General features: G+C 61.8%; 53 protein-coding genes (2 of these 53 only partly in view). 29 read left to right on the top strand and 24 right to left on the bottom strand.

Translation table 11 applies throughout. The features are described from left to right. The 3 genes in view from QNI87_RS13235 to QNI87_RS13225 are tightly spaced (at most 9 nt apart) and all read left to right on the top strand, a layout consistent with a single transcriptional unit that may run on beyond the window. Positions 1-422: the 3' portion of a RidA family protein gene (locus QNI87_RS13235; RefSeq protein ID WP_300597264.1), read on the top strand. It extends 37 nt beyond the left edge of the window; the window shows 422 of its 459 coding nt (coding positions 38-459); its start codon lies off the left edge, out of view; its stop codon occupies positions 420-422. A gap of 9 nt (positions 423-431) precedes the next feature. After that, positions 432-1,163 (top strand): glycerophosphodiester phosphodiesterase family protein, encoded by a 732-nt coding sequence (locus tag QNI87_RS13230; protein WP_300597262.1) that lies wholly within the window; start codon positions 432-434, stop codon positions 1,161-1,163. Then, a complete protein-coding gene (locus QNI87_RS13225) occupies positions 1,160-2,314 on the top strand; it encodes a GNAT family N-acetyltransferase (protein ID WP_300597260.1) in 1,155 nt (384 codons plus the stop codon). Before QNI87_RS13230 ends, QNI87_RS13225 begins: the two co-directional genes overlap by 4 nt. A gap of 9 nt (positions 2,315-2,323) precedes the next feature. Here QNI87_RS13225 and QNI87_RS13220 read toward each other — a convergent pair whose 3' ends face one another. Beyond that, positions 2,324-2,653, bottom strand: coding sequence for a hypothetical protein (locus tag QNI87_RS13220; protein ID WP_300597258.1), 330 nt, complete (start codon positions 2,651-2,653; stop codon positions 2,324-2,326). A gap of 319 nt (positions 2,654-2,972) precedes the next feature. On the opposite strand from QNI87_RS13220, the gene dksA reads away from it, so the two are divergent. From dksA to kynU, 7 genes are all read left to right on the top strand, one after another. Continuing rightward, positions 2,973-3,431 (top strand): RNA polymerase-binding protein DksA, encoded by a 459-nt coding sequence (gene dksA, locus QNI87_RS13215; RefSeq protein ID WP_300597256.1) that lies wholly within the window; start codon positions 2,973-2,975, stop codon positions 3,429-3,431. A 258-nt stretch (positions 3,432-3,689) separates the two neighbouring features. Then, on the top strand, positions 3,690-4,043 hold the full coding sequence (locus QNI87_RS13210) for a PilZ domain-containing protein (protein WP_300597254.1): 354 nt from the start codon (positions 3,690-3,692) through the stop codon (positions 4,041-4,043). Between the two features lie 96 nt (positions 4,044-4,139). After that, on the top strand, positions 4,140-5,621 hold the full coding sequence (locus QNI87_RS13205) for an ABC transporter substrate-binding protein (RefSeq protein ID WP_300597251.1): 1,482 nt from the start codon (positions 4,140-4,142) through the stop codon (positions 5,619-5,621). Positions 5,622-5,643: 22 nt separating this feature from the next. Beyond that, positions 5,644-6,090: a DUF4112 domain-containing protein gene (locus QNI87_RS13200; RefSeq protein WP_300597249.1), complete on the top strand. Its 447-nt coding sequence runs from the start codon at positions 5,644-5,646 to the stop codon at positions 6,088-6,090. Positions 6,091-6,129: 39 nt separating this feature from the next. Then, positions 6,130-6,921 carry a tryptophan 2,3-dioxygenase family protein gene (locus QNI87_RS13195; RefSeq protein WP_300597247.1) on the top strand — a complete coding sequence of 264 codons (792 nt, stop codon included), beginning with the start codon at positions 6,130-6,132 and terminating at the stop codon, positions 6,919-6,921. After that, positions 6,918-7,556, top strand: coding sequence for an arylformamidase (gene kynB, locus QNI87_RS13190; RefSeq protein WP_300597245.1), 639 nt, complete (start codon positions 6,918-6,920; stop codon positions 7,554-7,556). The genes QNI87_RS13195 and kynB overlap by 4 nt, the downstream gene beginning before the upstream one ends. Positions 7,557-7,558: 2 nt before the next feature. Next, positions 7,559-8,788 carry a kynureninase gene (gene kynU, locus QNI87_RS13185; RefSeq protein ID WP_300597536.1) on the top strand — a complete coding sequence of 410 codons (1,230 nt, stop codon included), beginning with the start codon at positions 7,559-7,561 and terminating at the stop codon, positions 8,786-8,788. 6 nt (positions 8,789-8,794) lie between these two features. On the opposite strand, the gene QNI87_RS13180 is transcribed toward kynU, so the two are convergent. After that, positions 8,795-9,226 (bottom strand): potassium channel family protein, encoded by a 432-nt coding sequence (locus tag QNI87_RS13180; protein WP_300597243.1) that lies wholly within the window; start codon positions 9,224-9,226, stop codon positions 8,795-8,797. A gap of 31 nt (positions 9,227-9,257) precedes the next feature. Beyond that, positions 9,258-9,866, bottom strand: a complete 609-nt coding sequence (locus QNI87_RS13175) for an HNH endonuclease (RefSeq protein WP_300597241.1) — start codon at positions 9,864-9,866, stop codon at positions 9,258-9,260. A gap of 197 nt (positions 9,867-10,063) precedes the next feature. Here QNI87_RS13175 and gluQRS point away from each other — a divergent pair, with 197 nt between their 5' ends. From gluQRS to QNI87_RS13155, 4 genes are all read left to right on the top strand, one after another. After that, on the top strand, positions 10,064-10,888 hold the full coding sequence (gluQRS, locus tag QNI87_RS13170; RefSeq protein WP_300597239.1) for a tRNA glutamyl-Q(34) synthetase GluQRS: 825 nt from the start codon (positions 10,064-10,066) through the stop codon (positions 10,886-10,888). Positions 10,889-10,912: 24 nt separating this feature from the next. Further along, the gene (locus tag QNI87_RS13165) at positions 10,913-11,155 is read left to right on the top strand and encodes a hypothetical protein (protein ID WP_300597236.1); all 243 of its coding nucleotides are present in this window, start codon (positions 10,913-10,915) and stop codon (positions 11,153-11,155) included. A 12-nt stretch (positions 11,156-11,167) separates the two neighbouring features. Then, positions 11,168-11,743 (top strand): cob(I)yrinic acid a,c-diamide adenosyltransferase, encoded by a 576-nt coding sequence (locus QNI87_RS13160; protein ID WP_300597234.1) that lies wholly within the window; start codon positions 11,168-11,170, stop codon positions 11,741-11,743. Positions 11,744-11,853: 110 nt separating this feature from the next. Then, positions 11,854-12,723 (top strand): 3-hydroxyacyl-CoA dehydrogenase NAD-binding domain-containing protein, encoded by an 870-nt coding sequence (locus QNI87_RS13155; RefSeq protein WP_300597232.1) that lies wholly within the window; start codon positions 11,854-11,856, stop codon positions 12,721-12,723. A 51-nt stretch (positions 12,724-12,774) separates the two neighbouring features. On the opposite strand, the gene QNI87_RS13150 is transcribed toward QNI87_RS13155, so the two are convergent. Then, positions 12,775-13,299 carry a hypothetical protein gene (locus QNI87_RS13150; RefSeq protein WP_300597230.1) on the bottom strand — a complete coding sequence of 175 codons (525 nt, stop codon included), beginning with the start codon at positions 13,297-13,299 and terminating at the stop codon, positions 12,775-12,777. 45 nt (positions 13,300-13,344) lie between these two features. Beyond that, positions 13,345-15,951, bottom strand: coding sequence for a DNA mismatch repair protein MutS (gene mutS, locus QNI87_RS13145; protein ID WP_300597534.1), 2,607 nt, complete (start codon positions 15,949-15,951; stop codon positions 13,345-13,347). 191 nt (positions 15,952-16,142) lie between these two features. On the opposite strand from mutS, the gene QNI87_RS13140 reads away from it, so the two are divergent. Beyond that, on the top strand, positions 16,143-18,404 hold the full coding sequence (locus QNI87_RS13140; protein ID WP_300597228.1) for an NADP-dependent malic enzyme: 2,262 nt from the start codon (positions 16,143-16,145) through the stop codon (positions 18,402-18,404). A gap of 27 nt (positions 18,405-18,431) precedes the next feature. Here the strand turns inward: QNI87_RS13140 and QNI87_RS13135 are convergent, their stop codons facing one another. Further along, a complete protein-coding gene (locus tag QNI87_RS13135; protein ID WP_300597226.1) occupies positions 18,432-19,133 on the bottom strand; it encodes a tRNA (guanine(46)-N(7))-methyltransferase TrmB in 702 nt (233 codons plus the stop codon). 100 nt (positions 19,134-19,233) lie between these two features. Here QNI87_RS13135 and QNI87_RS13130 point away from each other — a divergent pair, with 100 nt between their 5' ends. Beyond that, positions 19,234-20,445 carry a mechanosensitive ion channel domain-containing protein gene (locus tag QNI87_RS13130; protein WP_300597224.1) on the top strand — a complete coding sequence of 404 codons (1,212 nt, stop codon included), beginning with the start codon at positions 19,234-19,236 and terminating at the stop codon, positions 20,443-20,445. A 64-nt stretch (positions 20,446-20,509) separates the two neighbouring features. Here the strand turns inward: QNI87_RS13130 and ctrA are convergent, their stop codons facing one another. The 3 genes from ctrA to lptB form a co-directional block, all read right to left on the bottom strand. Beyond that, on the bottom strand, positions 20,510-21,205 hold the full coding sequence (ctrA, locus tag QNI87_RS13125; RefSeq protein ID WP_300597222.1) for a response regulator transcription factor CtrA: 696 nt from the start codon (positions 21,203-21,205) through the stop codon (positions 20,510-20,512). A gap of 676 nt (positions 21,206-21,881) precedes the next feature. Continuing rightward, on the bottom strand, positions 21,882-23,390 hold the full coding sequence (gene rpoN / locus QNI87_RS13120; RefSeq protein WP_300597219.1) for an RNA polymerase factor sigma-54: 1,509 nt from the start codon (positions 23,388-23,390) through the stop codon (positions 21,882-21,884). Positions 23,391-23,401: 11 nt separating this feature from the next. Next, entirely contained in the window at positions 23,402-24,199 is a 798-nt protein-coding gene (gene lptB / locus QNI87_RS13115; RefSeq protein ID WP_366146191.1) for an LPS export ABC transporter ATP-binding protein, read from the bottom strand. Positions 24,200-24,578: 379 nt separating this feature from the next. Between lptB and QNI87_RS13110 the strand changes: the two genes are divergently transcribed. Continuing rightward, positions 24,579-24,959: a hypothetical protein gene (locus QNI87_RS13110; RefSeq protein ID WP_300597214.1), complete on the top strand. Its 381-nt coding sequence runs from the start codon at positions 24,579-24,581 to the stop codon at positions 24,957-24,959. 91 nt (positions 24,960-25,050) lie between these two features. Here QNI87_RS13110 and ppa read toward each other — a convergent pair whose 3' ends face one another. Continuing rightward, positions 25,051-25,584 (bottom strand): inorganic diphosphatase, encoded by a 534-nt coding sequence (gene ppa / locus QNI87_RS13105; protein ID WP_300597212.1) that lies wholly within the window; start codon positions 25,582-25,584, stop codon positions 25,051-25,053. A 120-nt stretch (positions 25,585-25,704) separates the two neighbouring features. On the opposite strand from ppa, the gene hisS reads away from it, so the two are divergent. The 7 genes from hisS to QNI87_RS13070 all read left to right on the top strand — a co-directional run bounded on the left by hisS (position 25,705) and on the right by QNI87_RS13070 (position 34,412). Beyond that, positions 25,705-26,946, top strand: a complete 1,242-nt coding sequence (gene hisS, locus QNI87_RS13100; RefSeq protein WP_300597210.1) for a histidine--tRNA ligase — start codon at positions 25,705-25,707, stop codon at positions 26,944-26,946. 408 nt (positions 26,947-27,354) lie between these two features. Then, positions 27,355-28,422 (top strand): peptide chain release factor 1, encoded by a 1,068-nt coding sequence (gene prfA, locus QNI87_RS13095; protein ID WP_300597208.1) that lies wholly within the window; start codon positions 27,355-27,357, stop codon positions 28,420-28,422. After that, a complete protein-coding gene (prmC, locus tag QNI87_RS13090; RefSeq protein ID WP_300597206.1) occupies positions 28,419-29,258 on the top strand; it encodes a peptide chain release factor N(5)-glutamine methyltransferase in 840 nt (279 codons plus the stop codon). The genes prfA and prmC overlap by 4 nt, the downstream gene beginning before the upstream one ends. Before the next feature lie 282 nt (positions 29,259-29,540). Beyond that, positions 29,541-30,185, top strand: coding sequence for a DUF4167 domain-containing protein (locus QNI87_RS13085; protein WP_300597205.1), 645 nt, complete (start codon positions 29,541-29,543; stop codon positions 30,183-30,185). A gap of 44 nt (positions 30,186-30,229) precedes the next feature. Next, positions 30,230-31,891 carry an apolipoprotein N-acyltransferase gene (gene lnt, locus QNI87_RS13080; RefSeq protein WP_300597203.1) on the top strand — a complete coding sequence of 554 codons (1,662 nt, stop codon included), beginning with the start codon at positions 30,230-30,232 and terminating at the stop codon, positions 31,889-31,891. 73 nt (positions 31,892-31,964) lie between these two features. Further along, positions 31,965-33,212: a methionine adenosyltransferase gene (gene metK / locus QNI87_RS13075; protein WP_300597201.1), complete on the top strand. Its 1,248-nt coding sequence runs from the start codon at positions 31,965-31,967 to the stop codon at positions 33,210-33,212. A 36-nt stretch (positions 33,213-33,248) separates the two neighbouring features. Next, positions 33,249-34,412, top strand: a complete 1,164-nt coding sequence (locus QNI87_RS13070) for a DUF418 domain-containing protein (protein ID WP_300597199.1) — start codon at positions 33,249-33,251, stop codon at positions 34,410-34,412. A 2-nt stretch (positions 34,413-34,414) separates the two neighbouring features. Here QNI87_RS13070 and QNI87_RS13065 read toward each other — a convergent pair whose 3' ends face one another. From QNI87_RS13065 to QNI87_RS13040, 6 genes are all read right to left on the bottom strand, one after another. Next, positions 34,415-35,578 carry a CoA transferase gene (locus tag QNI87_RS13065; protein WP_300597197.1) on the bottom strand — a complete coding sequence of 388 codons (1,164 nt, stop codon included), beginning with the start codon at positions 35,576-35,578 and terminating at the stop codon, positions 34,415-34,417. An 8-nt stretch (positions 35,579-35,586) separates the two neighbouring features. Continuing rightward, positions 35,587-36,057 carry a DUF2269 family protein gene (locus QNI87_RS13060; RefSeq protein WP_300597194.1) on the bottom strand — a complete coding sequence of 157 codons (471 nt, stop codon included), beginning with the start codon at positions 36,055-36,057 and terminating at the stop codon, positions 35,587-35,589. A gap of 61 nt (positions 36,058-36,118) precedes the next feature. Next, positions 36,119-36,781 carry a CoA transferase subunit B gene (locus QNI87_RS13055; protein WP_300597191.1) on the bottom strand — a complete coding sequence of 221 codons (663 nt, stop codon included), beginning with the start codon at positions 36,779-36,781 and terminating at the stop codon, positions 36,119-36,121. Next, complete coding sequence (locus QNI87_RS13050) at positions 36,778-37,668, bottom strand: hypothetical protein (protein WP_300597188.1); 891 nt, start codon at positions 37,666-37,668, stop codon at positions 36,778-36,780. The genes QNI87_RS13055 and QNI87_RS13050 overlap by 4 nt, the downstream gene beginning before the upstream one ends. Next, positions 37,655-37,993: a DUF5076 domain-containing protein gene (locus tag QNI87_RS13045; protein ID WP_300597186.1), complete on the bottom strand. Its 339-nt coding sequence runs from the start codon at positions 37,991-37,993 to the stop codon at positions 37,655-37,657. The genes QNI87_RS13050 and QNI87_RS13045 overlap by 14 nt, the downstream gene beginning before the upstream one ends. Beyond that, on the bottom strand, positions 37,993-38,715 hold the full coding sequence (locus QNI87_RS13040) for a CoA transferase subunit A (protein WP_300597184.1): 723 nt from the start codon (positions 38,713-38,715) through the stop codon (positions 37,993-37,995). Before QNI87_RS13040 ends, QNI87_RS13045 begins: the two co-directional genes overlap by 1 nt. 536 nt (positions 38,716-39,251) lie before the next feature. On the opposite strand from QNI87_RS13040, the gene QNI87_RS13035 reads away from it, so the two are divergent. Next, the gene (locus QNI87_RS13035) at positions 39,252-41,561 is read left to right on the top strand and encodes a CDC48 family AAA ATPase (RefSeq protein ID WP_300597182.1); all 2,310 of its coding nucleotides are present in this window, start codon (positions 39,252-39,254) and stop codon (positions 41,559-41,561) included. A 13-nt stretch (positions 41,562-41,574) separates the two neighbouring features. Here the strand turns inward: QNI87_RS13035 and polA are convergent, their stop codons facing one another. Next, positions 41,575-44,406 (bottom strand): DNA polymerase I, encoded by a 2,832-nt coding sequence (polA, locus tag QNI87_RS13030; protein WP_300597180.1) that lies wholly within the window; start codon positions 44,404-44,406, stop codon positions 41,575-41,577. Between the two features lie 278 nt (positions 44,407-44,684). On the opposite strand from polA, the gene QNI87_RS13025 reads away from it, so the two are divergent. Further along, positions 44,685-45,029 (top strand): hypothetical protein, encoded by a 345-nt coding sequence (locus QNI87_RS13025; RefSeq protein ID WP_300597178.1) that lies wholly within the window; start codon positions 44,685-44,687, stop codon positions 45,027-45,029. A gap of 145 nt (positions 45,030-45,174) precedes the next feature. Here the strand turns inward: QNI87_RS13025 and QNI87_RS13020 are convergent, their stop codons facing one another. After that, positions 45,175-46,248, bottom strand: coding sequence for a serine hydrolase (locus tag QNI87_RS13020; RefSeq protein ID WP_300597176.1), 1,074 nt, complete (start codon positions 46,246-46,248; stop codon positions 45,175-45,177). A 307-nt stretch (positions 46,249-46,555) separates the two neighbouring features. Between QNI87_RS13020 and QNI87_RS13015 the strand changes: the two genes are divergently transcribed. After that, positions 46,556-48,844, top strand: a complete 2,289-nt coding sequence (locus QNI87_RS13015) for a DUF305 domain-containing protein (protein WP_300597174.1) — start codon at positions 46,556-46,558, stop codon at positions 48,842-48,844. A gap of 15 nt (positions 48,845-48,859) precedes the next feature. On the opposite strand, the gene QNI87_RS13010 is transcribed toward QNI87_RS13015, so the two are convergent. The 3 genes from QNI87_RS13010 to groES all read right to left on the bottom strand — a co-directional run bounded on the left by QNI87_RS13010 (position 48,860) and on the right by groES (position 52,344). Beyond that, on the bottom strand, positions 48,860-50,137 hold the full coding sequence (locus QNI87_RS13010; protein ID WP_300597172.1) for a S41 family peptidase: 1,278 nt from the start codon (positions 50,135-50,137) through the stop codon (positions 48,860-48,862). A 194-nt stretch (positions 50,138-50,331) separates the two neighbouring features. Then, positions 50,332-51,975, bottom strand: coding sequence for a chaperonin GroEL (groL, locus tag QNI87_RS13005; protein ID WP_300597170.1), 1,644 nt, complete (start codon positions 51,973-51,975; stop codon positions 50,332-50,334). 81 nt (positions 51,976-52,056) lie between these two features. Next, positions 52,057-52,344 (bottom strand): co-chaperone GroES, encoded by a 288-nt coding sequence (gene groES / locus QNI87_RS13000; RefSeq protein ID WP_300597168.1) that lies wholly within the window; start codon positions 52,342-52,344, stop codon positions 52,057-52,059. 235 nt (positions 52,345-52,579) lie between these two features. Here groES and QNI87_RS12995 point away from each other — a divergent pair, with 235 nt between their 5' ends. Then, positions 52,580-53,044, top strand: coding sequence for a mechanosensitive ion channel domain-containing protein (locus QNI87_RS12995; RefSeq protein ID WP_300597166.1), 465 nt, complete (start codon positions 52,580-52,582; stop codon positions 53,042-53,044). On the opposite strand, the gene QNI87_RS12990 is transcribed toward QNI87_RS12995, so the two are convergent. Beyond that, positions 53,019-54,482 (bottom strand): MATE family efflux transporter, encoded by a 1,464-nt coding sequence (locus QNI87_RS12990; protein ID WP_300597163.1) that lies wholly within the window; start codon positions 54,480-54,482, stop codon positions 53,019-53,021. The two genes, QNI87_RS12995 and QNI87_RS12990, sit on opposite strands and share 26 nt — an antisense overlap. Before the next feature lie 269 nt (positions 54,483-54,751). Between QNI87_RS12990 and QNI87_RS12985 the strand changes: the two genes are divergently transcribed. Beyond that, positions 54,752-56,359: a hypothetical protein gene (locus QNI87_RS12985; RefSeq protein WP_300597161.1), complete on the top strand. Its 1,608-nt coding sequence runs from the start codon at positions 54,752-54,754 to the stop codon at positions 56,357-56,359. Between the two features lie 27 nt (positions 56,360-56,386). On the opposite strand, the gene csgH is transcribed toward QNI87_RS12985, so the two are convergent. After that, entirely contained in the window at positions 56,387-56,749 is a 363-nt protein-coding gene (gene csgH / locus QNI87_RS12980; protein ID WP_300597159.1) for a curli-like amyloid fiber formation chaperone CsgH, read from the bottom strand. Next, positions 56,746-56,780 carry the end of a hypothetical protein gene (locus tag QNI87_RS12975; RefSeq protein WP_300597157.1) on the bottom strand. Its footprint extends 763 nt past the window's final position, so 35 of the gene's 798 nt are visible here — the last part of the coding sequence; the start codon falls outside the window, past its right edge; it ends in the stop codon at positions 56,746-56,748. The genes csgH and QNI87_RS12975 overlap by 4 nt, the downstream gene beginning before the upstream one ends.

The raw sequence follows: 56,780 nt of genomic DNA, 5'->3' as shown, positions 1-56,780 counted from the left end.
CCCTACCCCAGGCCGCTGCGCCCGTTGCCAGCTATCAGCCTGTCGTAATCCATGGCGGCGTTGCGCATGTCTCGGGTCAATTGCCGTTCGTCGATGGGGCACTCGTTACCGGGCGCCTGGGTGCGGACGTGGAGCTGTCCCAAGGGATCGAGGCGGCTCGTGCATGCGGTCTCATGATCCTTGCCCAGTTGAAAGAGGTGGGCGTTCTCGAACGTGTCGAGCGCGTGGTGAAGCTGGGTGCTTTCGTCAATTCGACGCCCGATTTCGTGGATCAGCCCAAGGTTGCCAACGGGGCTTCGGATTTGATGTTTGAGGTTTTCGCCGACAAGGGGCGCCACGCCCGCGCCGCTGTGGGTGTGCCCTCGTTGCCGCTCGGCGCGGCTGTTGAAGTCGATGCGGTGATCGCAATCGCGGACGCGTAGAGACCAGCCGTGCCCGCGCGCCGCGCCCCCGAATGGCTGACGCGGACGACGTTCGCCCATCGCGGGGCCCATGGACCTGGGGTGCCGGAAAACTCTTTGGCCGCCGCCGAGGCTGCGATCGCGCGTGGGTTCGGGATTGAATGCGATGTGCAGTTGAGCGGCGATGATGTGGCGATGGTCTTCCATGACAGGTATCTTGGACGGCTCACCGGATACGAAAGCGAAATTGGCGACACATCCGGTGTGCAGCTTGAGCGGCTGATGCTGCTCGGGACAGATCAATCCATAGTCTCCCTAAGGCGCTTTCTCGAAGCGATTCGTGGGCGCGTGCCGCTGTTGGTAGAGGTGAAGTCGGCGAACGCGACAGGGATTGTCGAGCCTCTATGCGCTGCGGTCTGTGACGCGCTTAGCGTCTATTCCGGTCCCCACGCCGTCATGAGCTTTGATCCGCGCGTGGCCGAATGGTTCGCCGCCAAGGCGCCGACAATCTGCCGCGGCCTGGTGGGCACGGATAGCCTTCTCAATGGTTTTGAGCATGTGTGGCGCAATGCAGACAGTATCGAACGGGCCAGGCCCGACTTTCTGGCGATTGACCGACGCGACTTGTCGCAACCGGCTGCTATGCGGTGGCGGAAGGCTGGCCGCCCGCTTTTGAGTTGGACAATTCGCACGGCCGCTGAACGCATGGCGGCGCGAGGGCTGGCCGATGGGCTTATTGCCGAGGGTGAGGCGCTGGCGTGAGCGATGCGGATCCCCCGGCAACCGAGCTTACGGTTCGCCTCGCGCCATCGGTTGGCAGCTTCGATGCGAACGCCTGGAACGCACTTGGGGGTGGCCGCAATCCTTTTGTCAGCCACGAATTCCTGACCGCGCTAGAAGACTCTGGCAGCGTTGGAGAAGGCACCGGCTGGGACCCGGTCCCCATCGTGATCCAAGATCCGGGCGATAGACTGCTCGCCGCCATGCCAAGCTACGTCAAGGGGCACAGCCAGGGCGAGTATGTGTTCGATCACAGTTGGGCGGACGCCCTTCATAGGGCTGGCGGGCGATATTATCCCAAGTTGCAGATCGCAGCGCCCTTTACGCCAGCCAACGGCCCGCGCCTGCTGCTTTCGGACCCCGCGCTCGCGCCGCACCTGCTGAAAGGCGCCGAGGCCGTATGCATTCAAAGCAGCCTATCGAGCGCTCATGCCACCTTCATCGAGCCCGAGCAGCGCGCTTTCTTCGAAGAAGCCGGATGGCTGATGCGCTCCGATCTGCAGTTCCATTGGCTCAATCGGGGCTACGATACGTTTCAGGGTTTTCTAGATGATCTCGCCTCTAGAAAGCGCAAGAACCTGCGCAAGGAACGCGCAGCGGCGCAGGCCGGGCTCCGCATCGAAAAGCTGTCTGGCGATGACATAGGTCCCGAGCATTGGGACGCTTTCTGGATCTTCTATCAGGACACCGGCGCGCGCAAATGGGGAACGCCCTATCTGACGCGAGAAGCTTTTACGCTTCTGGGCGAACGCATGGGCGACAGGCTGGTCCTCATTCTTGCCTACGCGGATGGGGATCCGATTGCCGGCGCGCTCAACTTCGTGGGTTCAGATGCGCTCTATGGTCGCTATTGGGGCTGCACGCGTGAGGTGAAGTTTCTGCACTTCGAGCTGTGCTACTATCAAGCCATTGATCTGGCGATCGAGCTGGGGCTTGAACGGGTCGAGGCGGGGGCGCAAGGCGGGCACAAGCTGGCCAGAGGTTACGAACCGGTCAAAACGTGGTCGGCGCATTGGATAGCCGACCCTGGATTTCGCGCGGCCGTCGCGGATTTCTTGGAACGTGAACGCGAAGGCGTGGCAACCGACCAGGTTTTTCTTGATGCTCGCACGCCCTTCAAGAAGCGCGACTGAGAGAGAGGTTCAGGCGGCGTTGCGCCGGTCCTGAGCCAACCATTCGCGCGCGCGTCGCTGCGCTTCGGCGATTTCGCGCGCTGTCATTTCGTCAGACACATCGGCGCGGCAATAGGCGGCGTCTTCGTGTCCGCGGGCTGCGGCGATGTTGAACCACTTGTGGGCCTCGATGAGGTCGCACTTAACGCCGTGACTGCCGGTCGAATACACAACACCCAGATCGAACAGGGTGCTCACGTCGCCGCGCGCCGCAGCGGCCAGCGCTTTCGCGACCAGCAGATCCGATCCGGTAGTGTCCGCGGGTTGGCTACCCTTCGTGTCGATCGACTTCAATTGCACAGCGTTGTCCCCCCAAAGGTTGAAAGCGAAGTAATCAGGCGACCGATTTCCCCATGGCTTCGACCGCCTGTCGCAAGGTCTTGCGGATCATGGCTAACAAATGATTAACCACCGCGACATTTGTCCCTCGGATCGATGCAGGGATGGAAATTTCGTTCCAAAACCGGGACTCTTGCGCAAAGCGGCTTGCTACCCTTTTCCCTCATCCGTATAGGCCCAGCCAATCGCTGCGACTTGCTGGGGACGAGCGGGCCAATGAGAACACTCAGGCGCTGATACGGAGCTGTCATGCGGATTATGATTGTTACAAGAGGGCCTCATGGCGACGTCTGCAGCTGACGAAATCGACATTCTCGAAAAGGCGAAAAGCCTCCTCGCGCCTGACTACATTCCCAGCGATGACGAAGAGTATATGAACGAGACGCAGCAGGCGTACTTTCGTATGCTTCTCATCGAATGGAAGCGGTCGATCCATTCCGCCGCTGACCAGACGCTCCAGTCGTTGCAGGATGGCCCGATACGCGAGGCCGATCTCAACGATCGCGCATCGAGTGAGACGGATTGGGGAATTGAATTGCGCACCCGAGACCGGCAGCGCAAGTTGATCTCGAAGATCGATGCGGCCCTTCGGCGCATCGATGCCGGCGAATATGGGTATTGCGAAGTGACGGGCGATCCGATTGGGCTGAGGCGGCTTATTGCCCGTCCGGTCGCGACGATGACGGTTGAGGCGCAGGAAGCCCATGAAAGGCGCGAGAAAGTCAGCCGCGACGAGTAGGCCGCTCTGCGCTTGCCTTAGCAAGGCCCTGAGTGTGTCGGGCCATCAGAAAGATCGTCCCAGGAGAGCGTTTCAGATTGGGACGCGCCGCACAGACCGCTTGGGTAACCGAACAAAATTTACCAGAGATTTACCGCGATCTCCTACCGCTAGGTAGATCGCGCCACTGGTACGAGCGACATTTAAGTGTGCAGTTAATAGCACCGCTCAGGGTCCACAGGAGGAACGGCGAAAATGACGGGTGTTGAAACACGTAGCTTGACGCGCGATAGCCTGTTCCTGCTTGCGAATGTCCGCATCGAGAACGAATCCGATGTGCACCGCGTTCGGGTTCGCAATCTGTCAGATGGCGGAATGATGGCAGAAGGGTCCGCGGTTGTTCAGCGCGGCTATCGTCTTGAGGTCGAACTTCGAAACATCGGCAAGATCGGAGGCAGCGTCGCGTGGGTCCAGGATAACCGCTTTGGCATTGCGTTTGATGAAGAAATCGATTCGCAGCGCGCGCGTAAACCTGTCGAAGTCGAAGAAACCGAACCTGCCCGAGTTCTTGAACGGTCGTGGCAGCACCGCGCTCCTCCTCCTCCCGATCCCTCGACACTGCGCAAGGTTTGATCGGCGCGCCCGCGCGCTGGATATCGGCTTCCAAGGTAGAAAAGCTCTCCTCCCACGCTGACGCAATCGCACCGCTCTGCTAGACACTCGTTTGCGATGCAGCTGCGACCGCTTCCCGTCACCTGGCTTATGGGCCTTTCCGTTTTAGGTGCGTGCTCTCCTTTCGGCGCGGACGGCCCTCTTGAAGTCGCGATTGTCGGTAATCCCTCGGATTTCAGTGATGACGGAGTACGCCTGTCTCCGGTGGCCCAACATCTGCGTGGCGCATCGCGCGAGGGTTTGGTCGGGCTTGACCCCTCCGGACAGATCGTTCCCGCTCTGGCAGAACGTTGGATCGTGACAGATGACGGAATGAGCTACATCTTTCGCCTGCGCGAGCGGTCTTGGCCTGATGGCGAACCAATCTCGGCAAATGACGTTCGCGACGCCACGCTCGAACTATTGGATCGTCTCGAAGGGACGTCTCTCGGGCTTGATCTCGCCAAGGTGACGGAGGTGCGTGCGATGACGGAGAAGGTCGTCGAATTGCGCCTCTCCAGTCCTATGCCGGAGTTCTTGCGTTTGCTGGCTCAGCCCGAGCTTGGAATCGCCAAGAGCGGCAGCGGGGCAGGGCCCATGGTGATTTCGCTTGATGAAGACGAAGCGCTTGTTCGTTTGAGCGCACTTGCGCCTGAAGATCGGGGGCTGCCCGGTCGCGAAGACTGGGAGGAAAGCAGCCGGTCGCTTGCAGTCCGTGCCTTGCCCCCGGACGTGGCCATCGATGCCTTCGCGCAAGGGGATATCGACTTGCTGCTGAACGGGTCGATTTCGTCATTCCCTCGGATCGAGTTGGGCCCTCTTTCGAGAGGGACGATCCAGGTCGATCCGACACGGGGCGTGTTCGGTCTTGTGTTTCGCAGCGACACCGGTCTGCTCGCGGAGCCGGCGCGGCGCGAAGCGCTGTCCATGGCGCTCGATCGTGAGGCGCTGATCGAACCTTTTGGGCTGGGGGGATGGCAGCCGAGCAGCTGGATTGTTCCGCCTGCGCTGCTCGAAGACGACGCGCTCGAACCGACGCGATGGGAGGGCCTTTCAATCGAAGAGCGCCGCGCGATTGCGGCGGCCCGGATCGAGGATTGGCGCGCCGAAAGCGGCGAGGAGCAGGTGGTCCTTCGGGTTGGCCTGCCGCCCGGCCCTGGCAGCGATCTGCTCTTCGACGGCCTTTCTCGGGCCTGGTCCGGTGTTGGTGTTCAAGCCGTTCGGGCGCTTCCAGGTGAGGGCGCCGAACTCGAATGGCGCGACCGAGTCGCGCGATATTCCAGCCCGCGCTGGTATCTCAATCAGTTCAATTGCGAGCTCGAGGTCGGTCTTTGCTCACAGGACGTTGATCAGATGGTCGTCGCTTCGCTAACCATGACAGATGTTCAAGAGAAGCGCCGCGTTCTGACCGAAGCGCACGCCGAACTGGTGCGCGCGGAGGTGTTTATTCCGTTCGGCGCGCCGGTGCGCTGGTCGCTCGTGCGCGGCTCCATTTCCAACTACCAGCCCAACCCCTGGGGCCTCCACCCCTTGTTCCCGTTGTCCGGGCCACCCAATTAAAGAGAAAGGAGGCCGCAGGACGATGGCTCGCAAATGGGATCCAGATGCAGGACAATGGGCTGGCCAAGGCGCCGAGGCCACGCGCCTGACTTTGCCGACGGGCACCGATCCGGCGTCGATCCTGGCGCGCGTAGAAGCGATGGAACTGCTTCTTGAGCGCAGCTTTCGTATTCCCGGCGTCAACCTGCCGATCGGGCTTGATGCGCTCATCGGACTGATCCCGGTCGTCGGCGATTTCGTCACCACAGCCGTTGGCGCCTACATCGTCTGGGAGGCGCGCAATCTTGGCCTTTCAAAGTGGCAGTTGACCCGGATGGGCGCCAATGTCGCGTTCGACACACTGATCGGGTTCATTCCGCTGCTTGGCGATGCGGCTGACATCGTGTTTCGCTCAAACACCCGCAATCTTCGGATCATCAAGAAGCATATTTACAAGCGCTACCCCGAGATGCGGGTGGTTGATGGCTAGTTTGCGTGTCGGGCCGCGCGCGCTAGGGCTTGTGCTGTCATGAGCCGTTCGGTCACCTATTCCAGCTATCTCGATCTTGGTCGGATCCTAAAGGCTCAGCATCCAGCTTCGGACGCGCACGATGAGCTGCTCTTCATCATCGTCCACCAGGCCAGCGAATTGTGGCTGAAGTTGTGCCTGCACGAATTGACCAGCGCGCGTGTGGCGATTGAATCCGACAATCTGCGTCCCGCCTTCAAGATGCTTTCGCGCGTCGCGCGGGCGCAGGGGCAACTCATTCAGAGCTGGGATGTGCTCAGCACGATGACGCCCCACGATTACTCGAAGATCCGGCCGCACCTGGGTGCGTCATCCGGCTTCCAATCGCCGCAATACCGGATGATGGAATTCATGCTCGGCGGGCGCGATGCAAAGCACGCTCGGCTGCACGACAAGACGGGCGATTGGGGGCAGCGGCTGCGCGAAGAGATGGAGCGGAACAGCCTCTATGACGCCTCTCTTGCGCTCCTGAATCGGCGGGGATTTCCTATCGACCAGAGCGTGACTGAAAGGGACCTAACCGCGCCCTATCTCGCCCATGCGAGCGTCGAAGAGGCTTGGGCGACGATTTACCGCGAGCCTCAGGAGCATTGGGATTTGTATGAGCTCGCCGAAAAGCTGGTCGACCTTGAATACCATTTCCAACGTTGGCGATTTGGCCACCTCAAGACGGTTGAGCGCATAATCGGTTTCAAGCGCGGAACCGGTGGCACGCCGGGAGTGCCCTATCTCGAAGGGGTGCTCAAGCAGGCCTTTTTCCCCGAGCTGCTTAGCGTAAGGACGGCGATATGAGCGCGACGTCATCGAGACGCATCTGGGATATCTCGCAGCCCCTGCACCCCGAATTGCCGGTGTGGCCGGGCGACACGCCGTTCTCTCACAAGCGCACCTGGCAAATCGAAGCGGGGTCGCCCGTCAACGTGTCGGCCCTGACGCTCTCGACCCATTCGGGCGCGCACGCGGACGCGCCATTGCACTACGCCGAAAACGCTCCCGATATCGCGAGCGTGGCGCTGGAGCCGTATCTTGGCGAGTGTCTGGTCATCGATGCGCGGCGTTCCGGCGCGGCCATCGAAATCGGCGATTTGCCGCATCTGGGCAGCGCGGACCGTGTTCTGTTTCGCACCTTCGAGCGCTTTCCGCATGGCCATTGGGAAGCCGACACAACCGCCATCGCGCCAGAGACTATCGAATGGCTGGGGGTGCAGGGCGTTCGCCTGATCGGTATCGACACACCTTCCATCGACCCGCAGGATTCCAAGGACATGCTGGCGCACAAGGCTGTGCTGAAGCACGATATGCGAGTGCTTGAAGGGCTGGTGCTCGATGACGTGCCCGAGGGGCGGTACGAACTCATCGCGTTGCCCCTTGCGGTCATCAGCGCCGACGCATCCCCGGTCCGCGCCGTGCTGAGAGAGCTGACGTGACGCTGGAGGATACAGCGTGCGAGCTTGACGCGGCCGATCCGCTTGCGCGCTTTCGCGAACGCTTTGTCCTTCCCGAAGGAGTGGTCTATCTCGACGGAAACTCGCTGGGCGCGCTGCCTCGCGCGACGCCAGCGGCGATGGCGCGGGTGGTGGAGCGCGAATGGGGCGAGGGCCTTATTCGCTCCTGGAACGAGGCCGGCTGGTTCGAAATGGGCAGCCGTGTCGGCGCCAAGATCGCTCCGCTGATCGGTGCGCAGCCCTCTGAAGTGATTGCCTGCGACACCGTGAGCGCCAACCTCTTCAAGCTGATCGCCGCCGCTCTGGAGATGCAACGCGAAGCGACCGGCGGGCGCACGGTCATTCTGTCCGAACCCGGCAACTTTCCGACCGACATTTACATGATCCAGGGGCTGGAGCGGCAAGGGCTCGCCACCCAGCGCCTTGCTCCGCGAGAGCGGATTCTCGAAGCGCTGGATGAAGATGTTGCGCTGCTGATGCTCACCCACGCGCACTACAAGACAGGCGAACTGTTCGACATGTCGGCGCTGACGAAAGCCGCCCACGAAGTCGGCGCGCTTGTCTTGTGGGACCTGTCGCATTCGACCGGAGCGCTGCCTGTCGATCTCAACGCCGTGGGCGCCGATTTCGCCACGGGCTGCGGCTACAAGTATCTGTGCGGCGGGCCGGGTGCTCCCGCCTTTGCCTTTGTTGCCGAGCGACACCTGCCCGATCTCAAGCAACCGCTGACCGGCTGGTTCGGCCACGCTCGGCCCTTTGCCTTTTCGGATGAATACGAGGCAGCGCCCGGTATCGAACAATTGCAATGCGGCACGTCGCCGGTCCTTGCGCTCACCGCGCTCGAAGTCGGCGTCGATCTGATCGCTGAGATCGGCGTCGAGCGCTTGAGCGCGAAATCGCGCGCGCTTTCGGAGTTCTTTCTGGAGTGCGTTGGAGCGCTGGGCCTTGCGCTGGACCTCGTAAGCCCGGCCAACAGCGACGCGCGCGGCAGCCAGCTCTCTTTGCGCCACAAAGAAGCCTATGCGATTTGCCAAGCTCTGATCGCGCGCGGGGTGATCGGCGACTTTCGCGATCCCGACATCCTGCGATTTGGCTTTGCGCCGGCTTACCTGCGCTTCGGTGACATGGTCTCAGCCGTGCGCGAATTGAGCGACGTGCTCGAAAATGGCGATTGGCGACGCGACGAGTTCAGCCAGCGGTTGACCGTCACCTGAGGGGACTTAATCCCGGGCGTCCACGTTCCAGAACCGCTCCATATGCAAGTAGGTGAGCGAGGCGGTCCAGGTGATCATGACGAGCCCGTTGAGCGCTTCGATCCCGCTCATCAGTCGCAGTTCCCCTGCGGGGACAATGTCGCCGAACCCGAGCGTCGTGTAGCAGACAATCGAAAAGTAGAACGCATCGTTGAAGCTGCCGCTGTCCGGGCCATCGATCGCGCCCAGACCGAACTGGAATTCAAGCAGCAGGTAGGCGCCAGCGTAAAGCATGATGTGAATAAGGTGCGAGATGATCGCGCTGCCCAGCATGATCCAGAGGCGGGCGGGGGGATGCACGCCCAGATCGGTGACCCCGAGCCGCGCCAGGCGCAGGATCTCGTAGTGAATGATGATTGTCGCAGCTATCAGAATGGCAGTCAGGAAGAGCGTCGTCATTCCCTAGACCTCGCCCGCGCGGGCGGGCCGGTCAAGCTTCCAGCTCAATATCCCAGTAAAGCCAGTCCCGCCATGTCTCGTGCAGGTAATTGGGCGGAAACATCTTGCCGTGCTGCTGCAGCTGCCAGCTTGTCGGGCGGATGGGTTTCATCTGCACCGGCATGTTGGCCTGTTTGGGCGTGCGGCCACCCTTTTTCATGTTGCAGGGCGCGCAGGCCGTGATGATGTTTTCCCATGTGGTCTTCCCGCCCAGACGGCGCGGGATGACATGGTCGAAGGTGAGGTTCTGGGTGCTGCCGCAATACTGACACTGGAAGCGATCGCGCAGGAAGACGTTGAAACGCGTGAAGGCTGGAAACTCGCTCTGCTTCACATATTGCCTGAGCGCAATGACGCTCGGGATCTTCATGTCGAGACTGGGAGAGTGCACTTCGCGCTCGTAGCTTGCGACGATGTCCACACGGTCCAGAAACACCGCCTTTATCGCTGTCTGCCAGGGCCAGATCGAAAGCGGGTAATAGGACAGCGGAGTGTAGTCCGCGTTGAGAACAAGAGCGGGGCAGGCCGACAGGTTGCGTGTCGGGTCTTCGTCCGCGCTGCGGAACTTCGCGGCTCCTTCGATCAGTTCGGCTTTGAACACCTCGTGTTCCTCCCTGATTGAACGCGTTTCTGCCGTGGCAAGGGAAAGAGTCAAAGCCATGACAGACTTGCCATCCACATTCGAGTGTCGAGCGTTTCCGGGGTAAGGCTGTGGGAACCCTGTGGACAACCGGTTGCTAAAGCGTCGATAGAGCGTGGATAGCGCGTTTCGCGCCACTGTGTCATGGGGTGATCGCCATGTCGGTCGTCACGCGATTTGCACCCAGTCCAAACGGACCGCTTCACCTCGGCCACGCCTTTTCGGCGATTGTCGCGGCTGATGAAGCGGCGGCGGGCGGTGGCGAGTTCCTGCTTCGGATCGAGGATATTGACGGACCGCGAACGCGCCCGGAGCTTGCGGATGAATTCCGCCGCGACCTTGAATGGCTCGGGTTGCAATGGCGCGAAGTGCCCGCGCAATCGACCCGGCTCGAAAGTTACCGACAGGCGGCCTCCCGTCTTGAGAGAGAAGGGCTGCTCTATCGCTGTGTGGCAACCCGCCGAGATATGGCTGCGATTGCTCCGCGTCGCGGCGCGGATGGGATCGAATACCCTGGCAGCGCGAAGGGGCTCTATCCCCCGGCATCGTTGGACGAACCCTTTGCCCTTCGGTTGGATCTCGACGCCGCGCTTGAGCGTGTCGGAGATCTTGTCTGGGAAGACCAAGCGGCGGGCTGTGTCCATGTCGATCCGCGCGAGTTCGGCGATGTCGTGCTGGTGCGAAAGGACTTGCCGGCAAGCTACCATCTGGCCGTAACACTCGATGACGCGGCTGACGGGGTGACGCTGGTGACGCGCGGACGCGACCTCTTCGCTTCGACCGATGTGCACCGGGTCTTGCAGGAATTGCTGGGTTTGCCGGTGCCGCGCTACCTGCATCACGACCTGATCATGGATTCACGCGGTCGGAAACTCTCGAAGTCACGCGGCTCGGCGGCGCTCAGTGACCGACGCCGCGCGGGCGAGGATGGTTTGCAACTCGCGCGCGAATTGCGCGCGCGGCGCAAAGGCGCTGGAACTTGAGACAGCCAGCCCCATTTAGTGCACATGGTCTATTTCCTCACCGCCGTGTTTATCGTGCTGGCCGGGCTCGTGGTCTTCTCGCTGGTCAAAGGCGTGATCGCGTTCCTGAAGACAACCAAGATCAATCTCGAAAGCGGTGAAGGCGAAACCGTAACCGAGATGCAGAACATGCAGAACAAGGCGATGTTCGCGCGTATCAAGTATCAGGCGGCCGCCATTGCGGTGGTTGTTGTGATCGGCCTGTTGGCCGCCGGCAGCGGCGATTGACGCGCGCCTTTCATGGTCAAGCTCAACAAGATCTACACCCGCACTGGCGATGACGGCACCACGGGGCTCGTGGATGGCTCGCGCACGGCCAAGCATTCCGCGCGCATAGCGGCTGTCGGGGCCGTCGATGAAACCAACTGCGCGATCGGCGTTGCGATCTGCGCTCTTCAGGACACCGCACACCGGGATCTGTTGACGCGGGTGCAGAACGATCTGTTCGATCTTGGCGCGGATATCGCCACCCCGGCGCCTGACGGTGACTTCGCACCTTCCGAAATGGTCCTGCGCGTCGTGTCAGGGCAAGGCGAGTGGCTGGAAGCGCAGATTGACGCGCTGAACGAAGGCCTTGAGCCACTCACCAGTTTCGTTCTTCCTGGCGGCAGCGAGGCGTCCGCGCGCGTGCACGTGGCGCGCGCCGGTGCGCGAGCCAGCGAGCGTGCCATGACCGCTCTGGCAAGCGAGACGGCGGTTAACCCGGCCGCTCTCATCTACATCAATCGGCTGTCGGATCTGCTGTTCGTGCTGGCTCGTGTCCTTAACCGTAACGGGGCCGACGATGTGACGTGGGTTCCGGGCGCCAATCGGTAAGCCCGCCCCGAACCCTCCGCCGACAGCCTTCATCGCTCTAGCCAACCCTTCCGCGCGCCGCTAACGACGCGGGCCACGGCACTTGCTGCACTTGCGAAGGGAACGCTGCTATGCGGAATATTGCGGTTATCGGGGCTGGTCAGATGGGGACCGGGATCGCTCAGACGGTGGCGGGCGAGGGCATGCACGTGATGCTGGCCGATATCGATCTGGCGCACGCGGAGGCGGGCAAGGCGCGCATCGATGCGGCGGTCACCAAACTGGTGGGGCGCGGAAAGATCGAGGCGGCCACCGCCAAAGCGCTGCTGGCGCGTATCACGCCGGTTGCCGATTACGCGCCGATGGAAAGCGCCGACCTCATCATCGAGGCGGCGACCGAAAAAGAACCGATCAAACAGTCGATTTTCGAAAACGCCGGCAAGGTGCTGGGGCCAGACGCCGTGATGGCCTCGAACACCAGCTCGATCCCGATCACCCGCATGGCGAACCACTCGCCCGATCCTTCGCGCTTTATCGGCCTGCACTTCTTCAATCCCGTGCCCGTCATGGGCCTGATCGAGGTCATTCCGGGTCTCGCCACCGCGCAGGCGACAACCGACCGCGTGACAGCCTTTGCCGAGGGTCTGGGCAAGCAGGTTGTCCTCAGCCAGGATGAACCGGGCTTCGTCGTCAACCGCATCCTTCTTCCCATGATCAACGAAGCGGTTTTTGTGCTCGGGCAATCGACGGCGGGGATCGAGGACATCGACAAGGGCTGTCGCCTGGGCCTCAACCACCCGATGGGCCCGCTTCAGCTGGCGGACTTCGTCGGCCTCGACACCTGCCTCGACATCATCAAGGTGCTCTACAAGACGACCCGCGACAGCAAGTACCGTCCCGCCCCGCTGCTGGTAAAGTATGTCGAAGCCGGCTGGCTCGGCCGCAAGACCGGCCGCGGCTTTTACGATTACTCCGGGGACGCGCCGGTGCCGACGCGGTAAGGCAGGCCGAGGCGAAGCTGGCTATCTTGTGATCGGATAGGGCGCTGCGCCCTACTTCCCGCCAGCCTTTTCCTCTGGATCGAGCTGGATCAGCCTGTCCCGGTTTGGCGGGGCGTCGTTCTCCACCGCGCCTGTGTCCTGTCGCTCGCGCCGCTGAACCACACGGCTGGAACGCGTGCGTCCGCGCGGCGCCGGGGTTCTGGCTGCGGTCAGCCCGGATGGCTTGGGCGTTTCGCGCGCGGGTTCTGAAGTCTCGGGCGCTGTGAAACTCTTGGGCTGTTCATCGATGATTACCGATTGATCCAGGTTCGGTGTGGGGTCGAAGCCGTTGGTGCTGTCGATCAACTCCGAGTCGTCCGCGAAGCCCTCAAGCGGGAGCGCGGCGGTGTCGTTGCCAGGCGCGCCGGGCTCTGTCTGCGTTTGCTCATCAGCCACGTTGCGGTTCTCGGCGTAGTCGTTCTCCGGCTCTGGAGTGAAGTGACTGCCCAGACTGGCCGCCGCTATCGCCGCGCAGACCAGTACCCCACCGGCAAAGATGAGGGCGCTTTTGCTCGTCGCGATAACAGGCACTGACATGCTTAAGGCTTAGCGCCGAAGCGGTTAAGGTTTGGTGGAAACCGGCTATTCTTGAAGGCCCCGTTTCAGCTCGTAGAGCAGGTCGAGAGCCTCTCGCGGAGAGAGCGCGTCCAGATCGGTGTCGGCAAGGCGATCGGCCAGCTCTTGGGAAGCGCTGGGTTGCGCTGGTTCCGGACTGGCTGCGGCGGCGAAAAGCGGCAGTTCTCCAAGCCCCGCCGCGATGCCACCGGTTTCCATCCGGGTCTGTTCGAGCCGGTCCAGAACGGCCTTCGCCCGCGACACGACAGTCGGCGGCACCCCAGCCAGCTTCGCAACGGCAAGGCCGTAGGAACGATCCGCAGGCCCCTCGGCCAGCTCATGCAGGAGAACCAGCTCGCCCTTCCATTCACGCGCGCGTACGTGATGAAGGGAGAGTGCCTCGCACGTAGCGGCGAGACGGGTGAGTTCATGATAGTGCGTGGCGAACAGGCAACGACAGCCAATGCGCGAATGGACCGCCTCCACCACCGCCCAGGCAAGCGCGACGCCATCATAGGTCGAGGTGCCGCGCCCGACCTCGTCCAGAATTACGAAGCTGCGCTCGCTCGCTTGGCTGAGGATCGCGGCGGTCTCGACCATTTCGACCATGAAGGTGGAGCGTCCTCGAGCCAAATTGTCGGACGCACCCACGCGGCTGAACAGACGATCGACCAACCCCACGCGCGCAGACTGCGCGGGGACGAAGCACCCGGCCTGCGCCATCAGGATGATCAGCGCGTTCTGACGCAGGAAGGTGGACTTGCCCCCCATATTCGGTCCACCGATGAGCCAGAGGCGATCGTCGGGGTTAAGCGCGCAATCGTTCGCAACGAAGCGCTCGGCGGATCTTGCGAGCGCCGCTTCGACGACGGGGTGGCGCCCGGCGACGATCTCGAGGACGGGCTCTTCGACCACGTCCGGGCGGCACCATTCGCCCTCGGCGGCGCGCTCGGCGTTGCCAGCGCACACATCGATCCGCGCCAACGCATCGGCGGTGTCGGCGATCGCGGCGCGGGCCTCGCCAACCGCGGCGACGAGCTGCTCGAAGTGCGCCTCTTCGGCGGCCAACGCCCGCCCTGCTGCTTCCGATATGCGCGAGGCCTCTTCATGAAGGCTCAGCGAATTGAACCGGACGGCCCCTTTCATGGTCTGTCGGTGCGTAAACCCGCTCTCGGCTTCCATCAGGCTGTCGGCATGGCGGTTGGGAACTTCGATGAAGTATCCCAGCACTCCGTTGTGCTTGATCTTGAGGCTGGCAATGCCGGTTTCGTCGCGATAGCGCGCCTCCATCGCCGCGATCGCCCGCCGCGCGTTGCCAGAAATGGCTCGCAACTCGTCGAGCGACGCGTCGTAGCCATCCGCGATAAAGCCGCCGTTGGAGCGCTCGGTCGGCGGAGAGGCGACGAGCGCGCGAGTGAGTGCATCGGTCAGCGCGCCGTGCCCGGAGAGACGGGGCAGCAACGCTTTCAAAAGGGCAGGCGCATCGGGCAGCTGAGCGAGCCCATCCTGAATTCGCTGAGCTTCACCAAGGCCATCGCGTATCTGGCCGAGGTCGCGCGGCGACCCTCGACCAGCCACAATCCGGCCAAGCGCGCGCGCGAGGTCGGGAAGTCCGCGCAGGCGATCTCTAAGATTGGCGCGTTCGATAGGTCGATCACGCAGATACTGGACCAGCGCAAGGCGCTCGGCGATCGCTTGAGTATCGAGCAAGGGTGCGGCCAGGTCCTCGGCGAGCAGACGCGATCCCGCACCCGTCGCGCAGCGGTCGAGCGCGGCCACGAGACTGCCGCCGCGTCCTCCTGCGCTGCTCGCGAGGATCTCAAGGCTTGTCCGCGTGGCTTCGTCCATCGCCATGGTTGCGCTCGCACGCTGTATTCGTGGTGGCAGCAGAAGCGGCAACGTGCCGCGTCCGACATGCTCAAGGTAAGCAATGAGACCCCCGGCGGCCGCGCACATCGCTCGGCTGAATTCGCCAAAGCCATCCAATGTGGAGACCCCGTGGAGGGCGCGCAAACGGGCGGCGCCGCGATCGCTGTCGAAGGTGTGGTTTGCGTGAAAGGTGGGTTCTTCGGGATCGGCGCAGTTCCAGCCGTCGGGCACAACCACTTCGCTTGGGCCCAGCCTTGCAAGTTCGGCGCCGACCATTTCGGGCGCGCACTCGGCGAGAATCATTGTCCCGGTGGAGATATCGACTGAAGCCACGCCAATCGTCCCGCGCACCTGCGACAAGGCCGCCAGCACGTTCGCCCGCCGCGGTTCCAGCAACGCTTCCTCGGTGAGTGTGCCCGCCGTTACGAAACGGACGATATCGCGTTTGACCAGCGCTTTCGAAGAAGGTCTGCCCTCGCATTTGGCGCGAGCCTTGGCTTCGTCGGGCGTCTCGACCTGCTCGGCAATCGCCACACGCTCCCCGGCCCTTATCAGCCGCGCCAGATAACCCTCCGCCGAGTGAACCGGCACCCCGCACATCGCGACCGGTTCGCCATTGTGTTCCCCGCGCGCTGTCAGAGCGATATCGAGGATGGCGGCGGCGCGTTTGGCATCGTCGAAGAAGAGTTCGAAGAAATCGCCCATGCGGTAGAACAGCAAAGAGTTCTCCGCCTCGCGCTTGAGCGCAAGGTATTGCTCCATCATCGGCGTGGGTTTGGAAGAGGACGCGGAGGCCATAACCTTGCGGTTACCAGCCCCCGGGCCGATTCGTCAGCGTCGCTGTTACGCCTATCCCCTGATCGCAGACTCAATCTCGGTTTCGTGGCGCCAAACCCCCTATAACTTCGCAAAAACGCTGCTAGAGGCTGGCGAAAGAGCGCCAAACGGAGTGACTTATGGCCGACGAACCCAAGGGTGGTTTCACAACGCGCGAGGCGCTTTTCTATCACGAGACTATTCGTCCGGGGAAACTGGAGGTGGTCGCGACCAAGCCGATGACCTCGCAGCGCGACTTGAGCCTTGCCTATTCGCCCGGCGTGGCTGCCCCCGTCGAGGCCATCGCCGGCGAACCCTCGCTCGCGGCGCGTTACACGGCCAGGGCAAATCTGGTTGCAGTGATCTCCAACGGCTCGGCGATCCTTGGCCTTGGCAATCTTGGTGCGCTGGCCTCCAAACCCGTAATGGAAGGCAAGGCGGTGCTGTTCAAGCGGTTCGCTGACGTCGACTCGATCGATATCGAGCTAGCGACCGAGGATCCGCAGGCCTTCATCGATGCCGTCGCTCTGATGGAGCCGACATTCGGCGGCATCAATCTTGAAGACATCAAGGCGCCCGAATGCTTCATCATCGAGGCCGCGCTGCGCGAGCGCATGAACATTCCGATCATGCACGATGATCAGCATGGCACCGCTATCATCGCCGCCGCCGGCTTGATCAACGCGTGTCACCTGACGGGCCGTGATTTCAAAGACGTGAAGATGGTGGTGAACGGCGCCGGCGCGTCCGCGTTGGCCTGCACCGCGCTCGTCAAGTCGGTCGGCGTTCCGCACGAAAATGTGATCGTGTGCGACCGCAGCGGGCCGATCTATCCGGGCCGCGACAATGTCGATCAGTGGAAAAGCGCGCACGCGGTTGAAACGCAGGCGCGCAGCCTGGAAGAGGCGCTTGAGGGAGCGGACATCTTCCTCGGCCTGTCCGCTGCCGGCGCGTTGAAGCCGGAATGGGTCGAAAAGATGGCCGATAAGCCCATCATCTTCGCGATGGCCAACCCCGTGCCAGAGATCATGCCGGATGACGCGAAGGCGGTCCGTCCCGATGCGATTATCGCCACTGGGCGCAGCGATTTTCCCAATCAGGTCAACAATGTGCTGGGCTTTCCCTTTATCTTTCGCGGCGCGCTCGATGTGCAGGCGACCACGATCAACGAGGAAATGAAGGTCGCGGCCGCTACCGCCATTGCCGAACTTGCCCGTGAGCGTGTTCCCGAGGAGGTCGCAAGCGCTTACGGCAAGAACCAGAAATTCGGGACCGATTACATCATCCCGGCGCCCTTCGATCCGCGCTTGATCGAGGTCGTTTCGTCCGCCGTTGCCAAGGCGGCGATGGATTCAGGGGTTGCCAAGGCTCCAATCGAAGATTTCGAGGCGTATCGCGTCGAACTGCGCGCCCGCCTTAACCCGACCACCAGCGTCCTGACCGGCGTTTACAACGAGGCCAAGTCCAACCCAAAGCGCATGGTTTTTGCCGAAGCGGAGGAGGAAGTGGTCCTGCGCGCGGCGATCCAGTTCCGCGACTTTGGGTACGGAACGCCTATCCTGGTCGGGCGCACGAAGGCGGTGCTGGACAAACTCCACCAGCTCTCCGTTGCCGATCCCGGCAGCTTCGAGATCCAGAATTCGGCGGACAGCCGCCATGTCCCGGCGATGGTCGATTATCTATACAACCGCTTGCAAAGGCGTGGCTTTACAGAGCGCGACGTGCGCCGGATGGTCAATCAGGAACGCAATGTCTTTTCCGCTCTACTGGTCGCGCTGGGGCATGCAGACGGGATGATTTCCGGTCTTACACGCACTTACGCGCAAACCGTGCGCGAGGTGAACCTTGTGCTCGACAAGAAGAAGGGCGCCCTGCCGTTCGGCATCCACATGATGATCGGCAAGAGCCACACGACCTTCCTCGCCGACACCACCATGAACGAGCGGCCCAAGGCCGAAGAGCTGGCCTATATCGCAAAGGAGACCGCTGCGGTGGCGCGGCGCATGGGGCACGAGCCGCGCGTCGCCTTCCTGTCCTATTCGACCTTCGGCAACCCCTCCGGCCAATGGCTGGGCAACATCCGGGAGGCCGTCGCAATTCTGGACCGCGAGGATCCGGGTTTCGAGTACGAAGGCGAGATGGCGCCCGACGCAGCGCTCAACCCGGCGGTGATGAAGCTCTACCCCTTCAGCCGCCTGTCCGGTCCGGCCAATGTGCTGATCATGCCGGGGCTGCAATCCGCCAACCTGTCGGCCAAACTGCTGCGCGAGCTGGGATCGAACACGACCGTCGGCCCGATGCTGCTGGGGATGGAAAAACCGGTGCAGATCGCGCCGATGACAGCGATTGCGCCCGATGTGCTGACCTTGGCGGTGCTCGCAAGCGCAGGCGTGGTCAGCTGACGTCAGAGCGCCGGCTGGCTTTTTCGTTTACCGGCGCCGGAAGCGGAAGTACCAGACCTCGTGCCCGAATTTCTCGCGCGCCTTTTGCTCGTAGCGGGTTTCGCACCATCCGCTCGGACGGTTTTGCCAGCTTGACGGGCCATCAACGAGCCATTCGAATTCATCGGTAAATCGCTGCATGACCATCAGAGCGTGGCGCAGATAGACAGCGTGATCGGTTCCGAAACGAAATTCGCCACCCGCCTTCAGCTTTCGGGCGATCAGTTCGACCGGACCATCGTTCATCATTCGCCGCTTGGCATGCTTGTTCTTTGGCCATGGATCCGGGTGCAACAGATAGACCATGGTGAGCGCGCCATCGGGCACGCGATTGAGCACCTCGAGCGCATCGCCATGATGCAACCGGATATTGGCGAGGCGTTGCTCCTCGATATGGGAGAGCGCTTGCGCCACTCCATTAAGGAAAGGCTCCGCGCCGATGAAGCCGTGATTGGGCAGAAGATCGGCGCGGTAGGCCAGATGCTCTCCTCCGCCAAAACCGATCTCGAAATGCAGGGGGCAATCTTCGCCGAACAGCGCTTCAGCGGTCACCGGGCCTGCCTGAGGCACCGAGATTTTGGGCAAGAGGGTGTCGACCAGCGCCTGCTGGCGCGCGCGCAAGGGTTTTCCGACGCTTCGGCCATAGAGCCGGCTCAGAGTGGTGGGATCGCCTTCCTTGAATGCCGTCATGGGCCAAGCGCTTGGCGATCTCTGTCAGGCTTGTCCAGAGGCGTTCGCCTGGCGCCGACGGGGTTGAGGAAGAGGGGGTATCCCCGCTAGAGGCGCGGCCATGCAGGAGTTTCTCGACACTATCGCTTCTCAGGCGCCTTGGATACAAACGCTCATCGGCATCGGGCTTCTGGCGCTTGCGGCCTTTGTGGTCAATTTTGTCCTCAAGCGTGTAATTCTGGCCGTCGCAGCACGGTATATCGATCAAAACACCGACACCGATGACAAAGCTGCGGCGTGGCTCGCCACGGTCGTCCCGCTGCTGATCGTCTCGCGCGGGATCGAATTCGTGCCGAACCTCTCGGAAGGCGTGCAAACCTTTGTCGCGCACACGGCACAGGCGTTGATCGTGGTTTCGGTTGCAATGGCAATCGTCAAAGCGCTGACTTACCTAAACGAAGTCTACGAGCGGTTGCCGAGCTCGAACAATCGACCGATCAAGGGTTTCCTGCAGGTTGGCAAGATCCTTGTTCTGTGCGGGGCGGCGATCATCGTCATCTCGATCCTTATCGATGAAAGCCCCTTGCTGCTGCTGTCCGGCCTCGGGGCCATCACAGCGGTCCTGCTGCTGGTCTTCAAGGACACGATCCTTAGCCTAGTGGCGAGTGTCCAATTGACGACCAACGATATGCTGCGCGTGGGCGACTGGATTACCATGCCCAGCATGAACGCCGATGGCGATGTGATCGATATCTCGCTGCATACGGTGAAGGTGCAGAATTTCGACAAGACGATTGTCACCGTTCCGACCCACCGCCTGGTGTCCGACAGCTATGCCAATTGGCGCGGAATGGCCGAGAGCGGTGGTCGGCGGATCAAACGCAGCGTCACGCTTGATCATAACAAGATTCGGTTCTTGAGCGATGAGGAAGTGGAAGATCTGAAGAAATTCAAGATCCTCGAACCCTACCTCACGGCAAAGTGCGAAGAGATCGCGAGGTGGAACGCGCAAGAGATCATGGGCGACGATGCACCCGTGAACGCGCGGCGGCTTACAAATCTCGGAACCTTTAGAGCCTACGTTCTCGCCTATCTTAAATGGCATCCGCGCATCGATGACAATTTTACGCTTCTAGTGCGGCAGTTGCCATCCGGAACGGACGGTTTGCCGATCGAGATCTATTGCTTCACCAACACCACGATCTGGCACGAATATGAAGGTATCCAGGCGGATATTTTCGACCACCTGCTCGCGATCATTCCCGAATTCGGACTGCGGACCTTCCAGCAGCCGGCCGGTCTGGACTTCGCCAACGGGCTTTCGGGCCTTTGAGGTTACGAAAACGCCCGCGACCGCCTTGGCCCCGGGCGTCCTCGTTGAATCGTGAGGGAAGCGCTTAAGCGGCTTCCGCCTCGTCCTGCGGATCGCGCAGCACATAGCCGCGACCCCAGACGGTCTCGATGTAGTTTTCGCCGCTGCAGGCGTGGCTCAACTTCTTGCGCAATTTGCAGATGAACACATCGATGATCTTCAGTTCGGGCTCGTCCATGCCGCCGTAAAGGTGGTTGAGGAACATTTCCTTGGTCAGCGTCGTGCCCTTGCGAAGGCTGAGAAGCTCCAGCATCGCGTATTCCTTACCCGTCAGGTGGACACGCGCGCCATCGACTTCGACCGTTTTCGCATCGAGATTGACCGCCAGCTTGCCGGTGCGAATGATCGACTGACTGTGCCCTTTCGAACGGCGTACGACCGCGTGGATGCGGGCGACCAGTTCTTCACGATGGAAGGGCTTGGTCACGTAATCATCTGCGCCAAAACCGAAGGACCGGATCTTGCTGTCCATTTCAGCGATGCCGGAAAGAATGAGAACCGGCGTCTGCACCTTGGCGACCCGCAATTTCTTCAGCACGTCATAGCCGTGCATGTCGGGCAGGTTCAGGTCGAGAAGAATGATGTCGTAGTCATACAGCTTGCCCAGATCGAGGCCTTCCTCGCCCAGATCGGTAGAGTAAACATTGAAGCCTTCTGTGGTGAGCATGAGCTCGATAGCCTTTGAGGTTGTCGGCTCATCCTCAATCAACAGCACCCGCATTTCTTGTCCCCTATTTGCCCCGATTTCCGGTCGTGACACGCTTCGGTGTGGTAACGCCTCGTCAAGAGATGTTGCCATGTATTAACCACACAACGTCTGAACGGGAAAGGTTAATTATGCGTAAACCGGCCTGACTCCACGAGTCGCAGGGTCACTACGTAGCTGGCGGCCCGAGGGCGCGCGAGCTTCAGAAGGTGTTCCAATCGAGGCAGTATTGTTTTCCAGCGACTTCCATACACGCTTTCGACTTGGCACTCGAACTTGCCAAGCCATGGTATTGGACTTTCGCTTTTACCCAAGAGGCGTTGTTCGCGGATTTGTGATCGCTTCCGTGAAGGAGCGAATCTATCCAAGCTTCCAGCTTATCGACTGCGAATAGCTCGCCAGTAGCGACGTTTGTAACCTTTGCGATCGTATGCGCTGAGCCGTATCATCCATCCCACTTCCGGCGACCGCTCATCGACAACCTGACCTTTACGAGGCCATCTTCGGTTTCGACAACGAATTCATACGCGAATTCATCGATCGACATCTGAGCCTTCGCCACGAGGCGTGGAGCCTACGGATTATCCTGTTCGATTAGTTCGAACGCTGTTTCATCATCTACTGAATCTCTCGTTTCCATCGTTTCCCTCCGATGTCCGAGCCGAGTTTATCAGACGAAGGGGGAAATGTATCACAAGGATTGAAGCTTCTTGGCGCGGCGCCTTTGCGCGCTGGAACCTATCCCGATCGCCTCGCGATACTTGGCAACGGTGCGTCGTGCGAGGTCGAAACCTTCCTCGTTGAGCGTGTCGGCGAGCTTCTGATCGGACAGCACTTTCTTGGGGTCCTCTGCATCGGTCAGCGCCTTGATCCGCGCCTTGATCGCTTCTGATGACGCGCCCTCGCCATCGCTTGAGGCGACCCCGCTGGAGAAAAAGTACTTCAGCTCAAAGCTGCCGCGCTCGCACCACAGATACTTGTTCGAGGTGACCCGGCTGACAGTGCTTTCGTGCATCTCGATCTTCTCAGCGACTTCGCGCAGGGTCAGGGGTTTGAGCTCGGAGACCCCGTGGCGAAAGAACCCCTCTTGCTGCTTGACGATTTCCGAAGCGGTTTTGAGGATGGTTTTCTGGCGTTGGTCGAGCGCGCGGACGAGCCAATGCGCATCGGCCAGCTTCTCCTTCAGCCACCCTTGCGCTTCGGGGTCCTGCTCGGCGCTCGACAGTTCGACAAAGTATTCGCGATTGACAACCAGCCGTGGCAGCGTTTCCTCGTTTAGCGCGATGTCCCAGCCGCCCTTCTCATTGGGTTTTATGAGGATGTCGGGGACGATGGCCGTATCCTGGCTCGGAGCAAAGGCCAGCCCGGGCTTGGGGTTGTAACCCCGCAGCTCTGCGAGCATGTCGGCCAGGTCTTCTTCATCGACCTTGCACAAGCGCTTGAGCCGCGCGATTTCCCCTTGCGCAACAAGCTCAAGATTGTTGATCAGCTGGGCCATGCACGGATCGTACCGGTCCGCTTCCCGAGCCTGGATCGCGAGGCATTCGGCCAAGTCTCGCGCGCCAACGCCGCTGGGATCAAGCGCCTGAACCGCGGCCAATGCCCTCTTGGCTTTATCACGCGCGACGCCGAGGTCCTGGGCAATGTCGCTCAGATCGAACGGAAGGTAACCCGCATCGTCGAGCAGACCGATTATGTGATGGGCGATGAAGGCTTCCCGCTCATCGCGGACAACGGCTCCGATCTGGGAGCGCAGGTGCTCGCCCAGCGTTATGTCCGCTTCGTGCAGGGCGTCGAAGTCGAGCGCTTCCCCTTCGAAGCCAGTTGCGGCATTCAGTCCGCCACCCCAATCGTCGAGACCAGCGCCGCGCGAAAGCGTGGCTCCGTCCCCGGTTTCGCGGTCGAGATCGAGCGCGCCCGCGTCCAGATCAAGCGGCGCGTCCGCTTCGCCGGTTCCTTGGGCCATTAGCTGGTCGGCTGTGAATTCTTCTCTCGGAATGTCATCCGGCTCGCCCGGGTCGCCGTGGCTTTCAGACGACGTCGAGCCGGCTTCGAGCAAGGGATTGGTGTCCAGCGCCTCGCCAATAAAGGTCTCGATCTCAAGGTTTGAAGCCGCCAGCAGCTTGATTGCCTGCTGCAATTGCGGCGTCATTACCAGCGATTGCGATTGGCGAAGGTCCAGGCGGGGGCCGAGAGCCATGAAACGTGATCCTAGAGCGTGAAGCTCTCGCCCAGGTAAAGCCGTTTCACATTCTCATCGGCGACCAGCGCTTGAGGCGTGCCCGCAAACAGCACCTGTCCCCCGTATATAATGCAGGCCCGGTCGACGATATCGAGCGTCTCGCGCACGTTGTGGTCGGTAATCAGCACGCCAATTCCACGACGCTTCAGGTCTTTGACGAGATCGCGAATGTCGCTGATCGAGAGCGGATCGATTCCGGCAAAGGGTTCATCGAGCAGCATGATCGACGGTTTTGCCGCCAGCGCGCGCGCAATCTCGCAGCGCCGCCTTTCCCCCCCTGAGAGCGCCATCGCGGCGCTGTCGCGCAGCTTTGTAAGGCCAAATTCGCCCAGGAGGCGCTCCAGCTCCTTCTCGCGCGTCTCGCGATCGGGCTCCACCATTTCGAGCACGCAGTTGATGTTCTGCTCGACCGTCATGCCCCGAAAGATGCTCGTTTCCTGAGGCAGGTAGCCCAGGCCAAGGATGGCGCGGCGATACATCGGGAGATTGGTCACATCCTCCCCGTCCATCAGTATTCGGCCCGAGTCCGGCTTCACCAGTCCCATTATCGAATAAAAGCACGTCGTCTTGCCCGCGCCATTCGGACCCAGGAGCCCCAGAACCTCACCCTTGGCAACGCTCAAGGAGATATCCGTTAGCACCGCGCGCTTGTCGTAGCTCTTGGCGATCGAAATGACTTCCAGCCCGCCATTGGCCAAGTCGCCGACGGCGCTCACGGCTTCTTCGCCCCCAAGCGATCCTGGCGGAAGTGTGGTCCCGGCCGTTATCGTCGTGTCCTGTGACATTGTGCGTGCATTAGCACCGTAGCGGGAACAGAAAAGGGCGCAATTGCCCTCAATGTGCCTTTCATCAACACTTTGGCAAGAATTTTGCAGGGGACACGGCGGGAAGCGTCCTCCCAAGCGCGTCCCAGACGCGATTCGCGCTGGCGGCAGGCGGGTGTCACCGGCCCGCATTTGAGGGGACGCTGCTGGATCGAAGCCCGGTTAGAGGCCGTTCTCCCTTGTTTTCTCCATTCATTCCAACGGCCTGCTTTTCCAGGACGATGCGCCGCGCAAGAATGTTTCAAATTCGTTACGGCCCTTGCAAGCGACCGCAGGCTAAGGGATAAAGGTGGCGGTGGAGATAGCCGATGGGAGCGGCCGCATGAACAATCTGACGCAAAAGCACGAACACACCGACATGGGCGCGAGCGCGTCGGGCACCGACTGGCGGCGGGCCATGAGCGATCATGTGGCGTACGCGCTGTTGGTTTACACCGGGCTCCAGATTTTCGTCACGGTAAAGGCGCTGTCAGAGGGGTTCTCCTCGCTTCTGCCCTACGTTGCCTTGGTCATTCTCGTCGCCGCTATCATACCGGCGTGCCGCTGGTTCGAGCGGCGTTGGACGTGCCTCAACGACGAAGAAGCGACTGATCCCGCTCACGCGGCCAGCTTTCGGAGGGACACGATCGCGCTTTGGATGTTGGCGATTGGCCTGCCCTTCGTGCTGACGGGCCTGGTGAAACTGATTTTCGCTTTCGCCTGACTGGGGGCGCCTGACAGGATTGCGGCTGATTGAGTGGGGGCTGGGCGCTGGGGACGGAGCTGAAGATTACTCTTGCCGCCGTCCTGGACATTTACGCCGCCTGTTTGGCCCGTTCGATCGCTTCAATCACGATCTGACGCGCCTCGGCCCGATCCCCCCATTTGCCGATCCGCACCCATTTCTCCTTTTCCAGATCCTTGTAGTGCGTGAAGAAGTGCTCGATCTGCTGCATGATGATTGAGGGCAGGTCTTTGGCCTCGCCCACATCCGAATAGTACGGAAACGTCGTGTCGACCGGCACGCAGACCAGCTTTTCATCGCCGCCATGCTCGTCTTCAAGATTGAGCACACCGATCGGCCTCGATCTCACAACACAGCCCGGAATAAATGGCGAGCGCGCGATGACGAGCGCGTCCAGCGGGTCGCCATCCGGGCTGAGCGTGTGCGGGACGAAGCCATAATTCGCGGGATAGCGCATCGGTGTATGCAGGATGCGGTCAACGAACAGCGCGCCGCTTTCCTTGTCGAACTCGTATTTCACCGGTTCGCCGCCGGTGGGGACTTCGATGATGACGTTGAGGTCGTCGGGCGGACTTTCGCCAGTGGGTATCTTATCGATGCGCATTGAGGCTTCCTGACTTGGTGTGCGCCCCTCTCCCAAAAGGCTGAGCCGGGCCGATAGCCCCCTATCGATATTGCGGCAAGTTCGACCTTGGCCTAACTCCGCCCCAAACACAGGAAAATCATGAGCAAGAACACGCCAAAAGCCATCCGTGGTACGCAGGATATTTTCGGAGCGGACGCGGAGGCCTTTGCCTTCGTGGTCGAGACGTTTGAGCGCGTGCGCCGTCTGTACCGTTTCCGCCGGGCCGAGTTCCCGGTGTTCGAGAAAACCGAAGTGTTCGCGCGTTCGCTCGGCGAGACCACCGACGTTGTGTCGAAGGAGATGTACTCGTTTGAGGATCGCGGCGGGGATTCGCTTACGCTGCGCCCCGAGTTCACCGCTGGAATCGCGCGCGCTTACCTGACCAATGGATGGCAGCAGCACGCGCCGCTGAAGGTGGCCACGCACGGCCCGCTGTTCCGCTATGAGCGGCCGCAAAAGGGCCGATATCGCCAGTTCCACCAGATCGACGCCGAGATTATCGGCGCCGCCGAACCGCAGGCGGATGTCGAGCTGCTGGCCATGGCGGATCAGCTGCTTCGCGAGCTCGGCATCGAGGGTGTGACGCTGCACCTCAACACGCTTGGCGATGCGGACAGCCGCGAGGCGTGGCGAGCCGGGCTCATCGACTATTTCGGGAAGGTCCGGGGCGACCTTTCGGAGGACTCGCAGGAACGCTTGGAGAAGAACCCCCTGCGCATCCTCGACAGCAAGGATCCGCGCGACAAGGCCTTCCTGTCCGATGCGCCAAAGATCGACGCGTATCTGTCCGATGAGGCGCTGGCCTTCTTCGAGAGCGTGACGAGCGGCCTGGATGCGGCGAGTGTGAAGTGGACGCGCGCTGAGAGTTTGGTGCGCGGCCTCGACTATTATCGCCATACCGCCTTCGAGTTCATCCCCGACGAAGGTTCAGCCGCCGCTGACGCTCTGGGAACGCAAAGCACGGTGCTGGGCGGCGGGCGCTACGATGGGCTGATGGAGAGCCTGGGCGGTCCGGCGACCCCCGCGGTCGGCTGGGCGGCGGGCATCGAGCGGCTTATTATGTCGATAGGGGAGCGAGAGGAGGCGCCGCTCGAAGCGATGGTTTTGGTCGAACACGACGCTGGATTGGCCGAGGCCAATCGACTCCTTGCCAACCTTCGCGCCGGTGGTGTCGTCGCGGAGATCATGGCGACAGGCTCTCTCAAAAAGCGCTACGATAAAGCGGTTAAGCAGGGCCCGAAGCACATTCTTCGTGTCAACGAAACCGGCTACTATTCCATTTCCGGCGAAGGCGATACGAGCCGAATTGTCGCGGCAATTAACGCAGAAACGTCACCCTGAACTTGTTTCAGGGTCCATTTCCCGTGCTCGACCACCATTATTGTGCAGGCGATGGATGCTGAAACGAGTTCAGCATGACGGTTTTTAGGGCCATGCAGCACACCCCGGTCAAACCCGGACTTGACCCGGGGTCCAGCTTCCTTTCGTCCGCCGGTTCCATAAGAAGCTGGATCGCGGCTCGGGGGCCGGGATGACGAATAAGGCAAGGGCAGGGCGCGTTCCGCGCCCATCCGCGCGGACACTCCGCAGTTTATTAAACCCAGTTTCAGGATGACGGGGCAAGAGACCTTTCCTACTTGTCTAGAACGACGCTAATCCGCGCACATGAACGCACCGAGCATCCCCAGCTTTTGACCCTCAGGACCGTGTTCCATGTGTTCCATCCTGTAGGACTTCACGACCGAGACCATGCAAATCCCCCTCGAACGCCTTGATCAGATCGCCAATCGTTTCGCCGAACTCGAAGCGCGTATGGCCTCGGGCACGCTTGAGGGCGATGCGTTCGTGGCGGCGAGCCGCGATTACGCCGAGCTGGAACCGGTCGCCAGAATCGCAGCCGAAGTGAAGGCGGCGCGCGAGGAGATCGCCGGGCTCGAAGACATGCTCGCCGACCCCGAGATGAAGGCCATGGCAGAAGAGGAACTGGAGCAGCTGCGCGAAACGCTTCCCGAGCGCGAGCGCCAATTGGCCATCGCGCTCCTCCCGCGCGATGCGGCGGACAGCAAGCCCGCAATGCTCGAAATCCGCGCCGGCACGGGCGGAGACGAGGCGGCGCTGTTCGCGGGCGATCTTTATCGCATGTACGAACGTTTCGCGCAGGAGAACGGCTGGCGCATCGAACCGGTCAGCATGAATGCCAGCGAAGTGGGCGGCTTCAAGGAAATCGTCGCGAATGTGACCGGGCAGGGTGTCTTCGCCAAGCTCAAGTTCGAAAGCGGGGTGCACCGGGTGCAGCGCGTACCAGTGACCGAGAGCGGTGGGCGCATTCACACCTCGGCGGCGACCGTTGCGGTGCTGCCCGAGCCGGACGAGGTCGATGTCGAGATCGATCCGGGCGATCTCAAGATCGACACCTACCGCGCGTCCGGTGCGGGCGGGCAGCACGTCAACACCACCGACAGCGCGGTGCGCATCACGCACCTGCCCTCGGGCCTTGTGGTGATGCAGCAGGATGAGCGCTCGCAAATCAAGAACCGCGCCAAGGCGATGCAGGTTCTGCGCGCGCGTCTGTTCGAGAAAATGAGGAACGAAGCGCAGGGCGCGGAGGCCGAGGCGCGCAAGGCTATGGTGGGCTCCGGGGACCGTTCCGAGCGCATCCGCACCTACAACTTCCCGCAAGGCCGCGTGACGGATCATCGCATTGGCCTCACTCTGCATAAGCTTGAAGAGGTGCTCGCGGGGCCGGGCCTTGCCGAGGTGGTCGATGCCTTGATCGCCGAGGACGAAGCCAAGCGATTGGCGGCGCTGTCCCAGTGAGGGTTGCCGACGCCATCTGCGAGGCCGCTCAGCGGCTGAGCAAAACCTCCGATACCGCGCGTCTCGACGCCGAAGTGCTAATGGCCCACGCTTTGGGTATGCCGCGTTCGGAAATGCTGCTGCGCCATCTCGATGAGTCGGCTCCTGAGAGGTTCGCGTCTTGGGTTGAGCGCCGGTCGGAACACGAGCCGATAGCCTATATAGTCGGTCAACAGGAGTTCTTTGGCCGACCCTTCAAGGTGTCGCGCGATACGCTGATCCCTCGAGCCGACAGCGAAACCGTGGTGGAGGCTGCGCTCGAGGCGCTTTCGCGTATTGAAGCGCGAGGTGTGCTCGATCTTGGCACCGGGACAGGGGCTTTGCTGCTCACGCTCCTGGCCGAGCGACCCGATCTCGAGGGTGTTGGCATCGACAAATGCGAGGCCGCGCTGCGGGTGGCGCGAGCCAACGCTGCGGCTCTGGATATTGGCGATAGGGCGCGCTTCCTCCATCGGGCGTGGAGCGGTCCGGTCGGCGAAGGAGGACAGTCCTGGTTCTCTGACTTGGGGCCGTGTGATTTCATCATCGCCAACCCGCCTTATGTTGAAGAGAGGGCCAAGCTCGACCCGAGCGTGCGAGCGTTCGAACCACGCGACGCCTTGTTTGCAGGGCCGGACGGCTTGGACGATTATCGTGTGCTTATCCCTGCGATTGCCGAGATGGGGTGCCGGGCGGCGGTGTTGGAGATCGGTTGTGCGCAGGCCGAACCCGTGAGCGAACTGGCTGAAAAAGCGGGTTTTCGGGTTGCGCTTCGGCGCGATCTGGCAAATCGGCCACGCGCCCTGGTTCTTTCATGAGGAAAATGCGTGCGGGACTTGGCAAAACGACTTTGGCTCGCTAGCTGTCGAATCAGACCTGCCGATCAGCGAATGGCGCTGCTTCGCCAGGTCCAGCCCCGTTTCAGAGCGTTTACCGGCCGAAGGGTCATGACCCCTTGGTCCAGAAGAGACGGGATGCGCGCCGCGTTTCTTTGCTGGAAGGCGGCATAAGTTTGGGCCCTAGACAGTTCCATGGCCGTGTGGCGTCGAACGCTTTTGCGCCAGGTCAGGAAAGCGGGCTGCGGATAAGGAAGATTTTCCTTGAATAACAATCGCAACAGTCGTCGCCGCGGTCGCGGTCATCGCAGTCAGAGCGCTGGCGGCAATCAAATGAACCGGATTGACAGCCGGGCGCGTGGAAACGCGCCACAGCTGCTTGATAAGTACAAGAAGCTTGCCCAGGACGCACAGCACAACGGCGATCGGGTACAGGCGGAGTATTATCTCCAGTTCGCCGATCACTATTTCCGGGTCATCGCCGACAACAAGGCGCGTCAGGAAGAAGCCCGCGCCAAGCGCAGCGAAAGCCGCGAGCGGTCTTCGGATGACAACGACGAGAGCGACGAAAGCGATAACCCTCGCTCGGACGCTCGGCGTGGCGGTCGTCGCGGTCGTTCGCGCCGTGAGGAGCATGAGGCTGAGGGCGAGATCGGTGCCGAAGGCGAAGCTGCGGATCAGGAAAGCGAGCCCGTCGAGACCGCTGAGAAGACCGCCGAAAGCAAGCCGCGCCGGCGCCGCGCCAGTCAGAAAGGCGAGACCCGCTCGCCGCGTGGGCGAAAGCCGCGTGACACCGCTCGCAGCGATGACGAACCCGCCGAAATCGATTCCGCGGTCCTTCCCCCCGCCATCGGAGGAAGTGACTCATCGGGCAGCGACGATGGCGACGCGCTTGAGGCAGTCACTTAAGCGGGTGGGACGCGTCTAGTACCGCCGTGCTGGATCGCTTGACCGTGGCTGATCACCCAACGATCGCGCGCCTTCAAACCGGCGCGCGGGACGTCTGGCAGTCATGCGCCAACCGTCCCACCAGCGCCAGTTTCCTCCTGGGACTGATCGCTGCGCTGGGCTATCCTCCGATCCATCTATGGTGGCTTGCCATAGCAGCGCTCGCCGCGTTCGTGGCGCTGCTCTACGAGGCTGCGACATGGCGTGCGGCTGTGTGGCGGGGATGGCTCTTTGGGTGGGCTCATCTCACGCTCGCCAACAATTGGATTGCCACAGCGTTCACGCATCAGGCCAAGATGCCCGAATTTCTCGGCTGGGTAGCTGTGCCGTTGCTCTGCGTCTATCTCGCTGCCTATCCCGCTCTCGCGGCGCTTTGTGCGCATGCCCTGACGCGGCGCTGGGGACAGCAAGAAGCTGGCATCGGAGCGTTTGCGCTTTGTCTTGCGGGATCGTGGATTGTCTTCGAATGGGTCCGAGGCTGGGCCTTCACTGGCTATCCTTGGCCGCCGCTCGGCCTGATCCTTTTGGGGGGATGGGATACACCGGGTCTCGCCCGGGTCTTGCCTTGGTTGGGGACCTACGCCTTGTCGGGTCTCGTCGTCCTTTTTGCCGGAGCGATCCCGGCGGGTTTAAAGGAAGGCAAGCTGTGGCCGCCGCTCATCCCGGTGGCCATTCTCGCGTTCAATATGTACACGCCGACCGCCCCGCTGCAGGAGAGCGACATTCGCTTCACACTCGTGCAGCCCCTGATCTCGCAGGATGAGATCAACGACGGCTCGAAATTCGAGGAGCAGTTTGCCCGGATTGCCGGTCTGACCGTGCCCGGTTCAAATCGTTCGCGGGTTGTCTTTTGGCCCGAAAGCGCGATCCCGGACTACCTCGAGGACGGGTACCCCCAAATCTTCTACGATCGCATGACGGCCAGAAATCCGAGAACGCTGCAAGGCGATCCCGAATTTGCTCGCCAAAGGCTTGGGTCTGTCATTGGCTCGAACTCGACGCTTCTGACCGGTGTCATCAATCTTGATATCGACGTCGTAGAGGGACGCCGAAACGCCGTGAGCGCGCGCAATTCGGTGATAGCGCTGCGCGGCGATGGAGAAATCACACACAGTTACGCCAAAGCGCATCTTGTCCCTTACGGTGAGTATCTGCCCATGCGGCCCATTCTTGAGCCGCTCGGCCTCTCGCGCCTCGTTGCCGGGACCATCGACTACAAGCCAGGCTCCGGTCCGCGAACCCTCGATTTGGGTAAGCACGGCCAAGCCGGTGTGCAGATTTGCTATGAAATCGTGTTTTCCGGGCGTGTAGTCGATCGCGGCCAACGCCCGGATTATATCTTCAATCCCTCGAACGATGGTTGGTTTGGCTCTTGGGGACCGCCGCAGCATCTGGCTCAGGCGCGCATGCGGGCGCTCGAAGAGGGCTTGCCGGTGCTGCGTTCGACGACAACCGGAATTAGCGCCGTTATCGATGCAAGAGGGATTGTACGCCAGAGCATTGGCATGGGAGAAGCTGCGGCACTTGAAGGTGTCGTTCCCGCAGCGGGGACTCCCACCCTTTTCTCGCGAGTGGGTAACGCTCTGCCGCTCGGTTGGGCGGCAATGACCCTAATCCTTGGTCTGGGCGTGCCAAGATTGCTTGCGCTCAGAAGAACGCGCAGCTAGTGCGCAGCGACACATAAAGGTTTCCTTATATCTGCATAAGGCAACTGTTCGATGGCCACTAACCGGAGGTTCCATGCGCCAAGAATATCTCTTCACTTCAGAGAGCGTCTCGGAAGGCCATCCCGACAAGGTCTCTGATCAGATCTCCGATGCGATTGTCGATCTGATGCTGGCCAAGGACCCCGAAGCGCGCGTCGCTTGCGAGACCATGACGACCACGCAGCGGGTGGTTCTTTCAGGCGAGATTCGTTGCACGCCAATGTATGACAAGTCGCGAGAGGACTGGAAGTACAACAATTACTGGGCTCCCGGAGCGCGCGATGAAATCGAAAGCGCCGTGCGGCGCACGGTAGCGGAAATCGGCTATGAGCAAGATGGCTTTCACTGGGAAACGCTGACCTTCGAAAATCACTTGCACGGCCAGTCGGCTGAGATCGCCATGGGCGTCGATGCGGGGGCGGAAGGTTCAAACAAGGACGAAGGAGCGGGTGACCAGGGCATCATGTTCGGTTTTGCGTGCGACGAGACGCCCGACTTCATGCCCGCCACGCTCGATTACAGCCACAAGATCCTTGAGCGTCTCGCCGCGGATCGCAAATCTGGCGCGGCTCCCTTTCTCGAACCGGACGCAAAGAGTCAGGTCACTCTGCGCTACGAGCACGGCAAGCCTGTTGCTTGCACGGCTATCGTCGTCTCGACGCAGCACGCAAGCGGTTATCACGAAGGCGAGAAAGAGACCGCGCTCAAAGACTACGTCAAAGGAATCGTCGCCGACATTCTGCCCGATGGCTTCATCACCGATGACACTGTGTGGCATATCAACCCGACCGGTGCTTTCGAGATCGGTGGTCCGGACGGCGACGCCGGTCTGACCGGGCGCAAGATCATCGTCGATACCTATGGCGGGGCCAGCCCGCACGGTGGCGGGGCGTTCAGCGGGAAGGATCCGACCAAGGTCGATCGCAGCGCCGCCTATATTACGCGCTACTTGGCGAAGAACGTGGTCGCGGCTGGCCTTGCGAGCCGCTGCACAATCCAGATTGCCTACGCAATCGGCGTTAGCGAGCCGTTATCGCTTTATGTCGACACGCACGGCACCTGCGCGCACGGCGTGACGGATGCCGCCATTGAGGATGCGATCAAGTCGATCGGCAAACTTGGCGGCCTCACCCCGCGCAGCATTCGCACCCATCTAGGCCTGAACAAGCCGATCTACCGCAAGAGTGCTGCTTACGGGCACTTCGGACGCGCGGCTGATGGCGACTTTTTCCCGTGGGAACGCACCGATCTGATCGATGACCTCAAAGCAGCGTTAGGCTAACGCCTCGATAGCATTTGCCTGATAAGCACCCGCGATATGGTTACGACGGAGCAAGAGCGCGGGCGTATCATTGAGCTGGACGCACTTCGCGGACTGGCCGTGATCGGCATCGTGTGGATGAATGTCTACATCTTCGCACTGCCATCGCAGGCCTACTACAATCCGTTATCCTGGGGCGGTGACAGCGCCATCGATTACACCGTCTGGTGGGTGAGCTTCGTTTTTGTCGAAGACAAATTCCGCACCTTGTTTGCAATGATGTTCGGCGCAGGCGTGGCGATCTTGATGGAACGCGGCGGCGAGCGTCCGAACCGCGCTCACTACGCCCGGATGCTGGTGTTGTTCGGCATCGGCCTCGCGCATGGCATCCTGCTGGCCGACAATGACGTGCTTCGGGCCTATGCGCTGGCGGGGCTGGCGCTTCCTCTCTTCATGCGTCTGCGGCCCCGGTATCTGATCGCCATCGTTCTTGCGCTGATCTTCGTGCATATTGTGATCGGCACATTCTACGCAGCCGCGCAAAAGCCGCAGTACTGGGAGATGAATTTCGGCACGCACCCCTTCGGTTTGGAGGTCACATACGCGCGGGGCGAGGAAGCATTCGGCGAGCGGCTTGATCGGCGCCTTGACAGGCTTCTGCGCACGACCATTGTCATGATTGCGAGTATTCCGCTGAACCTTGCCTCGATGCTCGTTGGACTTGCTGCGTGGAAGTCTGGGATGTTGGCGGCGAAATGGCCCTACACAAGGCTATTGATCGTCGCTTCGCTGGCTATCGCGACGTCGGCCTTTGCGCTTATCTACTACGCCAACGAGGCCGTTGCTTCAGGCTATGCCGGCGTGACGATCGCAGAGAATTCGCTACTGCTGTCCGCGCCGCTCGACCTTCTGATGGGAGCGGGCTACGCGGCGGCTGCAATGGCGCTGTTCCAGTTTGCGCGCAGCAGCCTGCCCGTGCGCGTGCTTGCCGATGCAGGGCGGCTTTCGCTGACCAACTACCTTTTGACGAGCGTCATTCTGGCCACGTTATTCGCCAGTTGGGGTTTCGGCCTGTTCGGCACGGTCAGCCGCAGCGAGGCGCTGCTGTTCAGTTTCGTGCCGATCGCAGTGATGCTTGTATTCTCGCCGATATGGCTGCGGAAATTCGGGCAAGGCCCATTCGAGCGAGCCTGGCGAGGCGTCGCTGGCCTGTTGTCCTGAGCCTAGGCCGGGCCGTGCTCGCCCAACAGGGGCGACGGCCTGTCGAGTGCCAATTCGGCCTCTGAAAAGACGAATGGGCTGCGCACGCCCGCTATCCCGCCAAGCTCCATTCGCAGCCCGCGCGCTTGCACCTGGGGGTCTGCAAAGACTTCGTCCAGCCCGTTTATGGGACCGCCCGGCACACCCGCAGCGTGGCAAGCTTCTAGCAAGGCGCTCTTTTCCCATTCGCGCGTAGCGGAGCTGATGAGCGCGTCAAGCCGGGCAGCGTTCTTCACGCGCTGCGCGTTGTCGAGAAAGCGAGCGTCATTGGCCAACGCTTCGAGGCGAAGGATGTTCATGAGCTTCGCAAACAGCCTATCGTTGGCTGGCGCCAAAATCACATGTCCATCGCGAACGGGATAGACGCCATAAGGAGCCACCTGCGCGTGCGCGTTACCCATGCGGGGCGGATTTTCGCCGGTCGTGAAATAATAGGTTGCCTGGTTGGAAAGCAGGGCAACCGAGCAATCCATCAAGCTCACGTCAACATGTTGGCCCCGACCGGTCCGCGCTCGCATCAACAGCGCGGCCTGAATGGCGTTGGCAGCCCAGATGCCGGTCGACAGATCAGAGATTGAGATGCCCATTTTCACGGGATCGCCCTGTGGATCACCGGTGAGCGACATGAAGCCGCACATCCCCTGGATCACAAAATCGTAGCCCGCTTCGTGCGCGCGTGGTCCACTGTGCCCGAAACCGGTGATGGAGCAGTAGACGAGGCCCTCATTGTCTGCGCCAAGCGAGGGGTAGTCCAGCCCGAACCGCGTCAGACTTCCGGTTTTGAAGTTCTCGATCACCACATCGGCTTCGCGCGCAAGGTTGACGACCGCGTTCAAGTCTTTCGATGCGTTGAAATCCGCGACAACCGAGCGCTTACCGCGGTTGCAGGAATGGTAGTATGCCGCCTCGCGGTGCTCTACGCCGTCGGCGTCGGTACGCGTGATCCAAGGGGGGCCCCATTGGCGCGTTCCGTCGCCTTCGGGGCTTTCCACCTTGATGACGTCCGCTCCGAGGTCGGCCAGCACCTGCCCGGCGAACGGGCCGGCCAGAACCCGCGCGAGCTCGAGCACCTTGAGACCCGCAAGCGGCGCGTTCGGGTTACGCGGCGAATCGAGCCAGGCGACCATGTCTGACGCTATAGCGGCTTGGCGATCATCAGCCAGAGCACAACGCAAAGCGGAACGGTGCTGATAAGGCCCCACGTGATCCAGCGGCGTGACAATCTGCGGTACTCTTCTGTCACTCCGTCTTGATCCGTCCACGAATTGGCGAGCCGCGCCTGGCGCACCTGTATCGGGACAAGGATAAAAAGCCAGATCGCTCCGGCTGCGACAAACATGACCTGGCTCCATAAAAGCCAGGCTGGCTCAAGCAGCGAATAGCCAAGGACCCATAGGCTTCCATAGCCTCCGACCATGGTCAAAATGATGCCCGGAATAGTCAGACCAAAATCGGTCCCCGTCACGAGGTTCTGGCCGAAGCGAACGATCCGCCAGTCCCCGTTTCGGTCAGCAAAGACTTTCCACACGGCTGTCACCGTGATGTTCCCGGCAAGCAGGATAATCCCCAGATAATGGAGAAACTTAAACGTGTAGAGCCATCCCATCCGCCTGTCGGTTTAGCGTGACAAGCACAGTTGTGAAAGGTTCTTGGCCTGCCGGATCCAGTTACAAGGCCACTTCGAACGCGGCGGTTGTCTTCGCTTGAACCTCCTCCAGCGTGACACCGTCCGCCAACTCGATCAGCTTGAATGGAGAAGTCTTGTCAGGACGCTGGAAGACGGCGAGATTGGTGATGATCATATCGACCACGCCCTTGCCCGTTAGCGGAAGGGTACAGGACGGAATGAACTTAGGATCGCCCGCTTTGCTTGTATGGTCCATCACCACGATGATCTTCTTGACGCCCGCGACCAGGTCCATCGCGCCGCCCATACCCTTGATCATCTTGCCCGGGATCATCCAGTTGGCGATATCGCCATTTTCGGCCACTTCCATCGCGCCGAGCACGGTCAGGTCAATATGGCCACCCCTGATCATGGAAAAGCTGGTCGCGCTATCGAAATAGGCGCTGTGCGGCAGTTCGCTGATCGTTTGCTTGCCCGCGTTGATCAGGTCCGGGTCCACCTCATCCTCGTAAGGAAAGGGGCCAATGCCCAGCATGCCGTTCTCACTCTGAAGCGTCACCAGCATTCCCTCGGGAATGTGGTTGGCGACAAGGGTCGGAATGCCGATGCCCAGATTGACATAGTACCCGTCCTGCAACTCGCGCGCGGCCCGGGCGGCCATCTGGTCGCGGGTCCATCCTGATGGGGCTGCGGTCTGTGTCATTGTTGCGTCTCTTCGTTGGCAGGAAGGGTAGAGGATTCGGTCTCGTTGAATGCCGGCATGAGAAACCAGCCATTATCAATCAGCAATTCAAGCCCCAGCGCGGCGTCGGGATTGGCGAGATAATCGAACAGCTCATCGAAATCGGCGCGGTCGTCTCCGGCAATCGCGAGAAGGCAGGACGATTCCGCAAGTTCCTCCCGCCGCGTCTGCTTGCGATCACCTGGATAACGCATCAACAACAACTGGTCCGCGTTGTCCGGATCGAGTCCGGAGGACTTGAGCGCTGAGCGGATGTCCCCTGCGGCGATGGCTGAATGGCCAGAGATCCACGCGATGAAACCGCCCGCTTCGCGATAGCTTCGCAGCGTTTCGATTGCCTGAGGCGACGCGGCAGGCATGCGCTGCGCGTCGAACAGGCGACCGGCGGGATCAAGGTCGAGCAAGATCATCGGGGTTGTCCCGGCGCATCGCGCTCGCTCGGGTCTGAGGGACGATGGGTCTGCAAGGACGGCGGAGACAGGCGCGCCCTCAGCCCGGCTTGTCTCCATCAGTCCGCGTGCGTAGTCGGTGATTCGGGTTAACCCCCAGATTGCATCACCTTGCCCTTGTGGGTTCGGCGCGGCGTCCGGTGCGGGCGCTTCGCCAATGAAAGCATGCCCGCTGACAATTTGCGCCTCGGTGCCGGCGAGCTGGACAAAGCGCGGCTCGACTGGCGTGGCCTTTTGGGGTGGCGATACATCCGCCACCTCACCATCGGTCTGGCTGCGAACCAAAGCTCCGCTTGCCACAACCGGGATGGCCGCTGCGGCGATGCATCCTTGCAGCACGAAACCGGCGCTGAGCGCAATGAGAGTGGCGACCGGGCGCATGACATCACGTCTCGGCATCTGGCTCAGGATCGGGTTGGAAGTCCTGGATGGTGTCGAGTTCGGTCGTGTGTTGCGCGCGCTCCATCTCGACGCCAGCCCAGATGCGTGTGAGAGCTTCTTCTTCGCTAATGTCATAGCATTGGGAATACGCCTTTGCGCCATGCCGGATCGTGTCGACAAGAAGCAGACCGAACATTTCGGGCTTTTCCAACCGGTCGGGCTGTATCAGACACGTCGCAGGACCGTTGTTCTCGACCCAGAGCCTGGCGACCTCGACCGAATCATCGAGAAAGTCGAAGGCGTCAATGTCGATGGAATTCGGGTGTGCTTTCTTGCCGAACATCACGCGCTCTCGCGTTTTCGTGTGGTGCGAAACTCAATCTTCTTCTCGTATGGCGCGCCAAGGATCAGACGGTTCACAAAGACACCGGGCAGGTGGATCGAATCGGGATTGAGCGCCCCGGCTGGAACGATCTCCTCAACCTCCACCACACACACGCGGCCGCATGTGGCGGCGGGCTGATTGAAATTGCGCGCGGTCTTGCGGAAGATCAGATTGCCCGTCTCATCGGCTTTCCAAGCCTTTACAATGGAAAGGTCGGCAAAGATCCCGCGTTCCAGAATGTAGGTTGACATCACGCCGTCGGGGTCCGGAAATTCGGCGTGGTCCTTGCCCTCGGCGACTTGAGTGCCAACGCCCGTCTTCGTGTAAAAGCCCGGAATACCAGCGCCGCCCGCGCGCATGCGCTCGGCCAGGGTGCCTTGCGGACAAAACTCCACTTCCAATTCACCGGCCAGGTACTGCCTCTCGAACTCCTTGTTCTCACCAACATAGGAACTGATCATCTTGCGGACTTGCCGGGTGCGTAGAAGCTTCCCGATGCCCTCGTTGTCGATCCCGGCGTTGTTGCTCGCAAAGGTAATGCCGGTGACCCCGCTGTCCCGGATTGCGTCGAGAAGCCTTTCGGGAACTCCACAAAGGCCGAAGCCCCCAGCGGCAATGAGCATGTCGTCACGAAGGAGGCCGTCCAAGGCGGCTGCGGCGTTAGGGTAGATTTTGGACATGAGCGAATTGCCTGTTGCTCTGCGACCGTTTTCCGGCCGGTGATGGTCTACATGTTGCGCTGACTAGTGCCTTGGTCGATGCCTGTCACCAGTGGCCCATGGGGAAACGCCACTAGAACAGCGCAAGAGCCTTTGGCGACGAAAGCTTCAAATCCAGAAGATGGTGCGCCGCAATAAACACACAGAGCATGAGTGATTAAAAAATAGGCAAATGCCTCAGTTATAGGCGATTATGTCCTGCTTTTTTGATCGAAAGCGAACAAGTGGGTGCTAATGGTGCATTCAATGCAACTTTATATGCGGCTTTCGCACTTGCACAAAAATCCGCCGTCCCACATATCCCAATCGTGCCTTTCAGGCATCCTCTCCCAAACTTTCGAGCCCGGCCTCTGCGCCGGGCTTTTTTTGGCTTTCCCTGGCTCAGGACCGGCAACCACAATTGGGTTACCACGCCTTCGCGCATTGCGTTACGCGGCGCGCAAACCTAGCTAGCGTCGAGAACGCAACGATAAAGCGAAAGCTTGAAAGGTTTGGCGATGGCCGACGCTCCCCCTTCCGCGGACAACCGCTCGACCCGCCTCCAAGTCGCGCCCGCGCGCCAGGAGGAGTCGGGCCAGGGTATAGCGCGTATGCCGCGCTCGGTCTTTCAGCGTTTGGGCATCACCGAAGGCGACGTCGTGGAGATCGAGGGCAAACGGGCTACCGTGGCCATCGCGATGACGGCTTATCCTGAAGACGAAACGCTCGACGTCGTGCGTCTCGACGGTCTTCAGCGCGGCAACGCCGAAGCCGGATCGGGCGAGCATGTAACCGTCCGCGCGGCGCAATCGCGGCCAGCGACGCGCGTCGTCTTTGCCCCTGCGCAGCGCGATATGCGTCTGCAGGGACCAACCCAGGCGCTCAAGCGGAACTTCTTCCGCAAGCCGCTGGTCGCGGGCGATCTCGTGGCTACGACCGGCCAGCAGCCGGTTCAAAACATGCCAAGCGATGTGCGCCAGCTGCTGCGCGCGCCCGCTTATGCGTTGACCCAAATTCGGCTTTCGGTCGCCTCGACCACACCGAAGGGGATCGTCCACATCGACGAATCCACCGAAGTGGAATTGCGCACCGAGTTCGAGGAGCCGCGCGATCCGCGAGCGGGCGTCAACTACGATGACGTTGGCGGTATGGAAGAGACGATCCGGGCATTGCGTGAAATGGTCGAGTTGCCGCTGCGCTATCCAGAGCTCTTCACGCGGCTGGGTGTCGACCCGCCCAAGGGCGTGCTGCTGCATGGTCCGCCTGGAACCGGCAAGACCCGGCTCGCGCAGGCGGTGGCGAACGAGGCGGACGCCGAGTTTTTCGCCATCAACGGGCCTGAAATCATGGGTTCGGGCTACGGCGAATCCGAAAAGCGCCTGCGCGAGGTCTTCGAGGAAGCGACCCGATCCTCTCCAGCAATTGTCTTTATCGACGAGATCGATTCGATCGCTCCCAAACGGACGCAGGTGCCAGGGGAAGCGGAAAAGCGTCTTGTCGCGCAGCTCCTGACGCTCATGGACGGGCTTGAGGCCCGGGCAAATCTCGTGGTCATCGCGGCGACCAATCGCCCGGACGCGATCGATGAGGCGTTGCGCCGCCCCGGCCGTTTCGACCGCGAGATCGTGATCGGTGTGCCGGACATGGGCGGACGGCGCGAGATCCTGGCGATCCACACGCGCGGCATGCCGCTGGAAGACGCCGTCGATCTGACAGAGCTGGCGCGCGTCACGCACGGTTTCGTGGGCGCGGACCTGGCCGCGCTCACGCGCGAGGCGGCGATCGATGCGGTCCGCCGGATCATGCCGCGCCTCGATCTTGATGAGCAGACCGTCCCGCCCGAAGTGCTGGACGACCTGTGCGTCACGCTGGACGATTTCATGTCGGCGCTCAAACGCGTGCAGCCCAGCGCCATGCGCGAAGTGATGGTACAGGCTCCCAATGTCGCATGGGAGGATATTGGCGGCGTTGGCGATGCGATAGACAAACTCAAGGAGGGCATTGAGCTTCCTCTCAAAAGCCCCGATGCGTTTCGGCGCCTCGGCATTCGGCCCGCCAAGGGCTTCCTGCTCTATGGCCCGCCGGGCACAGGCAAGACCCTGCTCGCGAAAGCGGTCGCGAAGGAGGCTGAAGCGAACTTCATCTCGATGAAGAGTTCGGATCTGCTCTCCAAATGGTACGGTGAAAGCGAACAGCAGATCGCGCGCATGTTTCAGCGCGCCCGGTCCGTTGCGCCCTGTGTGATCTTCATTGACGAGATCGATAGTCTGGTGCCCGCCCGAGGCTCGGGACAGGGAGAGCCTCAGGTGACGGGTCGCGTGGTCAACACGATCCTGGCGGAGATGGATGGTCTGGAAGAGCTGCAATCGGTGGTCGTTATCGGTGCGACCAATCGCCCGGCCCTGATGGATCCGGCTTTGCTGCGTCCGGGTCGCTTTGACGAGCTTGTTTACGTTGGCACGCCCGACAAGCCGGGCCGCGAGCGTATCCTGAAAATCCACACCGCCAAGATGCCGCTTGACGATGGTGTCGATCTGTCGGCGGTGGCCGACAAGACCGATCGCTTCACCGGCGCTGACCTCGAAGATGTCGTAAGGCGGGCCGGGCTTGGTGCCTTGCGGCGGGTGGGCGGCGAGGTTGCCAAGGTGACCGCGCTCGATTTCGACCAAGCGCTGGAAGACAGCCGCGCGAGTGTGACGCCCCGAATGGAGGCCGAATATCGCAAGATGCGCGGCGAACTGAAGAAGCGCGCCATCGAGGTCAATCCGATCGGCTTTTTCGAGCCCGAGCGGCTTGAGCCGGAGCGGGCGAAAAAGCACGGCGACTGAGACTGGTCGCGGACTAGTGCGCCGCGTCCCAGCTCTCACCCGTTCCGATATCAACCCCCAGGGGCACGTCGAGGTTTACCGACGGCAAGGCGGCTTCGACCATCACCCGTTCAATAATGGGCGAGGCGGCGGCGACATCCCCCTGCGGCAGTTCGAACACCAGTTCATCGTGCACTTGGAGCAGCATGCGCACTTCACTCAGCCCCGCATCGCGCAAAGCGGGCAGCATGCGAACCATGGCGCGCTTGATGATATCGGCGCTCGTGCCCTGGATCGGCGCGTTGATCGCGGCGCGTTCGGACCCTTGACGCTCAGCCTGGTTCTTCGATTTGATCCGGGGGAACCACGTCTTGCGTCCGAAAAGCGTCTCGGAATAGCCACGCTCGCGCACGGTTTCTAGGGTCTCCATGATATAGCGCTGAATGCCTGGGAAGCGCTGAAAGTAGGTATCGATCATGTCCTGCGCCTCGTCGGGCTCGACTTCCAGCCGACCGGCGAGACCCCAGCGTGATATGCCGTAGAGGATCGCGAAGTTGATCGTTTTTGCCCGTGCGCGGGTGTCGCGGGTGACCTCACCGAACATCTCGGTCGCGGTGCGCGCGTGAATGTCCTCGCCCTTTTCGAACGCGTCCTTTAGCGTGTCGACATCGGCCATGTGCGCCGCCAACCGTAGCTCGATCTGGGAATAGTCCGCGGCGAGCAGCGTGTTGCCCGGCTCGGGAACAAAGGCCTGGCGGATGGTGCGCCCGATATCCGTTCGAATCGGGATATTTTGAAGGTTGGGGTCGGTCGAAGACAGCCGACCCGTCTGCGCCCCGACGAGCGAGTAGCTCGTGTGAACCCGCCCGGTGTTCGGATTAATCTGGTTCTGCAGCGCGTCGGTGTAGGTCGATTTCAGTTTCGAAAGGTGCCGCCATTCGAGCACCTTCTTCGCAATCCCGGCGCCATCGCCCGCGAGCTTTTCAAGCACCGAATGGTCGGTTGAATAGGCACCGCTCTTGCCTTTCTTGCCGCCTTTGAAACCCATCTTGTCGAACAGGATCTCACCCAGCTGCTTGGGGCTTCCCACAGCAAATTCCTGTCCGGCGATTTCGTGGATTTCCTTTTCGAGCCCGGCGGTGGTTGTTGCGAACTCCTCCGACAGCCGGGAAAGCTGCGCGCGATCGACCTTGATCCCCTCGCGCTCCATCCGGGCGACCACGGGAATCAAGGGGCGGTCGACCCGTTCATAGATCCGCGTCCCGCCCTCCTCGGAAAGGCGCGGTTTGAGCATGCGGTACAGCCGCAGGGTCACGTCGGCGTCTTCGGCCGCGTATTCGGTCGCGCGGTCCAGCGGAACCTCGCCGAAGGGAATCGCCTTTTTGCCGGTGCCGCACACGTCCTTGAACGCGAGCGGTGTGTGACCAAGGTGGCGTTCGGAAAGCTCGTCCATTCCGTGCCCCCCGCCCATTCCTTCCCCACGCCCGGCGTCGAGGGCGAAGCTCATCACCATCGTGTCTTCGATCGGAGCTACATCGACGCCGCAACGATCGAGCACGTTCAGGTCGTACTTGCCGTTCTGGAAGACTTTGAGCACCGCGTCATCCGACAGCAGGGGCCTCAGCGCCTCAAGCGCCGCGTCCCGGTCAATCTGTTCGGGCTTCTCATCGAACATGTCGCTGCCGCCATGCGCAAGCGGAATGTAGCACGCCTCGTTCGGGCCAAGCGCAAGACTGACGCCGACAAGCTCGGCCTGCATGGCGTCGAGCGAGGAGGTTTCCGTGTCGACAGCCACCAGCCGCGCGGCGGTGGCTCGCGCGATCCAGTCGCACAGCGCGTCGAGGGTCTGAACGGTTGTGTAGGCGCTGCGATCGATCTTCGGCATCTCGGGCAGCGGCTGACGGTTACCGCTCTCATCGCCGGCGTCGCGGCGAACGCTTGGCTTGGCGGGGTTAAGGTTGTTGGGCCGCTCTGGGCTGCCCGCGCCATTGCCGAGCCGCTTGAGCAGGGAGGTGAAGCCGTGCGCTTGCAGGAAAGCGGCGAGCGGCTCTTCCGGGATCGCCGACAGCTTCATCTCTTCGAGCGGGACGGGAAGATCGCAGTCCTCCTTCAGCGTGACCAGCACCCGGCTCATCTCGGCGTCCTCGCGCCCTTCGATGAGGCGCTCCTTGAGCTTGGACTTCTTCATGTCGGGCGCCTGGTCGAGCGCGGCGGTCAGGGACCCGTGTTCGGCAATGAGCTTGGATGCGGTCTTGGGGCCAACGCCGTAGATGCCCGGAATGTTGTCCACGCTATCGCCCATCAGCGCGAGGACATCGCCAACCAGCTCGGGTTTGACGCCGAACTTTTCCTCCACCTCGTCGATATAGATGCGCGCCGACTTCATCGTATCGAGCATGTCGATGCGCGCGCCGCCCTCCTCCCCGACAAGTTGCATCAGATCCTTGTCCGAAGAAACGATCGTGACGTTCCACCCCTGCCGCTGCGCTTCGCGAGCGTAGGAAGCGATGAGATCGTCGGCCTCCAGTCCCTGTTCTTCGATGCAGGGCAGGCTGAAGGCGCGCGTCGCGTCGCGGATTAGAGGGAATTGCGGGCGCAGGTCTTCGGGGGGTTCGGGTCGATTGGCCTTGTATTCGGAATAGATATCGTTGCGAAAGCTGGTCGAATCCTTGTCGAGGATGACCGCCATGTGCGTGGGCCCTTCGGCCTGGTCGAGATCATCGGCGAGCTTCCACAGCATCGTGGTGTAGCCGTACACCGCGCCGACCGGGGTCCCCTCCGGATTGGTCAGAGGGGGAAGCCGGTGATAGGCGCGAAAGATATAGGACGAACCATCGACGAGGTAGAGATGCTGCTGCTGGGCCATGCGCGGCGTGCTAGCATTGCGCCCAGTGGCAAGGTAGCGTTTCGTGCGCGTAAGTTGATAAAACACATCCGAGAGCGCACTGTTGGGGCGTGTATCAACTTGGTTCAAGTGTGGCGTAAATGTGGCGAACCGCAGCGTGCGAGGCGTCATTCACCTTGATTTGCCACATTTCGGCCATTATCAAACCGCCAGAGGTCGGGGGACAAAAAGCCGACTTCGCGTGGATCAGGCACTGAGTTTCCCACGTATTTCACTCGTTGAAACAAGGATTTACTATTATGCGTAAGATTGTTCTTGCCGCTGCTATCGCGACTTCGGCTCTCGGCCTTGCCGCGTGCTCGGAAACCGCTGACAAAGCTGGCGAAACCGTTGATGCCATGGCCGCCGACGCCGAAGCGAACGCTGAAGCCGCTGGCGAAATGGCCGGTGAAATGGCTGGCGAAGCCGCCGAAGGCGCCGAAGCCGCTGGCGACGCTGTCGAAGGCGCGGCCGGTGATGCCGTCGACGCCGTAGAGGGCGCCGCTGGTGACGCAGCCGACGCGGTCGAAGGCGCAGCTAACGACGCGGGTGCCGCGATCGAAGAGGCCACCGCCAAGGCCGAAGACATGATAAGCGACGACTAAACCCGCGCGCTCAAGGCCGTCGTTTCCTACCGAGGGGGACGATGATCTCGCTAAGGGGCGGTGCCGATCCGGCGCCGCCTTTTTCGTATCGGGGCCTTTTTCGTATCGGGGCCTTTTTCGTATCGGGGGCCTCTCCGTACCGGGTTTAGCCGCCGGTGCGGTTGCCGTCCGGCGCTGCAGTCCAGTTGCTGGTCGGATCGTCGAGCAATCCCGCCTTGGCCGAGAAGCCCGTGTATAGCGCCCGGGTGATGTCCGCGATTCGCGCGTCCCGCCGCGCCCGCGCTGCGCGCTTGTTCCGGCGCTCGTCCGTCAGGTTGGCGCTTTGGCCTGTGACATAAATGGCCGCAGCGATGGCCCGGCCATCGGCGAGCCGGAAAATGCCGATATCGCTCGCCGTGCGGCTCAAAGTGCCGGTCTTGTGCGCCAGAGAGGCTTCTTCCGGCAAAGCGGCGTTCATGCGGCGGCGACCGGTCGTCGTCTTCTCCAGCGCAGCCATCAGCACCGCGCGGCTTTCCGCGCTTAGCCAACGGCCCTGATGGAGACCGGCGAGCAACTGCCCCATGGCGCGCGGCGTAGCCGAATCGCGAGGGTCGACCCATTCGACAGGATCGAACTCGCCATCGTCGCGAACAAGTGTGGCGATCGTGCGTGACAGCTCGAAGTCCTTGATCCCCGCTTCCTCGTGCACCCATTTATTGACCGCGTCGGTGCCGCCGACCACTTTGATCAATGCATCGGTGCAACTGTTGCAGCTTTTGGAGATCATCAGGCCGATCAGCTCATGGGCGGGGACATAATTGCCCTGTTTGACCGGTGCGGCGTCCGAAGAGAATTTCTTGGATCGCACCGGAACCTGAAGCGGGTATTCGCTGGTCAGGCTGTACTTGCCTTCATCCACTCCTGCGAGGAACGTGGCCGCGACCGCCACTTTGCTGGTGGACGCCATCGGGAAGCGCATGTCGCCCAGGATCGAGACCTCGTCGCCCGTGGCCAAATCAACCGCGTACACACCGATGCGCCCACGCGTCCCATCGGCAAGCTCGGCAATCTGGGCTTCGAAACTGGTCTCGTAGATCGCCTGAAACGTCGTCGGCGCTCGCATCTCGGTGCCGAACGCGGTGTCGAAGCTGGCGTTGAGATCGCTCTGATCGGCGTGAGCGGGCGCGACCATGGCAAAGGCCAGAGTGATCGGGATGAGAAGCGAGCTGAGACGAAACATGCGGTGAAGTGTCTCCGACTAAAGTTAGCGCAAGCTTAAAGCGCGATGGTAGATGGCCTCGATTCGTCGCGACAAGCCAACGCGCTGGCGGTTGCGACCAGATGTGCCTGATCAGCGATCAAGCCACGATGGCGCACCGCGTTCGATGCCATGAGGCGCCGAAAAAGCGCTGCCTTTTCCCGTAAATAAGCGTTCAACAGGGAACACGTTCCCGCCCGAGTTATCGCGGAAATTGCCCAGTCGCCCTTGACTGGCGGCTTAACGGCGGCACTTTGCGGGCAATATTTTTGTATCGATGGGAAAATTGATGTCCGATTCTAACCGCCGTTTGTCCGTTAACGTAACTCTGTGCGCTCTCTTGTTTGGCACATCCAGCGTGGCTCTCGCCCAGGCTGCCCCGATCGTTCAACCCGGTGCGCCGGGCCAGAATAGCCGCACGCTGACTGTCGAAGAAGCAAGCCAACTTGCCGCTGCAAGCTACACGCCCGCCGATGTCAGCTTCATGCAGGGCATGATCGTGCACCACCAGCAGGCTGTCGATATGGCCGAGCTCATCAAGGACCGAACCAACCGCGAGGAGCTGGTCGCGATCGGGGGACGCATCGAATCGAGCCAGGCCGACGAGATCGAATTCATGAACACATGGCTTGAAGAGCGCGGCGAGAAGACCGTCATGGTCGGCATGATGGACCATTCGGGGATGGACCACTCCAAGCACGCCATGGTGGACCATTCGAAGATGTCGGGGATGGCAACGCCCGAACAGATGGCCGAGCTGGCGACGCTGAGCGGGGTGGAGTTCGACCGCCTGTTCCTGACCCTGATGATCGCGCACCACGAAGGCGCGATCGAGATGGTCGATGACCTGCTGGGCGAGCTCGGCACCGCCGCTGACCCGGTGCTGTTTCAATTTGTCAGCGACATCGAGAACGATCAGCAGGCCGAAATCAGCAAGATGAACGCGCTGCTCGCCGAGCTTTCGCCCGATCCGCGCGCGGGCCTTGCGCCGGGCTTTGCGGACGCGGGCGAGGCGATCCTGAACCTGCGCAAGGTGGTCAGCCTTCCCAAACCCGCCGGTTTCTTCAACCCGGATAACCCGGCCGATCTTCGCCCCGAAATCCCGATGGATGAGGAGGAAGGGGCCGAGGCCGAGGACGCGGTAGAGGACGTCGCCGACGCCGACGACGGGGAGACCCCTGAGCGCGGCGACGATGAGGAAACGCTCACCCAGTTCGCCGAGCGCACTCCGCTGCTCGATTTCGCCAACACCGACATGGCGTTCTTCGACGACATCATGATCGCGGGCAGTTACCACGGCTTCAACATCTACAAGCTGGGCGAGGACGGGGTGCCGAACCTGATGAGCTCGGTCGTGTGTCCAGGTGGTCAGGGCGATGTCTCGGTTGTGGGCGACATCCTGGTGATGAGTGTCGAGCAGACCCGCGGGCGGGTCGATTGCGGGCTTCAGGGGGTTGAGGGCGATGTGTCCGAAGAACGCTTCCGGGGCCTGCGGATCTTCGACATCTCCGATCTCACCGCGGTTCGCCAGGTTGGACAGGTGCAAACCTGCCGGGGCAGCCACACGCACTCGGTCATCGCGCATGACGATGAGAAGATCATCGTCTACAATTCGGGCACCAGCCGGGTCCGCAAGACCGAGGAACTCGCGCGCTGCGTACAGGACCCCTCCAGCACGCGCACAGCGCTGTTCAGTATCGACGTGATCGAGATCCCGCTCGCCGACCCTTCGAGCGCGCGCATTGTCAGCAGCCCGCGTGTGTTTGCCGACGAGGGAACGGGCGAGATCGCCGGGCTCTGGCTCGGCGGCGACAGCGGGAAGGGGACGCAGACAACCCGCCAGACCAATCAGTGCCACGACATCACGGTCTTCCCCTCGCTGGGTATCGCGGCGGGCGCGTGCTCGGGCAACGGCATCCTGATGGACATCTCAGACCCCTACAATCCGGTGCGCACCGACGCTGTGTTCGACAAGGGCTTTGCCTACTGGCACTCGGCAACCTTCAACAACGATGGCACCAAGGTGGTCTTCACCGATGAGTGGGGCGGCGGCGGGCGGCCGCACTGCACGGCCAAGGACCCGATGGATTGGGGCGCCAACGCGATTTACGACATCGTCGATGGCAAGCTCGAATTCCGCAGCCACTACAAGATGCCCGGACCGCAGAGCGAAAAGGAAAACTGCGTTGCGCACAATGGATCGATCATCCCGGTGCCGGGCCGCGATCTCTTCTTGCAGGCCTGGTACCAGGGCGGGATCAGCGTGATGGACTTCACCGACAGCGCCAATCCGAAAGAAATTGCCTTTTTCGACCGTGGCCCGATCGATGGCGAGCAGCTTGTCCTGGGCGGTTACTGGTCCGCCTATTGGTACAATGGCCACATCTACGCGACCGAGATCACGCGGGGGGTCGATGTGTTCGCGCTTGAGCCGAGCGAGTTCCTGACCGCCGAAGAAATCGCCGCAGCGGAAGCCGCGAGCTACGCTAACACCCGCTTCAACCCGCAGACCCAAACGCAGGTGACGTGGGACGAAGCGGTGATCGAAGCGGCGGAAGCGAGCCGGAAGGGCGGGTGACGGAGCGGCGTTCGCTCAGGGCGCTCGCGGAGCAGAGGTCTTGAGAGGGTCGCGGCTTCGATCGCCCGACCCTCGATAGATGATGTAGATCGGCGCACGCACCTTGAAACCGGTGTTCGGGAGCGTCAACGTCTGCACCTGACCGGTTTGATTGGCGGGCGCGTTCGGCGACGCTCCGATGAGCTGCGCGAGGCCGGCATCTTGGGCTGTCGCAGCGAAAACGATGGCCTGTGAATAGGTCTTGGCCCCAAGCTTGATGGCCACTTCTCCGGCAAACCGGTTCGGCAGGACTTCTGGCGGACTGACCGGCTCGGAAAAGGGCACGGTCACGACATCGCCGAGCGCGGCGCCCGGGATCATCGCCATATTCTCAGGAGTAACGCGGGCGCTGATGGCGGAGGTGGACGCGAATGGTTCGTCCGTCAGGTAGGCCATCAGTCGGTCAGAGAGTTCGTGGGCGCCCCCGCCATTCTGACTGATGTCGATGACAAGGCGCTCGCTCTCACGCTCTGCAATGGAGGCAAAGGCCTGCTCCAGAAATGCCGCAAATTCCCGCTCCCGGTCGCGCGAGAAGCTCGGAATGAAGAGGGTGGCTGTGTCACCTTCAAAGCTGAGGGCGTAGTCACTGGCACCGGTTGGCGTGAAGCGAATGCGCGATGGATCAATGGGAAGCTCAATCCGGCTGGTTGGTGCCGTTTGCAGCGTCATCCTCGTAACCTCGCCCTCAGGCAGAAGCAAACGAAGCAGGCCGTGCAGTCTTCGTTCTATGATGAACCGTCGCAGCGCGTCGTTCTCGCCGCGCAGAAGCTCCATCGCCTCCTGCGCCAGATCGGACCAAGGCACCCCATTGAAAGCAACAATCCGAGCCGCGGCCCCTCGCGTGTCGCCATTGGGTGCGATCTCCAGAGTGTCTCCATTCGCGCTGACTGCGACCGCAAGCGCGTCGGCCCCAACATCGGCTGCTGGAGGGACCAAGAGACCGACATGCGCGTCGTTGAACAGGGGATTGAGCCTCGCCATTGCCTTCCACGCCTCGGCCCGCGTAAGCGTTTCAGGAAGCGTCTGCGAAACCCGTTTGGCTGTGTCGTCAATGGTTGCGGGGTTCACTGAGTAGGACAGATCGGGATGCGTAGATCGAGTCCATTCAAGCCAAGCTTCCAGATCCTCGCGAACCTGATCGGCGTTGAAGGTAGGACTGGTCTGGGTTGGCTGAGCCGGCTCGGCTGTAGCGGGGTGAGCGGCGACAAGCAGCAGTGCCGCCATCGCGCCCACGCGCTTCCTGACAGTGGGCACGCGCGCCCTCCTTCGATGCTTTGCTGTATTAAATCGATAATACGGCTTGCGCCAAATGCGTCAAGTTCACTCCTGAGGATCGTGTTGAAGCGATTGTTCGACGCAATCAAAAGGCCCCGCCGGATCGCTCCGACGGGGCCTTCTTGTAGCGTAAGTCAGCGCTGGGCCCTTCGAGGGCCTCAGGACAGGCTTGCTTAAAAGCCGCCCATTCCGCCCATGCCGCCCATGTCGGGCATGGCGGGCGCGGCGGGCTTGTCTTCCGGCAGGTCGACGATCGCCGCTTCGGTGGTGACGAGCAGACCGGCCACGGAAGCTGCGTCCTGCAGCGCGGTGCGAACGACCTTGGTCGGGTCGATCACGCCGGCCTTGGCGAGGTCTTCGTAGACGTCGGTCGCGGCGTTGAAGCCGATCGCCTCGTCCTTGCCATCGATCAGCTTGCCCGCGACAACCGCGCCGTCGAAGCCGGCGTTCTCGGCGATCTGGCGGATCGGAGCCTGAAGCGCGCGGCGCACAATGTCGACACCGCGGGTCTGGTCGTCGTTGGTGCCTTCGAGGCCTTCGAGCGCCTTGGTGGCGTAGAGCAGGGCCGTGCCACCGCCCGGAACGATGCCTTCTTCAACCGCCGCACGGGTCGCGTGCAGGGCGTCGTCGACGCGGTCCTTGCGTTCCTTCACTTCAACTTCGGTCGCGCCGCCCACCTTGATGACGGCCACGCCGCCGGCGAGCTTGGCAAGACGCTCCTGCAGCTTTTCCTTGTCGTAGTCGCTGGTGGTGTTTTCCATCTGCGTGCGGATTTCACCGACGCGCGCCTTGATGTCATCGGCCGAACCGGCGCCATCAACGATGGTGGTGTTGTCCTTGTCGATCTGCACGCGCTTGGCTTCGCCGAGCATGCCCAGTGTCACGTTTTCGAGCTTGATGCCGAGATCTTCGCTGACCATTTCGCCCTGCGTCAGGATCGCGATGTCCTGGAGCATGGCCTTGCGACGATCGCCGAAGCCCGGAGCCTTGACAGCCGCAACCTTGAGGCCGCCGCGCAGCTTGTTCACGACGAGGGTCGCGAGCGCTTCGCCTTCGATGTCTTCCGCGATGATGAGCAGCGGACGGCCCGACTGCATCGCCGCTTCGAGCACCGGCAGCATGGACTGCAGGTTCGAAAGCTTCTTCTCGTGGATCAGGATGTAGGGGTTGTCGAGTTCGACCGTCATCTTGTCCGGGTTGGTGATGAAGTAGGGCGAGAGGTAGCCGCGGTCGAACTGCATGCCCTCGACAACGTCAAGCTCGAATTCGAGGCCCTTGGCTTCTTCTACGGTGATGACGCCTTCCTTGCCGACCTTTTCCATCGCTTCGGCGATCTTCTCACCGACTTCGGTGTCCCCGTTGGCGGAGATGATGCCGACCTGCGCGATTTCGCCCGAGCCAGCCACGTCCTTCGAACGGCCCTTGAGGTTCTCGACGACCTTGTCGACCGCAAGGTCGATGCCGCGCTTGAGATCCATCGGGTTCATGCCGGCGGCAACCGACTTCATGCCTTCGCGCACGATCGCCTGACCCAGGACCGTGGCGGTGGTGGTGCCATCGCCGGCCAGATCGTTGGTCTTCGAGGCGACTTCGCGCAGCATCTGCGCGCCCATGTTCTCGAACTTGTCCTTAAGCTCGATTTCCTTGGCGACGGTGACGCCGTCCTTGGTGATGCGCGGCGCGCCAAAGCTCTTGTCGATCACGACGTTGCGGCCTTTCGGACCCAGCGTCACCTTGACAGCGTTGGCGAGCGTGTCGACGCCCTTGAGGATGCCTTCGCGCGCGTCGCGCGAGAATTTCACGTCCTTGGCAGACATAGTCTTATCTCCTGAATTTGATGAGGTGTGAAGAAAGCGTGAGCGTTGCGCCGATCAGGCGATCACGCCCATTTCAGGTGATCAGGCGATCACCCCCATAATGTCGCTTTCCTTCATGATCAGCAGGTCTTCGCCGTCGATCTTGACTTCGGTGCCGCCCCACTTGCCAAATAGGATGCGATCGCCGGTCTTGACGTCGAGCGGGATGCGATCGCCGTCGTCGTCGCGCGAACCTTCGCCAACGGCGACGATTTCGCCTTCACTCGGCTTTTCCTGAGCGCTGTCGGGGATGATGATGCCACCAGCGGTCTTGGTGTCGGCTTCGATACGACGCACCAGAACGCGGTCGTGCAGGGGACGAAATGCCATTGTGTATGACCTCTCTTCTGTTGAATTAGCTCGTGCTGGCACTCTCATGCATAGAGTGCCAGCGCCGCGCATGTGGTTGCGAGGCGCGCATGAGTCAACACCTGTGAGGCGAAAAAATTTCATCCCTCCTCGAAAGGGGTTTCCTGGCGCGTGGCTCTTGGAGCTAGGGGCGCGCTGCACCATCGCCATAGGCACGAGGACCGCCTGGATGCGCGCCGCCTGGACAGGATAGAAAATGCAAATTGACACCGAAATCGCGACCCTTTCGATCCCGCAGACGGTGATGATCTGGGTCAAGACCAACATGATGGATATCTCCGGCGGCGTTGCTGTCCTCATCCTCGGATTTCTGCTCGCCGGGATCATTTCGCGCACCGTTTCCAAGGCGCTCGAACGCTCGGACCGGTTCGATCTGTTGATCGGCATTTCCTACGAGGACAGCATGGAATGCGCGCGCGAGGAACTCCTCGCCATGGCGCGCGGCGATGACCGGGTGCTGGATGATCCTGATCCCGTCGTGTTCGTCAGTTCGCTCGACGAATCCTCGGTCACCATGGGATTGCGCGTCTGGTGCAACATGGCCGATTATCTGGCGATGAGCTGGGACCTGACGGAACAAGCGAAGACGCGCTTTGACAAGGCGGGTATCTCGATCCCGTTCCCGCAGCGCGAGGTTACACAGCGGGTGGTTGCGGCCTGATCATCTCCTGCGGCTGCGCAACCGGGTTAGCCTGACCGGTTGAGCGCCGCGTCAGCCCCAGCGCCTCGCGGCGCCACCAGCGCCAGGTAAGCAGCGCCGCTGCAAAGGTCAGCCCGGTGGCGAGCCCGATCCAGACGCCGGTTCCCTCCAAAATCGTGAAGAACCCCAGGCCGATCGCAAGGCCGAAACCGGGCACCCAATAGCTGAACACCGCGATCCACATCGGCACGCGCGTGTCCTGAAGACCGCGCAGCGCGCCCAGCGATACCGCCTGAAGCCCGTCAACCAGTTGAAACGCGGCGGCCCATACCAAGTATTGCAGGGCAAAGCCCACAAGCGCCGCGTTCGCGGTCGCTTTAGGGTCGAGATAGATCGAGAGCAGAAGGTAAGGGGTCAGGATCATGGCGATTGCCGTCAACGCCATAAAGCCCGTGCCGATGGCGATAGCGACCCATCCGGCCTGCTTGATGCCTTGGGGATCACGCGCGCCGTAAAAATAGCCGACGCGGATGGTCACCGCCTGCCCGACCCCGAAGGGCACCTGAAAAGCGAAAGCGGCGATGTTGAGTGCAATGGTGTGTCCGGCAAGTTCGGAGGCGCCGAACCGGCCCATCAGGAACGCCGCCGCTCCGAAGATCCCCGCCTCGGCCAGCACGGTGAGCGCGATTGGCGTGCCGATCCGTACGATCTGGCCAAAACGGTCCCAATCGGGCCGCCACCAGCGCCCGAAAATCCGGTAGCGATGCAATCTGCGATCCAGCCGGATGACCGCCACATAGGCCAGCATGGTCGACGTGGTCGTGATGATCGTGGCAAGCCCGGCGCCCAGCAATTCCAGGCGTGGTGCGCCCCAATTGCCGAATATCAAGGCGTAATTGCCCAGAGCGTTCACCCCGATCCCGACCGCCGTGATCGCCGTGGCGAAGATTGGCCGCCCGAGGGTGGAGACATAGGTGCGCAGGACATTGCCCACGACCATGGGTATGAGCGACCAGACCAGGGCCAGGAGATAGGGTCCGGCAAGAACGATCACTTCGGCGGGCTGTCCGGTTGCGTGCATGACCGGGATCGTCACCATCGAGAGCGCCATGCCCAGCGCGCCCGAGAAGACTGCGAGCCACAAGGCCATGCGCATGGATCGACGCACGGGGCGGATCGCGTTGGGCCGCTCGCCCAGGTCCGCGGCGATCAACGGCGCCACCGCGGCCGTCAGTGCGCTGAGAGCCCACACGATAAGCCCGAAGAGCGCCATTACAAGCGAGGAGGCGGCCAGTTCGGCCTCGCCCAGTCTTGCGATGAAAATCACATCGACGGCGTAGGTCAGCATCTGCAGCATGTTGGCGAGCGCCAGCGGCGCGGCCAGCAGCAGTGTGGCGCGCAATTCGCCGGTCCAGTTCGGCGTCTTCAAGGCCGTGTTCAAGGCGGGGGCGTGTTCCATGCAGCCGGCCCGCATAGGCGCGAGCGCCGAGTCGCGAAAGCCTGAAATCGGCTGTGGATTTGGGCGACACCGAAGAGGCGGCCACGCAGGCCCGCGCGTGTCCCGATGAGGGGCAAGAGCTGCAAAAGTGAATCGATTCAGGCGCCGCAGTTTGCTAACACCGACTCACACAGGGGGATATTGTGCGCAAAGTCAGAACTTTCGGACTCCATGGTGATGGGGCGGCGCGCGTTGACGCGCCTCGCCGCGGCTCGATTCGCAAACAATTGGTGGCGGGAACGACGATCGCTTCGGCCAGCTTTCTGTTTCCCGCCCCATTCATTTCTGCGGTGGCCACCGGTCCGGTGAAGGCGAATGAGGGGCTCCCGGCGCTCGCGTTCGAGGGCCGCGACGGTGTCCTGTGGCCCGACGTGCCCACGGGCCCAGTTACGAGCCCAGTTACGAGCCCCGTTACGGGCCCAATCGCGAGCGCTGTCACGAGCCCAATCACGAGTCCGGTGGAGGCCTTGCGAGAGACGGCACGCGGCCCCGCTTTTGGCGTTACCCGATCACCACAGAGCGCGCTGTTTCAGCCGGGTGGCGCAGGGGCAGCCATCGAGGCGCCGACAAAGCCAGTGTCCGCTCCAGACCCCTCGCCGATTGCGGCTGGCGATCGAGCGACAGCGCCTGTCGGCGCGCCATCGGAATTCGCGCCGACGCCAACCACGCTTGAGGTTGCTCCGTCATCCACCGACGCGTTTGCCGCAGCCTTCGCGGCCCCCACCTTTTCGGATTTTGCGCCGCAAACGGGTCAGGCGGCGTTCGGCGACACATTCGAGCAGGAACCACTGCGCCCGCTTCCGGCGGCAGAGCCGGTTTCCGCTGCCGGAGCGATCGTCACGCGCGCCGTTGTCGCGGCCCTTCCCGCAGCCTTCACGAGCGCGAACTCGCAAGAGCTTGGAGGAGTTTCCGTGGGCTCGGAGGCGATGATCGGCGCCATATCGGTCGAGCGGCCTGAGGCGGTGATTTCGGGCCTCGAAGACGCGTCTGCGATCGGCTTCGCGCCCGCAAAGGCGTTGGCTGCCGCGCAAGCGGGCGAGGGCGAACCGGTCGCGACGGAGCCGGGCGCGGTGTCCGAGATGGCCACACAGCAATCGCAACTGGCACCGCAACTGGGTGCTACTCCAGCGGTGGGCGAGGGGTTGACGCCCGGTGCCGCCGGCAATGCCTTGGAGGCTTTCAATGGTGCGCCCGCCGATCGGGCGGCCAACCTGGCGGCGGCCACAAATGTTCCTGCGTCCATGGTCGATGCAGTCTCGGCGACGAGGCGGGACGGCGCGGGCGCGTCGCAGCCCGCGCAGCAAACGCAGAATGTGGCTGGGCAGGCGCCGAAACAGCCAAGCCCCGGCGCGCCCGATGAGGCGGCGCGGCGCGTTCAGGAAATCGCAGGCGGCGAACCGGCCAACCTGGCCATTCCCAGGACAGCCCCCGGCGCTCAGGCGCAATCAATGTCCGCCTCAACCTCGCCCGGGCGTTTCGACTACCAGTCCGCGCTTTCGACCCGCATCAACGGGACTGTGGTCGGCACGCTCACATTCGTGCAGACCGAGCGGGAGTTGAGCGTGCATCTCGGCGCGCTTGTCGAGCTGGTGAAGGATCAGATCGATCCAGCCGAGTACCAACGGATCAAAGCGTCGCCCGCACGCGATTCTTATGTGCCGCTGTCGCGGATCAAGCAAGCGGGCATCCCGATCGATTACGATCCGGTCTACGACGAGTTCACGATCGGATCGAAGGATCACCTGCCGACCCACGCGCGCAAGGTGCATATCGATCAGGTGAACGATCTGGGACCGCGGGTTGACCCGATAACGATGGATCAGATCATCCGACGCTAACGCGCCCGGCGCTCAGGCGTCCAACACTCAGGCGCAGGCTCCGTCATTGATCACATAGGTCTCGCCGGCTTCGGCGACCTCAAGCCGCGCGCACCAATCCGGGCTCTTCGAGACCCGGACGGTCGCCAGCACCGTTTCAGCGCCCTCGGCAAGCTTTGTCTTGCCTTTGTGCCGAGAGGTGGAAGCGCCGGTCACTTCAAGCGAGAATTCAACCTCTGCCGCGCGCGCGCCGTTCGACTTCACTCGCAACTCGATCGTGTCATCGGTCTCGGTGATTTCAAGGCCAAGCGGTCTTGCCTGGGGACGGGATTGCCCATCCTGATCAACAGCCATGGTGTTCGCGCCTCCAAGCGCCAAGGACAAAAGAGCCGCCAGATGCGTCAGGGTCACAATCCGCCTCCATTGCCAACCTGCTGGACGA

The organism is Erythrobacter sp. (assembly GCF_030066995.1).
Classification (GTDB): domain Bacteria; phylum Pseudomonadota; class Alphaproteobacteria; order Sphingomonadales; family Sphingomonadaceae; genus Erythrobacter.
Note: the sequence above shows the minus strand (reverse complement) of the source record. Positions and strands in the feature narration are given on the sequence as shown.

Excerpts from the sequence above, each read along its gene's own strand:
- QNI87_RS13110 (WP_300597214.1), top strand. The coding sequence starts at position 24,579 with ATGAACAATCTGACGCAAAAGCACGAACACACCGACATGGGCGCGAGC.
- QNI87_RS13060 (WP_300597194.1), bottom strand. The coding sequence starts at position 36,057 with ATGGGATGGCTCTACACGTTTAAGTTTCTCCATTATCTGGGGATTATC.
- metK (WP_300597201.1), top strand. The coding sequence starts at position 31,965 with ATGCGCCAAGAATATCTCTTCACTTCAGAGAGCGTCTCGGAAGGCCAT.
- rpoN (WP_300597219.1), bottom strand. The coding sequence starts at position 23,390 with ATGGCTCTCGGCCCCCGCCTGGACCTTCGCCAATCGCAATCGCTGGTA.
- QNI87_RS13135 (WP_300597226.1), bottom strand. The coding sequence starts at position 19,133 with ATGACGGCATTCAAGGAAGGCGATCCCACCACTCTGAGCCGGCTCTAT.
- polA (WP_300597180.1), bottom strand. The coding sequence starts at position 44,406 with ATGGCCCAGCAGCAGCATCTCTACCTCGTCGATGGTTCGTCCTATATC.
- mutS (WP_300597534.1), bottom strand. The coding sequence starts at position 15,951 with ATGATGGAGCAATACCTTGCGCTCAAGCGCGAGGCGGAGAACTCTTTG.
- QNI87_RS13045 (WP_300597186.1), bottom strand. The coding sequence starts at position 37,993 with ATGTTCGGCAAGAAAGCACACCCGAATTCCATCGACATTGACGCCTTC.
- QNI87_RS13195 (WP_300597247.1), top strand. The coding sequence starts at position 6,130 with ATGAGCCGTTCGGTCACCTATTCCAGCTATCTCGATCTTGGTCGGATC.
- QNI87_RS13155 (WP_300597232.1), top strand. The coding sequence starts at position 11,854 with ATGCGGAATATTGCGGTTATCGGGGCTGGTCAGATGGGGACCGGGATC.
- QNI87_RS13200 (WP_300597249.1), top strand. The coding sequence starts at position 5,644 with ATGGCTCGCAAATGGGATCCAGATGCAGGACAATGGGCTGGCCAAGGC.
- QNI87_RS13205 (WP_300597251.1), top strand. The coding sequence starts at position 4,140 with ATGCAGCTGCGACCGCTTCCCGTCACCTGGCTTATGGGCCTTTCCGTT.
- hisS (WP_300597210.1), top strand. The coding sequence starts at position 25,705 with ATGAGCAAGAACACGCCAAAAGCCATCCGTGGTACGCAGGATATTTTC.
- QNI87_RS13025 (WP_300597178.1), top strand. The coding sequence starts at position 44,685 with ATGCGTAAGATTGTTCTTGCCGCTGCTATCGCGACTTCGGCTCTCGGC.
- prfA (WP_300597208.1), top strand. The coding sequence starts at position 27,355 with ATGCAAATCCCCCTCGAACGCCTTGATCAGATCGCCAATCGTTTCGCC.
- QNI87_RS13020 (WP_300597176.1), bottom strand. The coding sequence starts at position 46,248 with ATGTTTCGTCTCAGCTCGCTTCTCATCCCGATCACTCTGGCCTTTGCC.
- QNI87_RS13140 (WP_300597228.1), top strand. The coding sequence starts at position 16,143 with ATGGCCGACGAACCCAAGGGTGGTTTCACAACGCGCGAGGCGCTTTTC.
- QNI87_RS13160 (WP_300597234.1), top strand. The coding sequence starts at position 11,168 with ATGGTCAAGCTCAACAAGATCTACACCCGCACTGGCGATGACGGCACC.
- groES (WP_300597168.1), bottom strand. The coding sequence starts at position 52,344 with ATGGCATTTCGTCCCCTGCACGACCGCGTTCTGGTGCGTCGTATCGAA.
- QNI87_RS13050 (WP_300597188.1), bottom strand. The coding sequence starts at position 37,668 with ATGCCGAGACGTGATGTCATGCGCCCGGTCGCCACTCTCATTGCGCTC.
- ctrA (WP_300597222.1), bottom strand. The coding sequence starts at position 21,205 with ATGCGGGTGCTGTTGATTGAGGATGAGCCGACAACCTCAAAGGCTATC.
- QNI87_RS13055 (WP_300597191.1), bottom strand. The coding sequence starts at position 36,781 with ATGACACAGACCGCAGCCCCATCAGGATGGACCCGCGACCAGATGGCC.
- QNI87_RS13070 (WP_300597199.1), top strand. The coding sequence starts at position 33,249 with ATGGTTACGACGGAGCAAGAGCGCGGGCGTATCATTGAGCTGGACGCA.
- kynB (WP_300597245.1), top strand. The coding sequence starts at position 6,918 with ATGAGCGCGACGTCATCGAGACGCATCTGGGATATCTCGCAGCCCCTG.
- dksA (WP_300597256.1), top strand. The coding sequence starts at position 2,973 with ATGGCGACGTCTGCAGCTGACGAAATCGACATTCTCGAAAAGGCGAAA.
- QNI87_RS13015 (WP_300597174.1), top strand. The coding sequence starts at position 46,556 with ATGTCCGATTCTAACCGCCGTTTGTCCGTTAACGTAACTCTGTGCGCT.
- QNI87_RS13065 (WP_300597197.1), bottom strand. The coding sequence starts at position 35,578 with ATGGTCGCCTGGCTCGATTCGCCGCGTAACCCGAACGCGCCGCTTGCG.
- QNI87_RS13040 (WP_300597184.1), bottom strand. The coding sequence starts at position 38,715 with ATGTCCAAAATCTACCCTAACGCCGCAGCCGCCTTGGACGGCCTCCTT.
- ppa (WP_300597212.1), bottom strand. The coding sequence starts at position 25,584 with ATGCGCATCGATAAGATACCCACTGGCGAAAGTCCGCCCGACGACCTC.
- QNI87_RS12995 (WP_300597166.1), top strand. The coding sequence starts at position 52,580 with ATGCAAATTGACACCGAAATCGCGACCCTTTCGATCCCGCAGACGGTG.
- QNI87_RS13180 (WP_300597243.1), bottom strand. The coding sequence starts at position 9,226 with ATGACGACGCTCTTCCTGACTGCCATTCTGATAGCTGCGACAATCATC.
- gluQRS (WP_300597239.1), top strand. The coding sequence starts at position 10,064 with ATGTCGGTCGTCACGCGATTTGCACCCAGTCCAAACGGACCGCTTCAC.
- groL (WP_300597170.1), bottom strand. The coding sequence starts at position 51,975 with ATGTCTGCCAAGGACGTGAAATTCTCGCGCGACGCGCGCGAAGGCATC.
- QNI87_RS13165 (WP_300597236.1), top strand. The coding sequence starts at position 10,913 with ATGGTCTATTTCCTCACCGCCGTGTTTATCGTGCTGGCCGGGCTCGTG.
- QNI87_RS12990 (WP_300597163.1), bottom strand. The coding sequence starts at position 54,482 with ATGGAACACGCCCCCGCCTTGAACACGGCCTTGAAGACGCCGAACTGG.
- QNI87_RS13150 (WP_300597230.1), bottom strand. The coding sequence starts at position 13,299 with ATGTCAGTGCCTGTTATCGCGACGAGCAAAAGCGCCCTCATCTTTGCC.
- QNI87_RS13130 (WP_300597224.1), top strand. The coding sequence starts at position 19,234 with ATGCAGGAGTTTCTCGACACTATCGCTTCTCAGGCGCCTTGGATACAA.
- QNI87_RS13035 (WP_300597182.1), top strand. The coding sequence starts at position 39,252 with ATGGCCGACGCTCCCCCTTCCGCGGACAACCGCTCGACCCGCCTCCAA.